The 56,796-nt window shown below is 64.5% G+C and carries 48 protein-coding genes (1 of these 48 only partly in view); 22 read left to right on the top strand and 26 right to left on the bottom strand.

From position 1 onward, the window contains the following. The 3 genes in view from ATB98_RS13690 to lptF are tightly spaced (each overlapping or abutting the next) and all read right to left on the bottom strand, a layout consistent with a single transcriptional unit that may run on beyond the window. Nucleotides 1-1,844, bottom strand: the 5' portion of a protein-coding gene (locus tag ATB98_RS13690; RefSeq protein ID WP_066874502.1) for an LPS-assembly protein LptD. Its footprint begins 502 nt before the window's first position; 1,844 of the gene's 2,346 nt are visible here — the first part of the coding sequence; the start codon lies at nucleotides 1,842-1,844; its stop codon lies off the left edge, out of view. Next, a complete protein-coding gene (lptG, locus tag ATB98_RS13685) occupies nucleotides 1,844-2,926 on the bottom strand; it encodes an LPS export ABC transporter permease LptG (RefSeq protein WP_066874500.1) in 1,083 nt (360 codons plus the stop codon). The genes ATB98_RS13690 and lptG overlap by 1 nt, the downstream gene beginning before the upstream one ends. Then, nucleotides 2,923-4,095, bottom strand: a complete 1,173-nt coding sequence (lptF, locus tag ATB98_RS13680) for an LPS export ABC transporter permease LptF (protein ID WP_066874498.1) — start codon at nucleotides 4,093-4,095, stop codon at nucleotides 2,923-2,925. The genes lptG and lptF overlap by 4 nt, the downstream gene beginning before the upstream one ends. Nucleotides 4,096-4,443: 348 nt before the next feature. Between lptF and ATB98_RS13675 the strand changes: the two genes are divergently transcribed. Together ATB98_RS13675 and ATB98_RS13670 are read left to right on the top strand one after the other, a co-directional pair. Beyond that, nucleotides 4,444-5,937, top strand: a complete 1,494-nt coding sequence (locus ATB98_RS13675) for a leucyl aminopeptidase (protein ID WP_066874496.1) — start codon at nucleotides 4,444-4,446, stop codon at nucleotides 5,935-5,937. Nucleotides 5,938-5,965: 28 nt separating this feature from the next. Next, nucleotides 5,966-6,415: a DNA polymerase III subunit chi gene (locus ATB98_RS13670; protein WP_066874494.1), complete on the top strand. Its 450-nt coding sequence runs from the start codon at nucleotides 5,966-5,968 to the stop codon at nucleotides 6,413-6,415. 195 nt (nucleotides 6,416-6,610) lie between these two features. Here ATB98_RS13670 and ATB98_RS13665 read toward each other — a convergent pair whose 3' ends face one another. Then, complete coding sequence (locus ATB98_RS13665) at nucleotides 6,611-7,537, bottom strand: Gfo/Idh/MocA family protein (protein ID WP_066874491.1); 927 nt, start codon at nucleotides 7,535-7,537, stop codon at nucleotides 6,611-6,613. Between the two features lie 197 nt (nucleotides 7,538-7,734). On the opposite strand from ATB98_RS13665, the gene ATB98_RS13660 reads away from it, so the two are divergent. Further along, nucleotides 7,735-8,574, top strand: a complete 840-nt coding sequence (locus ATB98_RS13660; protein WP_066874489.1) for a GNAT family N-acetyltransferase — start codon at nucleotides 7,735-7,737, stop codon at nucleotides 8,572-8,574. 73 nt (nucleotides 8,575-8,647) lie between these two features. Here ATB98_RS13660 and ATB98_RS13655 read toward each other — a convergent pair whose 3' ends face one another. Further along, nucleotides 8,648-10,537, bottom strand: a complete 1,890-nt coding sequence (locus tag ATB98_RS13655; protein WP_066874487.1) for an ABC-F family ATP-binding cassette domain-containing protein — start codon at nucleotides 10,535-10,537, stop codon at nucleotides 8,648-8,650. 79 nt (nucleotides 10,538-10,616) lie between these two features. Between ATB98_RS13655 and ATB98_RS13650 the strand changes: the two genes are divergently transcribed. Both ATB98_RS13650 and ATB98_RS13645 read left to right on the top strand, forming a co-directional pair. Beyond that, entirely contained in the window at nucleotides 10,617-10,835 is a 219-nt protein-coding gene (locus tag ATB98_RS13650) for a hypothetical protein (protein WP_066875554.1), read from the top strand. Between the two features lie 208 nt (nucleotides 10,836-11,043). Next, a complete protein-coding gene (locus ATB98_RS13645) occupies nucleotides 11,044-13,713 on the top strand; it encodes a non-ribosomal peptide synthetase (RefSeq protein WP_066874485.1) in 2,670 nt (889 codons plus the stop codon). Here ATB98_RS13645 and ATB98_RS13640 read toward each other — a convergent pair. Beyond that, complete coding sequence (locus ATB98_RS13640) at nucleotides 13,654-14,166, bottom strand: DinB family protein (RefSeq protein ID WP_066874483.1); 513 nt, start codon at nucleotides 14,164-14,166, stop codon at nucleotides 13,654-13,656. The genes ATB98_RS13645 and ATB98_RS13640 overlap by 60 nt on opposite strands. Nucleotides 14,167-14,305: 139 nt before the next feature. On the opposite strand from ATB98_RS13640, the gene ATB98_RS13635 reads away from it, so the two are divergent. Both ATB98_RS13635 and ndk read left to right on the top strand, forming a co-directional pair. Beyond that, nucleotides 14,306-14,995 carry a glutathione S-transferase family protein gene (locus tag ATB98_RS13635; RefSeq protein ID WP_066874481.1) on the top strand — a complete coding sequence of 230 codons (690 nt, stop codon included), beginning with the start codon at nucleotides 14,306-14,308 and terminating at the stop codon, nucleotides 14,993-14,995. A gap of 103 nt (nucleotides 14,996-15,098) precedes the next feature. Continuing rightward, nucleotides 15,099-15,521 carry a nucleoside-diphosphate kinase gene (ndk, locus tag ATB98_RS13630; RefSeq protein WP_066874479.1) on the top strand — a complete coding sequence of 141 codons (423 nt, stop codon included), beginning with the start codon at nucleotides 15,099-15,101 and terminating at the stop codon, nucleotides 15,519-15,521. A gap of 71 nt (nucleotides 15,522-15,592) precedes the next feature. Here ndk and ATB98_RS13625 read toward each other — a convergent pair whose 3' ends face one another. Both ATB98_RS13625 and ATB98_RS13620 read right to left on the bottom strand, forming a co-directional pair. Further along, nucleotides 15,593-16,096 (bottom strand): hypothetical protein, encoded by a 504-nt coding sequence (locus tag ATB98_RS13625; RefSeq protein WP_066874477.1) that lies wholly within the window; start codon nucleotides 16,094-16,096, stop codon nucleotides 15,593-15,595. After that, complete coding sequence (locus ATB98_RS13620; protein WP_066874475.1) at nucleotides 16,093-16,653, bottom strand: CGNR zinc finger domain-containing protein; 561 nt, start codon at nucleotides 16,651-16,653, stop codon at nucleotides 16,093-16,095. Before ATB98_RS13620 ends, ATB98_RS13625 begins: the two co-directional genes overlap by 4 nt. Nucleotides 16,654-16,720: 67 nt before the next feature. On the opposite strand from ATB98_RS13620, the gene ATB98_RS13615 reads away from it, so the two are divergent. Beyond that, a complete protein-coding gene (locus tag ATB98_RS13615; RefSeq protein ID WP_066874473.1) occupies nucleotides 16,721-17,617 on the top strand; it encodes a branched-chain amino acid ABC transporter permease in 897 nt (298 codons plus the stop codon). A 152-nt stretch (nucleotides 17,618-17,769) separates the two neighbouring features. Next, a complete protein-coding gene (locus ATB98_RS13610; protein ID WP_066874471.1) occupies nucleotides 17,770-19,167 on the top strand; it encodes a vWA domain-containing protein in 1,398 nt (465 codons plus the stop codon). Between the two features lie 42 nt (nucleotides 19,168-19,209). Here the strand turns inward: ATB98_RS13610 and ATB98_RS13605 are convergent, their stop codons facing one another. From ATB98_RS13605 to ATB98_RS13585, 5 genes are all read right to left on the bottom strand, one after another. After that, entirely contained in the window at nucleotides 19,210-19,680 is a 471-nt protein-coding gene (locus ATB98_RS13605) for a molybdenum cofactor biosynthesis protein MoaE (RefSeq protein WP_066874469.1), read from the bottom strand. Nucleotides 19,681-19,685: 5 nt separating this feature from the next. Further along, nucleotides 19,686-19,946: a molybdopterin converting factor subunit 1 gene (gene moaD / locus ATB98_RS13600; protein ID WP_066874467.1), complete on the bottom strand. Its 261-nt coding sequence runs from the start codon at nucleotides 19,944-19,946 to the stop codon at nucleotides 19,686-19,688. Further along, complete coding sequence (gene pgsA / locus ATB98_RS13595; RefSeq protein WP_066874464.1) at nucleotides 19,943-20,530, bottom strand: CDP-diacylglycerol--glycerol-3-phosphate 3-phosphatidyltransferase; 588 nt, start codon at nucleotides 20,528-20,530, stop codon at nucleotides 19,943-19,945. The genes moaD and pgsA overlap by 4 nt, the downstream gene beginning before the upstream one ends. Before the next feature lie 342 nt (nucleotides 20,531-20,872). Next, complete coding sequence (gene uvrC, locus ATB98_RS13590) at nucleotides 20,873-22,897, bottom strand: excinuclease ABC subunit UvrC (protein ID WP_066874459.1); 2,025 nt, start codon at nucleotides 22,895-22,897, stop codon at nucleotides 20,873-20,875. After that, nucleotides 22,894-23,658, bottom strand: coding sequence for an SDR family oxidoreductase (locus tag ATB98_RS13585; protein WP_066874457.1), 765 nt, complete (start codon nucleotides 23,656-23,658; stop codon nucleotides 22,894-22,896). The genes uvrC and ATB98_RS13585 overlap by 4 nt, the downstream gene beginning before the upstream one ends. A 366-nt stretch (nucleotides 23,659-24,024) precedes the next feature. Between ATB98_RS13585 and ATB98_RS13580 the strand changes: the two genes are divergently transcribed. Continuing rightward, nucleotides 24,025-24,663 carry an outer membrane protein gene (locus tag ATB98_RS13580; RefSeq protein ID WP_066874455.1) on the top strand — a complete coding sequence of 213 codons (639 nt, stop codon included), beginning with the start codon at nucleotides 24,025-24,027 and terminating at the stop codon, nucleotides 24,661-24,663. A gap of 61 nt (nucleotides 24,664-24,724) precedes the next feature. Here ATB98_RS13580 and ATB98_RS13575 read toward each other — a convergent pair whose 3' ends face one another. From ATB98_RS13575 to ATB98_RS13560, 4 genes are read right to left on the bottom strand one after another with little or no spacing between them, the layout of a single operon-like run. After that, on the bottom strand, nucleotides 24,725-25,315 hold the full coding sequence (locus tag ATB98_RS13575; protein ID WP_066874453.1) for a glutathione S-transferase: 591 nt from the start codon (nucleotides 25,313-25,315) through the stop codon (nucleotides 24,725-24,727). A 17-nt stretch (nucleotides 25,316-25,332) separates the two neighbouring features. Then, the gene (locus ATB98_RS13570) at nucleotides 25,333-26,043 is read right to left on the bottom strand and encodes a ribonuclease T2 family protein (protein ID WP_066875553.1); all 711 of its coding nucleotides are present in this window, start codon (nucleotides 26,041-26,043) and stop codon (nucleotides 25,333-25,335) included. Next, nucleotides 26,043-26,486, bottom strand: a complete 444-nt coding sequence (locus ATB98_RS13565) for a hypothetical protein (protein ID WP_066874451.1) — start codon at nucleotides 26,484-26,486, stop codon at nucleotides 26,043-26,045. Before ATB98_RS13565 ends, ATB98_RS13570 begins: the two co-directional genes overlap by 1 nt. Nucleotides 26,487-26,546: 60 nt before the next feature. Further along, entirely contained in the window at nucleotides 26,547-27,407 is an 861-nt protein-coding gene (locus ATB98_RS13560) for a 23S rRNA (adenine(2030)-N(6))-methyltransferase RlmJ (protein WP_066874449.1), read from the bottom strand. 68 nt (nucleotides 27,408-27,475) lie between these two features. On the opposite strand from ATB98_RS13560, the gene ATB98_RS13555 reads away from it, so the two are divergent. From ATB98_RS13555 to ATB98_RS13540, 4 genes are all read left to right on the top strand, one after another. Then, nucleotides 27,476-29,608, top strand: a complete 2,133-nt coding sequence (locus ATB98_RS13555; protein WP_066874447.1) for a molybdopterin-containing oxidoreductase family protein — start codon at nucleotides 27,476-27,478, stop codon at nucleotides 29,606-29,608. A 37-nt stretch (nucleotides 29,609-29,645) separates the two neighbouring features. Then, complete coding sequence (locus ATB98_RS13550; protein ID WP_066874445.1) at nucleotides 29,646-30,239, top strand: NUDIX domain-containing protein; 594 nt, start codon at nucleotides 29,646-29,648, stop codon at nucleotides 30,237-30,239. A 94-nt stretch (nucleotides 30,240-30,333) separates the two neighbouring features. After that, nucleotides 30,334-32,943, top strand: coding sequence for a bifunctional lysylphosphatidylglycerol flippase/synthetase MprF (gene mprF / locus ATB98_RS13545; RefSeq protein ID WP_066874442.1), 2,610 nt, complete (start codon nucleotides 30,334-30,336; stop codon nucleotides 32,941-32,943). Further along, nucleotides 32,940-34,313, top strand: coding sequence for a virulence factor family protein (locus ATB98_RS13540; protein ID WP_066874440.1), 1,374 nt, complete (start codon nucleotides 32,940-32,942; stop codon nucleotides 34,311-34,313). Before mprF ends, ATB98_RS13540 begins: the two co-directional genes overlap by 4 nt. Before the next feature lie 18 nt (nucleotides 34,314-34,331). Here ATB98_RS13540 and purN read toward each other — a convergent pair whose 3' ends face one another. Further along, nucleotides 34,332-34,994, bottom strand: a complete 663-nt coding sequence (purN, locus tag ATB98_RS13535; RefSeq protein ID WP_066874438.1) for a phosphoribosylglycinamide formyltransferase — start codon at nucleotides 34,992-34,994, stop codon at nucleotides 34,332-34,334. Then, nucleotides 34,991-36,061, bottom strand: coding sequence for a phosphoribosylformylglycinamidine cyclo-ligase (purM, locus tag ATB98_RS13530; RefSeq protein ID WP_066875552.1), 1,071 nt, complete (start codon nucleotides 36,059-36,061; stop codon nucleotides 34,991-34,993). Before purM ends, purN begins: the two co-directional genes overlap by 4 nt. A gap of 252 nt (nucleotides 36,062-36,313) precedes the next feature. On the opposite strand from purM, the gene ATB98_RS13525 reads away from it, so the two are divergent. From ATB98_RS13525 to ATB98_RS13505, 5 genes are all read left to right on the top strand, one after another. Next, complete coding sequence (locus ATB98_RS13525; protein WP_066874436.1) at nucleotides 36,314-37,444, top strand: AI-2E family transporter; 1,131 nt, start codon at nucleotides 36,314-36,316, stop codon at nucleotides 37,442-37,444. A 119-nt stretch (nucleotides 37,445-37,563) separates the two neighbouring features. Continuing rightward, on the top strand, nucleotides 37,564-38,253 hold the full coding sequence (hdaA, locus tag ATB98_RS13520; protein WP_066874434.1) for a DnaA regulatory inactivator HdaA: 690 nt from the start codon (nucleotides 37,564-37,566) through the stop codon (nucleotides 38,251-38,253). Between the two features lie 64 nt (nucleotides 38,254-38,317). Then, nucleotides 38,318-40,525, top strand: coding sequence for an RNA degradosome polyphosphate kinase (locus ATB98_RS13515; RefSeq protein ID WP_153436029.1), 2,208 nt, complete (start codon nucleotides 38,318-38,320; stop codon nucleotides 40,523-40,525). An 11-nt stretch (nucleotides 40,526-40,536) separates the two neighbouring features. Continuing rightward, complete coding sequence (gene ppx / locus ATB98_RS13510; protein ID WP_066874432.1) at nucleotides 40,537-42,060, top strand: exopolyphosphatase; 1,524 nt, start codon at nucleotides 40,537-40,539, stop codon at nucleotides 42,058-42,060. 111 nt (nucleotides 42,061-42,171) lie between these two features. Next, nucleotides 42,172-42,579: a DUF2000 family protein gene (locus ATB98_RS13505; protein ID WP_066874430.1), complete on the top strand. Its 408-nt coding sequence runs from the start codon at nucleotides 42,172-42,174 to the stop codon at nucleotides 42,577-42,579. Nucleotides 42,580-42,583: 4 nt separating this feature from the next. Here the strand turns inward: ATB98_RS13505 and ATB98_RS13500 are convergent, their stop codons facing one another. The 4 genes from ATB98_RS13500 to ATB98_RS13485 all read right to left on the bottom strand — a co-directional run bounded on the left by ATB98_RS13500 (nucleotide 42,584) and on the right by ATB98_RS13485 (nucleotide 47,941). Then, nucleotides 42,584-43,663 carry an adenylate/guanylate cyclase domain-containing protein gene (locus ATB98_RS13500; protein ID WP_066874428.1) on the bottom strand — a complete coding sequence of 360 codons (1,080 nt, stop codon included), beginning with the start codon at nucleotides 43,661-43,663 and terminating at the stop codon, nucleotides 42,584-42,586. 161 nt (nucleotides 43,664-43,824) lie between these two features. Further along, nucleotides 43,825-44,976, bottom strand: a complete 1,152-nt coding sequence (gene rnd / locus ATB98_RS13495; protein WP_066874427.1) for a ribonuclease D — start codon at nucleotides 44,974-44,976, stop codon at nucleotides 43,825-43,827. Nucleotides 44,977-45,055: 79 nt separating this feature from the next. After that, complete coding sequence (locus ATB98_RS13490; RefSeq protein WP_174551907.1) at nucleotides 45,056-46,456, bottom strand: multicopper oxidase family protein; 1,401 nt, start codon at nucleotides 46,454-46,456, stop codon at nucleotides 45,056-45,058. A 246-nt stretch (nucleotides 46,457-46,702) separates the two neighbouring features. Then, nucleotides 46,703-47,941: an MFS transporter gene (locus tag ATB98_RS13485; RefSeq protein ID WP_066874425.1), complete on the bottom strand. Its 1,239-nt coding sequence runs from the start codon at nucleotides 47,939-47,941 to the stop codon at nucleotides 46,703-46,705. 301 nt (nucleotides 47,942-48,242) lie between these two features. Between ATB98_RS13485 and aspS the strand changes: the two genes are divergently transcribed. Next, the gene (gene aspS / locus ATB98_RS13480; RefSeq protein ID WP_066874423.1) at nucleotides 48,243-50,030 is read left to right on the top strand and encodes an aspartate--tRNA ligase; all 1,788 of its coding nucleotides are present in this window, start codon (nucleotides 48,243-48,245) and stop codon (nucleotides 50,028-50,030) included. A 97-nt stretch (nucleotides 50,031-50,127) separates the two neighbouring features. Here the strand turns inward: aspS and groL are convergent, their stop codons facing one another. The 3 genes from groL to ATB98_RS13465 all read right to left on the bottom strand — a co-directional run bounded on the left by groL (nucleotide 50,128) and on the right by ATB98_RS13465 (nucleotide 53,486). Beyond that, nucleotides 50,128-51,756 (bottom strand): chaperonin GroEL, encoded by a 1,629-nt coding sequence (groL, locus tag ATB98_RS13475; protein ID WP_066874420.1) that lies wholly within the window; start codon nucleotides 51,754-51,756, stop codon nucleotides 50,128-50,130. A 125-nt stretch (nucleotides 51,757-51,881) separates the two neighbouring features. Continuing rightward, the gene (locus ATB98_RS13470; RefSeq protein WP_066874419.1) at nucleotides 51,882-52,100 is read right to left on the bottom strand and encodes a hypothetical protein; all 219 of its coding nucleotides are present in this window, start codon (nucleotides 52,098-52,100) and stop codon (nucleotides 51,882-51,884) included. 192 nt (nucleotides 52,101-52,292) lie between these two features. Continuing rightward, nucleotides 52,293-53,486, bottom strand: a complete 1,194-nt coding sequence (locus tag ATB98_RS13465) for a hypothetical protein (protein ID WP_066874416.1) — start codon at nucleotides 53,484-53,486, stop codon at nucleotides 52,293-52,295. A 391-nt stretch (nucleotides 53,487-53,877) separates the two neighbouring features. Between ATB98_RS13465 and parC the strand changes: the two genes are divergently transcribed. Further along, nucleotides 53,878-56,154, top strand: coding sequence for a DNA topoisomerase IV subunit A (gene parC / locus ATB98_RS13460; RefSeq protein ID WP_066874414.1), 2,277 nt, complete (start codon nucleotides 53,878-53,880; stop codon nucleotides 56,152-56,154). Nucleotides 56,155-56,383: 229 nt separating this feature from the next. Beyond that, on the top strand, nucleotides 56,384-56,722 hold the full coding sequence (locus tag ATB98_RS13455) for an ArsR/SmtB family transcription factor (RefSeq protein ID WP_066874412.1): 339 nt from the start codon (nucleotides 56,384-56,386) through the stop codon (nucleotides 56,720-56,722). Nucleotides 56,723-56,796: the final 74 nt, after the last annotated feature.

Raw genomic sequence — 56,796 nt, 5'->3', positions numbered from 1 at the left:
GCCTTGACGAGGTCGTCGGTCGCGAACGAGTTGAGCCCGCCAAGGTGGAACGACTGGCCGGCAATGGCGCGCAGGCCGTAGCCGCTGTCGAAGCTGCCGGTATAGCGCAAGCCGATATTGGCGCGCGTGCCGCCCTCGATGCGGTCGTAGCCGGAAAACTTGTCACGATCGAAGAGGTTGGTGGCGTCGAAGACGAAGCTCTGCGCGTCTTCGTTCGGAAGCGCACCGGCATATTGTTCGTCGGGCCGAGCGTAGAGCTGCCCGATCGGCTCGAGGACGTGGCTGCTCGTCTCGCCGGCAAAGAGGATCGGATAGCGCGCCTCGAGCCCTGCGGTCAGCATGCGCCGCGTCACCGCGTCGCTGCTGGTGAAGGTCCCGGTGTAGCCGACCGGGTCGTCCATATTGATGCCGATGGCGTCGCCGCGCGCCGCAAGCAGCGGCGTCAGCACCAGCCCTCCGGGCGCAATGAACGTCCGCTTCCATTCGAGTTCGCCGGTCAGCCGGTGCTCGCTGCCCTCGAGCCCGCGGAAGCGATCGACGCCGAATATCGTCGTGTCGCGGTCGAGGCGGTTGCGTTTGACATTGGTCAGGTTGAAGTCGGCGTTGAGTTCGCCGCCCAGGACCGGCACGGGAGCCGTGTAGGAATAGTCGAGGACCTGCGCGATCGGCTGCTGGTTTTCCGCGATGCTGTCGGGATCGGCATCCTGGATATCGAAATAGAAGGCGCGCAGATCGAAATAATTGCGCTTGCCGAGACCGGTCAGGTAGGCCTGGTTGACATAGGTGGTGCCGTCGAATGTCGACAGGTCGTAGGTCTTGGCGAAGTTGTTGTCCGATTGGACGAGAACGTTCCAGCCGAAGGCCCAGCGCGGGTTGATCTCGAACTTGCCGCGCGACGCGATCATGCCGCGGTTCGTTTCCTCGGCATCGACGGTCCCCGGCGTGAACTGGTCCCGGTCCATCTGGCTGATGCCGGCGACGTTGAGCGTATGCAGGCCGTTGTGGAACTGCTGCCGGAACTCGCCTTCGAGCAGGAAGCCCTGGCGCGTCAGCCCGGTGGCCGTGATCGTCGCGTCCATATGGGGCGAGATCGCCCAGTAATAGGGCACGCCGACGCCGGCGCCGAGCTTCTGCGTATAGCGGAACTGCGGGAACAGGAAGCCGCTCTTGCGCTTGACCGTATGGTCGGGGATCTCCATCACCGGGATATAGGCGATGGGTTTTCCGAAAAGCTCGAAATAGGCGTGTTCCAGCCGAATGGTGTGCGTGCGGTCGCTCTGGACGATCCGGCGGGCCTTGATGTGCCACAGCGACCGGTGTTCCGGCTTGGTGGAGCAGGGCGTGCAGGCCGTATAGACCGCCTTGTTGAGGACGAACTCCTCGCCGTTGCGCCGTTCGCCGCTCTCGGCCGCCAGTCGCGTCAGATCGGTCGTCTCGATTCGGAGCGCCTGGACGAAGCCGTTGCCGAAATCGTCGGTGACGTCCATGCGGTCGGCATAGACGATGTTGCCGCCGGGCTCGATCAACTGGATATCGCCGGTCGCGAGAATACGGCCGGTCTTCTGGTTGTACTCGACCTGTCGGGCGACCATCTTGTAGCCGCCATACTCGATCTGGACATTGCCGCGCACGGTGACGATTTCCGCGTCGCGATTGTAGACAAGCTCATTGGCGGTCAGCAGCAGCTTGGCCTCGGGCGCAATATTCGGCTGGAGCTCGTTGATTCGCGCTGCTGCGTCCTGCGCCATGGCCGGCGCATGCATTCCGATGGCAAGGGTATGCAGGGCCACGCCTGCAAGCAGGGCAGCCTTGAGCTTCATGCGTTTGCGGTTGCCTACCGCCACTAGCCATCCTCCTGATGCAGTAGAATCGTCGAGCCCAGCGCCATCGCTACAACAACCGGCAGCCAGGCTGCAACGAACGGAGGCACGATGCCGCTGCTCCCGAATGCTTTGACAAGCACGGTGACGACATAAAGCACGAAGCCCGAAAGGATTCCACCGAGAATCACCGACCGCGATTGGTTGAACCGGCTAAATTTCAGCGACACGCAGGCGGCAATCAGCGTCATGGCGACGAGAAGCAGCGGCAGCGACAGGAGCGAGTGGAATTGCGTTTCCATGCCGTTGGTGGAGAAGCCGAAGGATCGGGCGACCTCGATCTTCTTCCGAAGGTCGAAAAACTGAATGGAATCAGCCTTTGCCAGCCTCTCCTGAACGAAATCCGGCTTCAGATTGGTGGGAAGGCGTGCCGTTTCCATACGACGGGGCAGCCGCCCGCTCTCGTTTTCCACAACCCCGTTAAGAAGCCAGTAACCATCTTCGAGTTTCGCCGACTTCGCATCCTGCCTCAGGGTGATCGTGCCCTGTGGATCGAAGTGGACGACGGTGACGTTGATAAGCTCCGTACCGCCGTTCTGGACGGAGCGTGCGCCGATGATCGTATCGGTGCCGTTATAGATCTGGCGCAGCCACGGAATCGAGTTCGTCGCGGCCGAGCGGGACGAGCCCCATTCGGCCTCCAGCGCTTCGGCCTTCTTCGTTCCCCAGGCGGCAAGCGGGTTGAGCGCGATGACGGCCAGCACGCCGAAAAGGAACGCACCCAGGACGAAGGGGCGGAGGAACTGCCAGACCGAGATGCCGGCCGCCCGTGTGACGACGAGCTCATAGCGCCGGTTGAGCGAGATCAGTGCGGCCATGGCGGCAAAGAGCGCCACGAAGGGAACGGTCTGCTGCAGGATCGTCGGGATGCGGAATGCGGTCATCATCAGCGCGCCGGCGACGGTGTAGTGCGGCAGGTTCGACATGCGGCTCGTAAGCTCGCTGAAGTCGATGATGAAGATCAGCGTGAAGATGCCGACGAGGAACCAGAACGTGGTGACCGCATACCGCTTGAAGAAGTAGCGCCCGAGCGTGTCGAGAATCATTGGAGCTGTTCCCCGTCAGCGCCGGCCGGGCGCACGAGCCGAAGCCGGACCATGAGATCGGAGAGCTTTTCCTGCCATGTCATGGGGATGTCGAGGCGGCGGTTGTTGGCGAGCTGGTGGATCGCGAAGGCACCGGTACCCAGGGGGATGAAATACATGAGCGGCACGAACCAGGCGGAGTCTTCGGCGCTGTTGCCGGCGTAGAACGTCATCCAGCGGATGACCAGTGCCGCCCCGAGCGCGCTGATCATCGGGTGCACGCGGGCCTCGCGGTGCGAGCGGGCGTCGCTGCTGACGACGAGCGCGATGAGGCCGAAGAGCAGCGGAAAGGTCCACTCGGTGAAGCGCCGGTGCAGCTCCGCCGTGAAAGCGAGCGGCGCCCGCTTGTAGGCCGCATCGTTCGGGTCGGGGTTGAGAAGATAGAAGAGGTCGCGGTCCTTGGCGCGGATATTCGCCTCGCCCGCCATCTTGGTCATGTCCGTCAGGTCGAAGGCATAGGAGTCGAACTTGATGACCGAGACGTCGCCGTCCGGAAGCTTGCGATGCACTTCGCCGTCCTTCATCACCAGCGCCGAGCGCTCCTCGTCGACCGCGCCCTCGCGCGCATAATAGACGAGCTCGAAATTCGGGTCGCGCGCGTCGGCGACGAAGATGCCGTGCAGGACGCCGCCGCTGCGCCGGGCGCCCACCTGCACGTATAGCCCGTCGGTCACCTTCCGGAAGGCATTTTCCTGGACGACGGAAGCGAGCAGGTCGGCGTGGGCCGTCGCGATCATCTTGCGCACGGCGACGCGTGAATAGGGCTCGACGAAATTGTCGATCATGAAGGAAAGTGCACTGAGGCCGACGGCGAGATAGACCACCGGCCGGATGATCGACATGCGGGAACTGCCGGCGGCGCTGAGCACGGTGAGTTCCGAATCGGTGTTCATGGCGCTCAGCGTCTGCGTCACGCCGATCACCAGCGCGAAGGGCAGGATGATCGGCACGACCGAAGGCAGGATCAGCGTCGCGAGCTTAAGGAAGGCAAGGATCGACTGGCCGCTGTCGGTGACGAGGTTGACGTTGGCGAGTGCCTGCGTGGTCCACACGATCCCGAGGAGCGGCAGGAGCGTTGCGAGGAACATGGTCGTCGCGCGCCGCAATATATAGCGTTCGATCAGCTTCATGTCCGTATCCGGTCCAAGGTCCTCATCCTGATCATGATGCTCCCGGCTGCGCCGGGCTCATCGTGACCGCTTTTCGTGCCGTTCTCGCGCGCAAGTCGCTCCCGCGATTCGCCAGCCGATCGGTGCCGGTCTTCGTCCCTGCGTCGCAAATCAGAATGTGAGGCAACAGGGAAAATATAAGGCGAAGAACTTCGGTTAACCGCATGTAAACATGTGCAGGCATCTTGCCAAGCGCTTCAAAAGCGAGAAGGGTGCGCGCCACAGCTTTGATCCTGACCGACAATCGAGAATGTCGGCCACTGTAGCCGTCCGGTAACAGACCACATCAGAAGTGCTCGGAGCCCCCGCATGCCGATGAAATTCGAATTCACTTTCAGCAAGTCCCATCGCCCGGCGGGCGGCGTCGCCGTCCTCCTGCAGGCCGCAGGTGCCAAGGAGCCCGCCGGCGCGGCGGTTGCCGATCCGGAAGGCATCCTCGCCAAGGCGGCGAAGGTCGGCAAGTTCAGCGGCAAGGCGCTCTCCACCCTCGACGTCATCGCGCCGCACGGTTCGCCGGCCGACCGGATCGTCCTCCTCGGTCTTGGCGACGCCGCCGCTGTCGGCGATCATGATTGGCTGAAGGCCGGCGGCGCGGCCGCCGCGAAGCTGCGCAGCGCCGAGAAGGCAACGGTCTTTCTCGACGCGCCCGGCGTCGAGGTCTCCGGCAAGGCCGCCGCCGATTTTGCTCTCGGCATGGAGATGAACGCCTATGCATTCGAGAGCTACAAGACCAGGAAATCGGACGACGAGCCGAAGGCGGCGCAGAAAGCGGTCAAGGTCACCATCGTCACCGGCGCGGTGATCGCCGCCAAGAGGGCCTTCGCCACCGCCCAGGCGATCGGCGAAGGCGTGTTTCTGGCGCGCGACCTCGTCAACGAGCCGGCCAATGTGCTCGGTCCGGTCGAGTTCGCCGCCAAGGCGAAGGAACTGGAGAAACTCGGCGTCGATGTCGAGATCCTGACCGACCGGGAGATGAAGAAGCTCGGCATGGGCGCGCTCCTCGGCGTCGCCCAGGGGTCGGTGAGGCCGCCGCGGCTGGTCGTCATGCAATGGAAGGGCGGAAAGGCGAAGGACAAGCCGGTAGCCTTCGTGGGCAAGGGCGTCGTCTTCGATACCGGCGGCATCTCGATCAAGCCCGCCTCCGGCATGGAGGACATGAAGGGCGACATGGGCGGCGCGGCAGCCGTGACCGGTCTCATGCATGTCCTTGCTGCGCGCAAGGCGAGCGTCAACGCCGTCGGCATCATCGGGCTGGTGGAGAACATGCCGGACGGCAGCGCCCAGCGGCCGGGCGACATCGTGACGTCGATGTCGGGGCAGACGATCGAGGTGATCAATACCGACGCCGAGGGCAGGCTCGTCCTCTGTGATGCCCTCTGGTATTGCAGCGATCGCTTCAAGCCGCAGTTCATGATCGACCTCGCGACGCTGACCGGCGCGATCATGGTGGCGCTCAGCAATCATTACGCCGGCCTGTTCTCGAATGACGACCGGCTGGCCGAACAGTTGCTTGCAGCGGGACAGACGACGCAGGAGCGCCTGTGGCGGATGCCGCTCGGCAAGGAATACGACAAGATGATCGACAGCAAGTTCGCCGACATGAAGAACACCGGCGGCCGCCATGGCGGTTCGGTGACGGCGGCACAGTTCCTGAAGCGCTTCGTCAAGGATACGCCCTGGGCGCATCTCGACATCGCCGGCACGGCCATGGGCTCGCCGACCGACGAGATAAACCAGTCCTGGGGCTCGGGCTTCGGCGTGCGGCTGCTCGACGAACTGGTCCGCGCGAACTACGAGTCGTGAGCGGCGTCGGGGCAGGGGATAGGCCGGCATGACCGAGGTCCTTTTCTATCACCTGACCGAATCGAAGCTCGAGGACGCCCTGCCGCCGCTGCTCGACAAGAGCATCGAGCGCGGTTGGCGCGTGGTCGTGCAGACGGTCGACGCCGAAAGGCGCGATGCGCTCGACACGCATCTGTGGGTCTATCGCGACGACAGCTTCCTGCCGCATGGCACGGACGCGGGCGATTTCGCGGCGGAACAACCGATCCTGATCGTCGCCAACGACATGAACCCGAACGCCGCAACTGTCCGCTTTGTCGTCGACGGCGCCGAGCCGCCGCCGGTCTCCGGCTACGAGCGCCTTGTCTTCATGTTCGACGGCTACGACCAGAGCCAACTCGAGGCCGCGCGCAGCCAGTGGAAACGGCTGAAGGCCGAGGGGCACAACCTCACCTACTGGCAGCAGAACCGCGACGGCAGGTGGGAGAAGAAGGCGTGATCGCCGGCCTCCGGGTGGAGCGGAGCTGCCCCTCATCCGGCCTGCCGGCCACCTTCGCCCCGCTGGCGAAGCGAAGGGGACTCGCGGCAACGCCTCGTCCCCTCTTCCCGCGTGCGGCAAGAGGACTAGGTGAGGGGCAATCGCCAACGCAGGCGAGGGGGCGATCGGCGGCCGCCCGCACCCCCTCGCATCAGATCAATCGTGGAACGCTTCCACGAATTTGCGCCGCCCGAGCATGAAGGCGTCGGCGACGTGGCGGAGGGGGGCGAGGTCGACGTCGGACCTGCCGGCCTCGATGATCTCGGCGAAGCGGCGATAGAGCATCGAATATTCCTGCTCGGGCTCCTCATGCGCGATCTTGCCGTTGATCGCGAGCTTGGCGCCGCCCTCGGAAAGGATCATCTCGCCGGCATCGGTCTCCGCGACGATGTCCCAGCTCTGCTTGCCCGTCTGGCGCCAGTCGAACTCGGCGGAAACGCTGAGCTTCTCGGCGTCGCTGAAGGCAATCGTGGCGGCGATCGGCGCGTCGCGGTTGTCGGGGAATTCGAGCGTCGCCGAGGTGATGAATATCGGCCGGGGCAGAATGTGGGTGATGATCGACAGCGCGTTGATCCCCGGATCGAAGACGCCGAGCCCGCCGGCTGCCCAGATCCATTCCTGGTTCGGATGCCAGTGGCGGACATCTTCCTTCCAGATGATCCTGACATTGCGGATCGCGGTCGACGCCAGGAAGGCCCTGGCGGCTTCGACCGCCGGCGCATAGCGCGAATGCCAGCTCGCAAACAGCGACAGGCCCTTTGCGCTCGCCAGCGCCTCGAGATCGGCGACCTCGCTCAAGGTCGCGCCCGGCGGCTTTTCGAGGAAGACGTGCTTGCCGGCCTCGAGCGCCGTGCGGGCAGCTTCGTAACGGAACTGCGGCGGCATGCACAGCGAAACCGCTTCGATCGCCGGTACCGCTTCCAGCATCGCTTCGATCGACTTGAAATTGTCGATGCCGTCGACGGTTCCGTGGCGGCTGGCGGCCGCAACCAGTTGATAGTCCGCGTTTTTCGCAAGCGCCGGCAGATGCTGATCGCGCACGATCTTGCCGACGCCGACGATGGCAATTCGAATGGGGGCCATGGTGCTTCGCTCTGATTAGTATGACTTATTGCTGCCCTTGTAGCAGATTGGGGGCAGCGGGCAAGCCGGCCACCGGTTGCAAATTTAAGCGGCCGGCTCGGGTGGACAAGATGGAGAGCCAATCTATCTTGTCCGTCGCGCACCAAAATTCCTGCCTCTTCGGGCCGTTCCCGGAGGGACGAGGCCGAGGATCTGCCATGCCGAACATCCGCCACGCGACACGCGCCGAGCTCGACATCATCATCGACTGGGCCGCGAGAGAGGGATGGAATCCCGGACTCGAGGACGCCAATGCATTCTGGGCGGCGGATCCGCAAGGCTATTGGGTCGCCACCGAGGACGATGCCCTGGCGGCCGCCATCTCCATCGTGCGCTATGGCGGCCACTATGCCTTTCTCGGCCTCTACATTGCGGAACCCGCCTATCGCGGCCGCGGCATCGGGCTCGCTTTGTGGAAACAGGCGATCGCCAGCGCCGAAGGCCGGACCATCGGCCTCGACGGCGTTGTGGCCCGGCAGGACAACTACCGCAAGTCCGGCTTCGCCTGGTCGCATGCGAACATTCGCTATGGCGGAGCCGTCGATGTCACGGAACCGCCCGGCACGCATCTCATCGACGCGGCGCCGGTTCATGCCGCGGCTCTCATCGACTATGACCGCCGCTTCAATCCGGCACGGCGCGATGCCTTCCTCCACGAATGGACGAAACAATTGCCGAGCCGGCGCAGCGTCGTGCTGCTGCGCGACGGCACGATCGCCGGCTACGGCACGATCCGGGCATGCCGCGACGGCTTCAAGATCGGCCCGCTCTTCGCCGACAACGAGACCGGCGCCGACCTGATCTTCCGCAAGCTTGCCGCCGGCGCCAAGGGGGCTCGGGTCTACCTCGATATTCCCGAGCCGAACGGCTCGGCCCGGGCGCTTTGCGCGCGCTACAACATGAAGCCGGTATTCGAGACGGCGCGGATGTACCGGGGACCGGTGCCGGATCTGCCGCTGGCGCGGATCTACGGCATCACGACCTTCGAGCTCGGGTGAGGGAGCCGCAGTTCAAGGTCGCCTTCTGCCACTGGTTTACGCTCGTGTAGTGCGGCGGCAGTCCCCCGTCGCTCTAACCCGCCATCGCCTCTTCATATTCGGCCGACAGCTCGAGCCATTGCTCTTCCGCCTCGGCCAGTTTCGCCGCGGCGTCGGCGCGTTCCTTCGCGCGCAGCGCCGCCTTTGCCGGCGCCTTTTCGTAAAGGCTCGGGTCGGCCAATTCCGCATCGAGCGCCTGAATCAGTTTCTCGAGTTTCCCCGTCAAGGACTCGATCTCGTTGATCTTTTTCCTGAGGGGGGCGAGCGATGCGCGCTTGTCGGCGTTCGCCCGGCGCTGGTCGGCCTTCGACAGGCCCTCGTCGGAGCCGTTCGCCTTCGGCTTCTCGTCCTTGACCCTGGGGCCGCCGACGATCAGGCTCCGGTAGTCGTCGAGGTCGCCGTCATAAATCGTCACCGTTCCATCGTTGACGAGCCACAGCCGGTCGGCGGTCGCTTCGATGAGGTGGCGGTCGTGCGAGATGAGGATGACGGCGCCGGAATAGTCGTTGAGGGCGGCGATCAGCGCGTTGCGGCTGTCGATGTCGAGGTGGTTGGTCGGCTCGTCGAGGATGAGCAGGTTCGGCGCGTCGAAGGCGGCGAGCCCCATCAGGAGGCGGGCCTTCTCGCCGCCGGAGAGGTCCTTTGCCGCCGTGTCCATCTTTTCCGTGGCAAGACCCATCTGTGCCACGCGCGAGCGCACCTTCGCCTCCGGTGCGTCCAGCATCCGGCGGCGCACGTGCTCGACGGCACTTTGCGTCGGAATGAGGTCGTCGAGCTGGTGCTGGGCGAAGAAGCCGATCTTCAGGCCCGGGGCGATCCGCACCTCCCCCGCTTCGGCCGTAAGCCGGCCCGAGATGAATTTCGCGAAGGTGGATTTGCCGTTGCCGTTGGAGCCGAGCAGCGCGATGCGGTCGTCGGCATCGATGCGCAGATTGAGCCTCTTCAGGATCGGCTTGCCCGGCTCGTATCCGACCGCCCCGCCCTGGATTGCGACGATCGGGGAGGCGACCTGCTTTTCCGGATCGGGAAAGGTGAAGCCCTGGACATGATCCTCGATCACCGCGGCGACGGTGCCCATGCGTTCCAGCGCCTTGATCCGGCTCTGGGCCTGGCGGGCCTTGGAGGCCTTCGCCTTGAAGCGGTCGATGAAGCTCTGCAGGTGCTTGCGCGCCGCCTCGTTCTTGGCGCGCGCCTTCATCTGCAACTCGTCGGCTTCCGCCTTCTGCCGCTCGAACTGATCGTAGGACCCGCGGTAGAAGGTAAGCTTCTTCTGGTCGAGATGGACGATCGCATTCACCGCCGTGTTCAAGAGGTCGCGATCATGGCTGATGATGATCACCGTGTGCGGATAGCGGCGGATATATTCCTCGAGCCAGAGCGTGCCCTCGAGGTCGAGATAGTTCGTCGGCTCGTCGAGCAGAAGCAGGTCGGGCTCGGAAAAGAGCACCGCCGCGAGCGCCACGCGCATCCGCCAGCCGCCGGAAAAGGAGGAGGCGGGGCGCCTCTGCGCCTCATGGTCGAAGCCGAGGCCCGCAAGGATGCTCGCCGCGCGCGCTTCGGCGGAATGGGCGCCGATGTCGGCAAGCCGTGTCTGGATTTCGGCGATACGATGCGGATCGGTCGCCGTCTCCGCTTCAGCGATGAGCGCCGCACGTTCCTTGTCGGCCTTGAGCACGATCTCGATCAGCGGCTCTTCCGTCCCCGGCGCTTCCTGCGCCACCTGGCCGATCCGCGCGTTCCTCGGCAAGAGCACGCTTCCCGTTTCCGCCGCGAGTTCGCCGGTGACGACCCGGAAGAGCGTCGATTTGCCGGCGCCGTTGCGCCCGACGAGCCCAGCCTTCGTGCCCGCCGGAAGCGTCACGGAAGCGTTTTCAATGAGCAGGCGGCCCGCGACGCGGGCGGAGAGGCCGGTGATCTGGATCATGCCGGCCTTTTGCCCGGACTTTCCCGGGAAGGCAAGAGGTCGATCCCGGCAAGGCGACGAGGTTGGCGGGACCGCGCATGTGCAACGAAGGAGGCGAATTGCCGGCGGCAGCTATTATGAGGGCGTCAGCGACAAGCCGCTCTTCCTCGACCGCGCTCCGAAGGCGCGTAATGAGGCCGTCCTTCGCCGCGACAACGGCACGCTCGACCGCACCTCCACCGGTGCCGTCGACTATCGCTCGGAGCCGCGAGTGGTCCGCGGCGGTGAGGGCGAATATTATCAGGGCCTCACCCGCTGAGGTCGGCGAAGCGGGGCGTGCGCCTCCCACGCGCCCCGCTCGAGCCTTGAAATCGAAAGGCCCGGTTCCCTTGTCGGCGCCGGGCCTTTTCTTTCCGGCACGACCGGCTGCTGCCAATTGCCGCATCGCTTGTCCGCCGGAGCCGCCGGCTTACCTTCGCGCTGATACTTGACTGTTGTAGTCAGCAATAATATGCCGCCTCGCTAAAATGGAGGTGGTTTTGGGCGCTGGCGATTTTTTTGTGTCCCCCTTGTGCGTTGCACGTCTGACCGCGTGGGGCGATCGGCCGGCGCTTGTCCTGTCCGACGGGCGGGCAATCAGCTACCGCGAACTCGCCGCACGTGTCGATCGCCTGGCATCGCAATGGCGCGGCAGGCGCGGCCTGGTGATGCTCGAGGCCGATCTGTCGGAACATGCCATCGTCGCCTATCTCGCGGCGTTGGAAGCCGGCCACGCCGTCGCCCTGCAGGGACCGGCCTGCCTGGACAAGGACCTGGAAAATCTCAAGCCGGAATATTGCTACCGCCGCTTCGACGGGCGCTGGCGTACCGAGCGGTTGGAAGGAGACCCGGTCGCGCCGCATCCCGATCTCGCCCTCCTGCTTTCGACCTCCGGCAGCACCGGAGAGGGAAAATGCGTGCGGCTGTCCCGGACGAACATTCAATCCAATGCGCAGTCGATTGCCGAATATCTCGGTCTGACGGCGGCCGATCGAGGCTGTCTCATTCTGCCGCTCCACTATTCCTACGGGCTTTCGGTGCTGAACGCGCACCTCTCGGTCGGCGCAAGCCTCTTCATCCCGGGTGGCTCGATCCTGGACCAGGGCTTCCTCGATCGCCTCGAGGCGAGCGGCAGCACCAATCTTTCGGGCGTGCCCTATTCCTACGACCTTCTGGAAAAGATCGGGTTCCGCGAGCGGGCGTTCCCGGCCTTGCGTTTCATGACGGTCGCCGGCGGGCGGTTGTCGCCCGACACCATACGCCTCTACAACCACCACCTCTCGGACCGCGGCGCCCGTTTATTCGTCATGTACGGCCAGACCGAGGCTGCGGCCCGCATGGCCTATATGCCACCGGAGCGACTGGCCGGCAGGGAAGACCGGATCGGCATCGCGATACCGGGCGGCAGCCTGACGATCGAGGACGAAGAAGGGCGGCTGATCCTGGGCGCGGACCAGCCGGGCGAGCTTGTCTATCGCGGGCCGAACGTGATGATGGGCTATGCCTCGTCGCGCGCCGATCTCGCGCGCGGCGCCGAGCTTTCGGAGCTCAGGACCGGCGACCTGGCGACACGGGACGCGGACGGATTTTTTCGCATCGTCGGACGGAAGAAGCGCATATCGAAGATCGCGGGTCTGCGGATCGGGCACGACAGCCTCGAGGCGGTCCTCGAACGGCAGGGCATTGCCGCCGCCGTCGTCGGCGATGACGCCGCGGTGCACGCCTTCTATGTGGGAGAACGCGCCGCCGAGGACATCCGGCGCATTCTCGTCGCCGCAAGCGGCCTGACCCTGCTGCAGGTCAAGGCCTCGCGCCTCGATGCGCTGCCGCGACTGGCATCGGGCAAGGTCGACTATCAGGCGCTCCGCGACCGGGCGAGCAGAAGCGATGCCGGCGGCCAGGCCGCCGGCGAGAGCGTGCAGGCCCTCTTCAACCAGCTTTTCTATCCGAGGAAGGTCCGCCCGGAGGACAGCTTCCTTTCGCTCGGCGGGGACTCGCTCCGCTTCGTCCAGCTTTCGATCGGTCTTGAAAGAATCATCGGCGAGGCTCCCGAGGCCTGGGAGCGGATGTCCGTCAGGTCATTGGCGGCCATGGACCGCCGCGAGGGGGGCAGCAGGCAGATCGGCACCGATCTCCTGATCCGGGCGCTGGCGATCCTTCTCGTCGTCCTGCATCACGAGACACTTTGGCCCATTCCGGGCGGATCGGCGGCAATGGTCATTCTGGCCGGCTTCGGTCTCGCGCGGTTCCAGAGCCGCGCGCTGCTTTCGGGCGCGGTGCTGCAACTGTTTCGGCCGCTGTCGCAGATTCTCGTACCCTACTATCTGATCGTCGCGGCCTACGCGCTGGCCTGGGGCCACATGCCCTGGGCCTCCGTCTTCCTCGTCGGCAATTTCGGCTTCGCCGATCCGGAGCACCACGGCATGGTGCCCTACCTCTACTGGTTCATCGAGGCCTACTGCCAGATGCTGCTCGTCTTCGCCGCCGTCTTCGGCGTGCCCGCCGTCCGGCGCGCGGCGGCGGCGAGACCGTTTGCTGCCGGCATGGCGCTGTTCGCCGCGGGCCTCGCCGCGCGCCTGGCGTTGCCGCTTCTGGTCGACATCGGCAACCGGCAGATATTCACCTTGCCCTGGATCTTCTACCTGGCGGCGATCGGCTGGTGTGCGGCACTGGCCGGCACTCTTCGCGAGCGCTGCGCCCTGATGCTTGCCGGAACGGCGGTGTTCCTGTTCCTCGGGCTCTACGAGGGGGTCTGGATCGGGACGAAGGTCAAGTATCTCATGCAGATCCCGGTCCTTGCCGCGCTGCTCTTCCTGCCGCGCGTGCCTGTGCCGCGATGGGCGGCACAGCTGGTTTTGCCGCTCTCGGCGGCGGGTTTTCATGTCTATATCCTTCACCGCTTCGTGCCGGAGCTCTTGCTCCTGCCGGTGCAGCAGTCGCTGCCGCCGCTCGCCTTCGCGCTTCTGTCCATCTTCGGCGGCATCGCGCTCGGCATTGCCGCGTGGTGGGCGCAGCGGCAGCTCTTCAAGTGGCTCGCGCAGGCCGAGAGCGGCAGCGTAGGTCTCGACTGGTCGAACCGGCTGAAGCCCTGGCTTCACTCAGGCCGCCCACTTCTCGCCCTCGGTCCGCAGGAAGAAAACCAGGTCCAGCGTCAGTGATGGGCGCCCCAGCGCCGTCAGGATAGTGTGCGCCTGGCCCCGGTGATGGGTCTGGTGGTTGAAGACGTGCGCGAGCGTCGGGCCGATCCGCTGGGTGATTTTGTCCGGCATGGTCAGCGGCGAGTAGGTGAAGTGGGCGCGAAGCCGCGCCTCGTCGAGGCTGCCGACCCAGGCGATGATGCGCTCGTCTTCCGCCGCCCGCGCCGCCGTCAGGCTCGTGAGATCGTCGTGAAGGATGGCGTCGAGCCGCGACGGCGCCTCGCCCTCGCCGGTGAACCGTTTCATCCAGATCCGGTCGGCGGCGAGCAGGTGGTTGAGCGTCCCGTGCAGCGAGCCGAAGAACGCGCCCTTGTTCTCGCGGAACTCGGCATCCGAGAGCTCCGCCGTGGCGGCGTAGAGCCGTCGGTTGGCCCAGCGATTGTAGTCGGCAAACATCCGGTAATGGTCGAGCATCGGCAATCTCCTCGCGCGGTCGGGTCACGCTATCGCGAATTTGCATTCCGGTGGCGAATGCTACTCATGAAATTTAATGATTTGATCTCACAACGTCTCTCCCCTCGAATGGACTACGACCGAATGAGAAGGAGACCGCATGACCCGCAAGCTCTATGCCCTGTCCGGAACCGACAAGACCCGACCGTTTTCACCGCATGTCTGGAAGACGAAGCTTTCGCTCGCGCACAAGGGGCTCCCATTCGACGTCACTCCGGTCGCCTTCACGGAGATTCCGAAGCTGGAAGAGGGCGCGACGAAGATCGTCCCGCTGCTGCGCGACGGCGACAAGCTGGTGAGCGACAGCTTCGACATCGCGCTCTACCTCGAGAAGACCTATCCCGACCGGCCGACCTTGTTTGCCGGCGAGGGCGGCAGGGCCATGGCCCGCTTCGTCGAGGGCTGGTCGCAGATGACCCTTCATCCGGCAATCGGGCGCATTGCCATCATGGATATCCATGACCGCCTCGAACCGGTCGATCAGGCCTATTTCCGGTCGAGCCGCGAGCAACGCTTCGGCAGGCCGCTGGAGGCGGTCGCCGAAAGCGGCCGGGCGGATCTCGAAACTTTTTCGGCAAAGCTCGAGCCGCTGCGCCACATGCTGAAGTTCCAGCCCTTCCTCGGCGGCGACGGGCCGCTCTTCGCCGACTACATCGTCTTCGGCGCGCTGCAATGGGCGCGCATCGTCTCGACGCACCGCCTCCTTGCCGCGGGAGACGTCGTCAGCGACTGGTTCGAGCGCTGCCTCGATCTTCACGGCGGTCTCGGCCGTTCCGTGACAGCGGCGTGAAACTGGCGCAGGCAGCGGCGAATCATCGCCGCGCCCCCTTGTTTTGGGCCGAATTGGCGGCTAATGAACCGCCACTTTTCTCAAGAAACGAGGGATTGAGCCAATGGCGATTGAACGTACCTTTTCGATGATCAAGCCGGATGCGACGAAGCGCAACCTGACCGGCGCCATCACCAAGATGCTCGAGGATGCCGGCCTGCGCGTCGTCGCATCGAAGCGCGTCTGGATGAGCCGCCGTGAAGCCGAAGGCTTCTACGCCGTCCACAAGGAACGCCCGTTCTTCGGCGAACTGGTCGAGTTCATGTCCTCCGGCCCGACCGTTGTCCAGGTCCTCGAAGGTGAGAACGCCATTGCCAAGAACCGCGAAGTGATGGGCGCCACCAACCCGGCCAACGCTGCCGAAGGCACCATTCGGAAGGTTCATGCGCTGTCGATCGGCGAAAACTCGGTACACGGTTCCGACGGTCCGGAAACCGCAGCCGAAGAAATCGCCTACTGGTTCGCCGGCACCGAGATCGTCGGCTGATTCACCTTCTTCGCTTTTGGCTCTAAGGGCCTGAAATGAATCATCAAAGCGGGGCGGCGACGCCCCGTTTTTCATGCCGGGCAGGCGGCCATGTCGAAATGCGTCGGGGCCAGCCCGTTCCGGAAGACTTCCGGGTTCTTGTCGTAGCCGGGCCCTACCACCAGCGGCCTCGCAGGCATGACGCTCTGATCGACGTCCGAAGTCACCGTCGTTTCCAGCCTCTGCAGCATTGCTCCGTCCGGCCCCTTGACCTCGATCGTCACGGCATAGGGCCTTTCCTTCTTGATGCAGGTGATGTCGGGGCTCTCCAGCACGACCTTGTCGAGCCTCGGGAAGAGCTTGCGCGTGAGCGTCAGCGGCTCGCCGCCGGCCGGGTTCTCGAACGTCGCCACGACGACGCTGCCCTCCGGTACCGGCTCTGTCTTGTTGAGCGTGATCGTGTAGGTGGCATAGGCCAGCCGGTAATTGAACACGAACATCTTGCCGGTGAGCTTCAACGGATCCGGCCCCGTCTCGCGCTGGCAACCGGCGAGTACTGCCGCCGCGATCAGGGCGGGCAGGACGATGTACTTCATGGCTGGATTCCTTCCTTGTTGCGGCGGTAGTGGCGTTTCGCCTTCGTGCGGTTGCCGCAGACGGCCATGTCGCACCATGTCCGGCTTCGGTTGCGGCTGCGGTCGAAAAACAGCCATTGGCAATTGGGGCATATCTTCAGGCGTTCGGGTTCGGGGCTGGCGATGAGGCCGAGCGCCGAGTGCGCGGTGGCGGCATCGAGCGGCAGGCCGGTGGCGCTGCGCTCCGACCGGCGCATGACGGCGGCGATCGCCTCGAGGAGATCCGCCAGAAGATCGGGTCGAGCCTCGCTGCGCACGAGCGCCCGGAAATGCCGGTCAGCCGCCTCGCGCAGGCCGATGAAGATTTGCCGGTTCTCGGGACGCATTCTGACGAGCGTGCCGAAGCGCTCCCTTTCGGCGCCGTAGCGATTGGCAGCCTCGGCAAAGGCGTCCATCGCCGCCGCATCGGCAAAGCGATCGATCCGGCGCTCGGGGTCGAAGCGCAGGACGACGGAGTTGGCGACGTCGAGCGCCAAGGCGCCGCCGGAAAAACGATGTGCGGTCCAGATGAAGCCCATGTAAGAATCCTAACTGGCAAAACTCATTTTACCAGTTATAGTACGTCTGTCACTACGTGGATAAGCCATGGCCTATTTTCTCCAGCAGCTCGCCAACGCCGTTCCGGTGGCGGCGCTCTATGCGGCGCTCGCCTTCGGTTATGCAATCGCCTTCGCCGTCACGCGCAGGGCGGACCTCACCTACGGCGCGCTTTTTGCCTTTGCCGGGCAGATGTTCGTGCTTTTCGCGGATTTCGGCTGGACCAGGCTGTGGCTGGTGCTGCCGGCCGCGCTCGGTCTCGGGGCCGCGGCCGCGTTGACATTCGGGGTGGGCGCCGGCCTCGTCGCCGGGCGCTATGTCATGCGGCCGCTTGCCTTCTCCTCGGCGAATGCCGTGATCGTCGCCTCGCTCGGCAGCCTGATGGTGCTGATGGAAACGGCGCGGCTGGCGTCCGAGACGAGAAGCCTTTGGCTGCCGCCCTTCCTGAACGATGTCATCGTGTTCTGGCCGAATCCCGCCTTTCCGGTGGCGCTGACCGTCATCCAGCTTCTTAACACGGCCCTCATGGTGGCGCTCGTCGCCGGCGGCCATTGGCTGCTGACCCACTCCTATGCCGGGCGCTACTGGCGCGCCGTGTCGGAGGATCGCGAGGCGGCCGCACTTTGCGGCGTCGATCCCTCAATGGTCTATATCTTCGCCTATGGCGTCGCGTCGCTGATCGCCGCCTTCTGCGGAATTCTCGCCGCTTCCTATTACGGCAACATGGATTTCGGCACGGGCCTGACCTTCGGCGTCAAGGTGCTCTTCATCGCGGCGATCGGCGGGCAGACGGCGCCGCTGTACGCCGCGCTCGGCGCGGCGGGCGTCGGCCTCATCGAGACGCTCTGGAGCGCCTACGGGCCGATCCTCTGGCGGGACTTCGCGATCTTCGGTTTCCTGGTCATCGTGCTGGTCGTCACACGCCGGGAAAAGATCATTCCCTGAATATCTGCGAGAGCCTGCGCACACCTATCAAATATCGGCAGGCAGTATCCAGTTCGTGCAGGCAAGATTCCGTCGTGCGGTCTTTTAACCTCGCTGTTTCCCGATCGTTAACGAGGGAACCATAGGGGCGCGCTCCAGATAGGAGCAATATCATGACGCGTTCCCTGAAAGCTTTTTCCCGGTTGCTGGACGAGCGCGACGGTGCCGTCGCCGTCATCGTCGCAATTGTCGCCCTGCCGATGTTGCTGGCCGTTGGGGCCGCGATCGATTTCGCAAGAGCTTACAATGTGCGGACGAACCTGCAGTCGGCGGCGGACTCAGCGGTGCTCGCCGCGGCGTCGAAATACGAAAAGAACATGCCGAAATCGAAGATCGCCAGAACGATCGCGTCCTATCTGTCGGCGAACGTGGAAAGCAAGGGCGCCGTCGCGGGGGAGCCGGAGGTCTCCGACGATCGAACGGAACTGTGCATCGACGTCGCGAATTCGGTTCCGACCACCTTCATGCAACTCGCCCGCATCGAAACGGTTCCGGTCAGCGTCCGATCCTGCGCGCTGCTTCCGGGCATACGCCAGGTGGAGATCGCGCTCGTCGTCGACGTGTCGAGCTCGATGATCGAGGAGGATCGTTTCGAGCCGATGCTGAACGCCGTCAGCGCATTCATTGACGCCTTTTCTTCGGACGAGGCCATGAAGGGGAAGACAAAGATTTCGCTGGTGCCGTTTTCCAGCCGCGTGAGCATCGGCATGGACAATACCGACTGGTTGAAGGCGTATAACGGAACGCCGGCGGTTCCTGAGCGTTGGACGAACCCGAAAGCCTACTACGAAAACGGCAAGCTTGCTCGCTGGGTCGACGGCAGCACGCCGGTCGTCGATACATCAAAGAACTATTATTGGATGGGCTGCATTGAGCCCCGAGCCGATGTTGAGGTCAAAGAGAAAGGATCAGTCGGCAGTTTGGGGGCAAGCGACGTTTCTCCGAAGACTTCGGCCTTCGTGCCGCAGGACGCCAATTCACAATCAGGAAAGAGCTACTGTCCTCCTCCGATCACGTCGCTTACGGACGACTTCACTTATCTTCAGAAAGCAGTCAGCAACCTGACGTCGCAGGGCTCGACGCGCCTCGATGCCGGCGTGGTGGCGGGGTGGTATACGCTGTCGCCCAGGTGGAAGGGAGTGTGGGAAGACGAAAGCACTCCGGTGGATTACGACGACTCGGTGCAAAAGGTCATGGTCTCCATGACCGACGGGCAAATGAACGCCAAGAAGACCACGGATAAATTCGATTGGCTTTGCCTTCATACTTCAAGCGAGGCAGCTTGCAACGACCGGGCGCTTGATGTGATGCAGGACAGCTGCTCGGCGATGAAAAAGAACGGCATCGAAATCTTCACGCTGTCCTACAGCAACGAGGCCGACGTAAAGAACATCCGCAAATGCGCCACCAGCACCAACCACTTCTACACGGCCTCGCCTTCGACGATCGAGGCAGTCTACCAGACGATCGCCTCGGTGATCGGCGCTGATGCGGTGCGGCTCACGCAGTAGCAGACGTGGTTGAGCGGGAGGCGCGCTCCCCGTTCGGAGCGGTCAGGTCTCGCGCTTCCACCGCTCGCGCGCGGCGTCGTCCGCATCCTTGGCGCTGACCCAATCACCCGTGCGGCCGTCGGCGCGATGTTCCTTCTTCCAGAAGGGCGCAGACGTCTTCAGGAAATCCATGATGAAATTCGCGCCGTCGAATGCCGCCTGCCGGTGGGACGAGGCGGCGATCACCAGCACTATGTTTTCGCCCGGCGTGATCTTGCCGAAGCGGTGGATCGCGGTTGCGGCCTGCAGGCCGAAGCGTTTGACCGCCTCGTGGCAGATGCGTTCGATCTCCCCCTCGGCCATGCCTGGATAATGCTCGAGTTCGAGCGCGACGAGCGATCCGGCCTCGTCGCGGCAAAGCCCGGAAAACGTGACAACGGCGCCGATGTCGGTCCGGTCGCGGCAAAGCGCCGAGACCTCGGCGGCCATGTCGAAGTCCTCGCGCTGAACGCGCACGGTCACGGGGGCGGTCATTGGCCTCAGCCGCCCGTCATCGGCGGGAAAAGGGCGATCTCGCGGGCGTTACCGATCGGTTCGCCGTGATCGACATGCTCCTGGTTGATCGCCGCGCGGATGACGTTCTCGTGCGCGAAGGCCGCTTCGTATTCCTCGCCCCGCGTCTTCAGATGCGCGATGAGATCGGCGACGGTGAGGACATCCGCGGGCAGCTCCAGCGTTTCCTCACCCTTGCCGATGCGTTCGCGCACCCAGGAGAAATAGACGAGATTGACGGTGCTCATTCGTTGACCACATGCTTCAGCCCGGCGCGGAAATAATCATAGCCGGTATAGAGCGTGATCGCCGCAGCGATCCACAGGAGCAGGATACCCGCTTCCGTGACGTAGGGCACGATCTTGTCGCCCGCGGGACCGGCGAGCAGGAAGGCGATCGCCACCATCTGGATCGTCGTCTTCCACTTGGCGATCCGCGTGACCGGCACGCTGACCTTGAGCGCCGCCAGATATTCGCGCAGGCCCGAGACCAGGATCTCGCGGCAGAGAATGATGATCGCGGCCCAGATCGACCAGCCGGCGATCGTCCCGTCGGCGGCGACGAGCAGCAGGATCGACGCGACCAGGAGCTTGTCGGCGATCGGGTCGAGCATGCGGCCGATGTTCGAAGTCTGCTTCCAGATGCGCGCGAGATAGCCGTCGAAGAAATCTGTGATCGAGGCGGTGACGAACAGGACGAGCGCGGTCCAGCGCGCGAAGTCTGAGCTGTGCAGCCGGCCCTCGATGAAGAAGCAGAAGACGATCAGCGGCACGATGAGGATACGGAAATAGGTCAGCAGATTCGGGACGCTGTAGGCAATGGGCGTTGGCATGGACTCGGTTTCTCTGGACACGACAAATCCCTCACTTCCAGCGATCTACAGCGCCGTGCGCCTCGCCGGACGCGCAATGGTCGCTGTAGCAGCCCTTCGAATTGCTGCATTTTTCCTTAAGTCGGCTCCCGTTCAAGGAAACATGCAGCAGGGCCATCGCGCATTGTTCTCGTTCGGTTGGAGCGGGAAAGGCTCGTCTCGTCTATCCCATGCCACCGGGTTCAGGTGTACAGAATGACTTTGCGACCGCAAGGTCAACAGCCATTGTGCAACGACTGTCATATTTGCAGGATTTCGTCTGAACGCAGTCTGAATTGCGTCACCGGTTGGTAACCCGCCGGGTCATCTGGCGGCGTCCTCGTGGAAATGTTCATAAACGAGGCGAGCCACCGTTTCCGAGATGCCGTTGACCGCCATCAGGTCGTTGATGCCGGCGCGGGAGACCGCCTTGGCGGTCCCGAAATGGCTGAGCAGCGCGCGCTTGCGCGTCGGGCCGATCCCGGCAATCTCGTCGAGCGGGTTCTTGACCATTTCCTTCTTCCGCCGCGCCCGATGCGAGCCGATCGCGAAGCGGTGCGCCTCGTCCCTGAGCCGCTGGATGAAATAGAGGACGGGGTCGCGCGGCGGCAGCGTAAAGCTTTCCCGGCCTTCGACGAAGAAGCGTTCGCGGCCGGCGTCACGGTCGACGCCCTTGGCGACGCCGATCGCCGTCACGCAGTCCTCGACGTCAAGCTCCTTGAGGATGGTGCGCACGGCCGTCATCTGGCCTTGGCCGCCGTCGATCAGGATGACGTCCGGCCAGGAGGGGAATCCCGCGTCCTCGGTCGGCTCGACCGTGCGGTTCGGCTTTCCTTCCTCCTTCAGCAGGCGCGAGAAGCGCCGCGTCATGACCTCGCGCATCATGCCGAAATCGTCGCCGGGGGTGATGTCCGTCGATTTGATGTTGAACTTGCGATACTGGCCTTTGACGAAGCCCTCCGGGCCGGCCACCACCATGCCGCCGACGGCATTGGTGCCCATGATGTGCGAGTTGTCGTAGATCTCGATGCGGCGCGGCACGTAGGCGAGCCCGAAGGTCCCGGCGAGGCCTTCGAGGAGGCGCGACTGCGAGGCCGTCTCCGCGAGCTTGCGACCGTGCGCCTCGCGGGCGTTGGCGACCGCGTGTTCGACCAGATCCTTCTTCTCCCCGCGCTGCGGCACGAGGATCGAGACCTTGTATCCGGATTTCTCGCTCAGCGCCTGGCCGAGCAGTTCCTGTTCCGCGACCGACTCGCAGAGCAGGATCTGCCGCGGGCAGGGCTTGTCGTCGTAGAACTGGGCGAGGAAGGCGCTGAGCACCTCGGCCGCGGGCAGCGAAGGGTCGGCCTTGGGGAAATAGGCGCGGTTGCCCCAGTTCTGGCCGGTGCGGAAGAAGAACACCTGGATGCAGGAGACGCCGCCCTCGTGGTGGATGGCGAAGACATCCGCTTCCTCGACGCCGGCCGGGTTGATGCCCTGGTGGCTCTGCACGTGGCTCAGCGCCGCCAGCCGGTCGCGGTAGAGCGCCGCGCGCTCGAAATCGAGGTTTTCCGCGGCCTCGTGCATCGCCGCGGCAATCGTCTCCTTCACCGCCTGGCTCTTGCCCGAGAGAAAGTCCTTGGCTTCGCGGGCGAGCTCCGCATAGTCGGCATCGCTGATCTCGCCGGTGCAGGGGGCCGAACAGCGCTTGATCTGATAGAGCAGGCAAGGCCGCGTGCGCGTCTCGAAGACGCTGTCCGTGCAGGTTCTCAACAGGAAGGCCCGCTGCAGCGAGTTGATGGTGCGCCCGACCGCTCCGGCCGACGCGAAGGGGCCGAAATAGTCGCCCTTGCGGCTGCGCGCGCCGCGATGCTTGTAGAGCGCGGGCGCCCGCGTGTCGCCGGTGACGACGATATAGGGGAAGGACTTGTCGTCGCGCAGAAGCACGTTGAAGCGCGGACGCAGGCGCTTGATCAGGTTCGCTTCCAAGAGCAGCGCCTCGATCTCCGTCCGCGTCGTCACGAATTCCATGTTCGCGGTCTCGCGAATCATGCGCGCGATGCGGTTCGAGTGGCCGCGCCCCTGCGCATAATTGCTGACCCGCTTCTTGAGGCTGCGGGCCTTGCCGACATAGAGCACGTCGCCGGCATCGTTGAACATCCGGTAGACGCCGGGGCCGTTCGGCAGGAGCTTGACGAAGGCCTGGATCAGTTCGGCACCCTTGAGGCCTTCCGTGTCCGGCTGGCTTTCCGCCCATTCGATCGCCGGCGCCGGCCGCTCGCCCTCGCTCACCTCGAGGAGATCGTCGTCCTCGTCGGTCTCGCTGCCGTCATAAAGGATGCCGCCATCCGTGGGCGTCCGCCCGTTCATTCCACTATCTCCCGAATATCCGGCGTCTCCCAGGCCAGGTGCTGGCCGCCGTCGAGCGCGATCATCTGTCCGGTAACCGACGGCGTGTCGAAAAGGAAGCGGATCGCGCGTCCGAACTCGTCGAGCGCCGGGCCGCGCTTGAGGATCAGCGCCTCAACCTGCGCCTCGAAATCGCGCGGGTCCTGTCGCTCGTTCGGCAGCGTCGGCCCGGGTCCGATGCCGTTGACGCGGATGTCGGGGGCGAGCGCCTGCGCCATCGTCCGGGTTGCCGTCCAAAGCGCCGACTTCGATAGCATATAGGAATAAAAGCGCGGATTTGGAGACCAGACCCGCTGATCGATCACGTTGACGATAAGAGCGCAAACGCCGTCCGGTCGCTGCCGCGCGAAATCGCGGGCGAGCAGGGAAGGGGCTTTGACATGCAGGGCGAAATGCCGCTCCCAGACGGCATCGTCGAACTCGTTCAGGCTGTCCTTGTTGAACACTGAGGCGTTGTTGACCAGAAGATCGAGGGGGCCGAGGCGGGCGTTCGCCTGCGCAATCAGTCCCGACGCCGCGTTTGGATCGGTAAGGTCCGCCTTGAGCGCGACGGCCCTGGCGCCGGCCGCGCCGAGGCGGGCCGCCAAGGCCTCGGCCTCGGCGAACGAGCCGTTCGCGTGAATGGCGACCGCAAAGCCGTGCGCCGCCAGATCCTCAACTATCGCCCTGCCTATGCGGCGGGCGCCGCCTGTAACCAGCGCCGCCTTCAGTGTCCTCTTCAATTCTTTCTTCCGCTCTTCGAATCCTGTTCCGACCAGACAATGATATAGGCCGGAAAGGCCGGGCTGAAAAACTCCCCGAAGGATTCGTTTCGGAAAAATTAACGCGCCTGGCGTTTGAATTATTTTTTTATGTTAAAGTATATCTTTCGTTAATCTTGGAATATGGTTAATAAATTCTCTGTGTCGCCAAGGCAACATCAAATTTTGGACGCGCCAGCGCCACTAAAATTTCACATTTTAGCTCTTGTGAATCCGCATTTGCTGTCCAATTTTCGGTCAACCGGGCGGGTCAATTACAGATGCCCGGTGTTCCGCCAAGGCACATCAGCAAGATGCTCAGGAATGCCGGTTCGAAAGGAGAATAGTATGCGTACGCTCACCACCACCCTCATGGCTTCGGCCATGGCCCTCGTTGCGTTCCAGGCCGCCCATGCGGCGGACGTCGTCGACGAAGTTCCGGCGGCTCCGGCTGCCGAGTATACGGAACCGGCTGCCAAGAACTGGTCGGGCGCCTATGTCGGCGGCACCGTCGACTGGCATCATGGCCAGGCCGACGCCACCGGCAACAATACTTCCGCCGGCTTCGGCGGCGGCCTCTACGGCGGCTACAACGTGCAGGACGGCCAGATGGTCTATGGCGGCGAAGCCGACATCAACTATGCCGGCAATGACTCGCATTCGAGCGGCCGCCGCGTCCAGCAGGGCGTCAACGGCTCGGTCCGCGGCCGCGTCGGTGTCGACCTGAACCCGGTCCTGGTTTACGGCACGGCCGGTGTCGCCCTCGGCAATGCCGAGCTCAAGACGCCCGCCGGTTCCGACGACAAGACCCTGGTCGGCTGGACGGCCGGTGTCGGTGCCGAAACCTTCGTGACCGACAACATCACGGCGCGCGCCGAATACCGCTACACGGACTACGCCTCCAAGGACTTCCGCACCGGCGGCACCACGGTCTCGTCCGGCTACGACGAGCACAGCGTCCGCCTCGGTATGGGCGTCAAGTTCTGATCCGAACCGCAGCGATCAAAAAAGGCCGGGGCGACCCGGCCTTTTTTCATGCGGGTGAATTTCAGGCCTTGAACTGCGAGTAGTCGGGGAAGTGCTTCTCGAACCTGGCCGGCCACTTCTCGAGCTTCGGCCGTCCCTTCTGCCATTCGCCGGCAAAGCGCAGCTCGATATAGCGCAGCAAGGCCGCCAGCGCGAAATGTCCGGCGTTGAGCTTGTCGTTCGTCTTGGGCAGGTTTGCATCCAGGTAGTCGAGCCCCCGCTCGACCTTTTCCCATTGCCGGTCGATCCAGGGCTGATGCACCTTCTCCGGCGGGTGGAACCGCTTCTCGTAGACGATCGCCAGCAGGCTGTCGCAGATGCCGTCGCAGAGCGCCTCGATGATCTCGACCTCCGTGCGCCTGGCGGGCTTCTTCGGGTACAGCCTGCCCTTGGTTTCCCGGTCGAGGAAATGCATGATCGCCCGGCTGTCGTAGATCGCCTGGCCGTCCGCCGTGATCAGGGTCGGGATCTTGCCGAGCGGGTTGTTCTCGATAAGCTCCGGCGGATTGGCGTTGGTGTCCGTCAGAACGCTCTCTGCGGCGATCCCGAGATGATGGGCCGCCATGCGGACCTTGTTCGAGTAGGGGGAGGCGGGCGAATAGAAAATCTTCATCCGATGTCTTTCCGTTATCATGGTACGGGGGGAAGCGAGATCGTGCCCCGTCTGCAGGCCCGGCGGTCCACTTCGGGACAGGCCCTGAAATTCAGTTCCTTGTCGAAGCAGATCCTGATTTCTTCAAGCAAGCTGCCTTCGCAGGCGACAGCGACCATCTCCTTCGTCATGCCGGGATTCGTCGCCGTGAACGCCGTTTCGATCGCCGAGACCGGCAGGTTGCGCGATTCGCCCGCGGACGCAAGCTCGGGCGGGATGACGAGCCGGTTGCGGGCTGCCCGCGCCACCGCGAGGTAGTCGCCCTGGCTGAGGCCGGTGCAGGTGCCGTGCTTGCGCCACTGATGGCCGATCAGCCCCATCGACGGAATGAGGTCGAGATAGCGCCGGCCGAGCGATTCGGGCACGCGGTCCGATTGGCGCGTCCGGCAATATTCCGGATAGCCGCCGTCGTCATTCTGCGGCCAGAGCCCGTGCACGATCAGGCCATGTCCGCTGCCGGTCTCGCACTGATCGGATTTGCCTTTCGGGTCGTTGACGGCGCACCAGCTCGGGGACCAGGAGAGGGAAAGGACGTAGAAATCGAAGCCTTTGCCGATGGGCACGATCGCCGTCGCGGCGCTTGCCGCAGCGGCGGTGGAACCCGGCACGGTCGTCGTGCCGCCTTCATCGCTGCAGCCGGCAACCGTGAGAAGCGCAACGATCGCCGGCAACAGTTGTCGTGCAGCCATCAGCGAAGCGAAGCGCAATTGGCGCCGTAGACATACCACGGGTCAAGGCCGCCGATGCAGAACTCGATGCTCCTGCCGACGCCGGCGAAGCCCCAGGGCCGCTCGATCAGATACCAGAGCGGGCGCCGGACGCCGTCCGTCATCACGGCGGTGGCGTAGCAATATTCACGCTCGACCAGATGGGTGTAGTCGCGCGGCTCGAAACGGTTTTGCGCCATCTCGCGAATCTCGGCGATGGAGAGATCGGCGTGGAGGTAGTTCGCAGCCTTGTATTCGAAACGCCGGGTAATAAAGCCGAGCACGGAAGGTTCGCCGCAAACGCCGATATCGTAGGTGTGCCTCGCGATGGGCACTTCCGCAAAGTCCGCAGTGGCGGCGCTGCCGGCGGCGCCGGCTGCGAGGGAAAGCGAGGTGAGAAGCATTGCGGCAAGCTTGCAAGTCATGGCTACCTCCCTGAATCGTCTCAAGAGATTGAAGCCACGGGGCCTTTGCCGTCAAGGCCTTCAGTTGAGCGGAGTCTCGCCGCGCAGCCAGAAGCAGCGTGCCGATGCGAAACGGTCCTGGGCGAGCCGCGCCTTCAGGAAGGGCAGGAGCACGTCGAGTTCGCCCTTCAGCGTATAAGGCGGGTTAACGATGATCAGGCCCGATCCGGCAAGTCCGGTGACGTCGCGATCGCTGCGAACAGAAAGCTCCGCGCAGAGCATCTTCGGGATCTCCAAAGCCTTCAGCGCCGCATGGAAATCCTTGACCGGTGCGCCCTTCTTCAGCGGATACCAGAGGCAGAAGATGCCGCCGGCAAAGCGGCGATGCGCCTTGGCAAGCCCTTCGACCAGCCGCTCGTATTCGCCTTCGACCTCGAAGGGCGGATCGACGAGAACGAGGCCGCGCTTTTCCTTGGGCGGCAGGTGGGCGCCGAGCGCCAGCCAGCCGTCGAGCCGGGTGATCCGGCTCTGGAAATCGCCCTCGAACAGGGCGTGCAGCGTCTCGTAGTCTTCCGGATGCAGTTCCATCGCCGACAGCCGGTCCTGCGGCCGAAACAACAGGCGCGCAAGCTTCGGGGAGCCCGGATAATGCGTGAGGCCGCCTTCGGGATTGAGGTCGCGGACGGCGGAAAGGTAAGGGCCGAGGATGTCAGCGACGGGGGCGGGAAGCTCGGCTTCGGTCAGGCGTCCGATCCCTTCGCGCCACTCGCCGGTCTTCTGCGCTTCCTCGCCCGAAAGATCGTAGAGCCCGATGCCGGCATGAGTGTCGAGCACGCGGAAGGCCTTGTCCTTCTGCTTGAGATAGGTGACGAGCCGCGCCAGCACCGCGTGCTTCAGGACATCGGCGAAATTGCCGGCGTGATAGATATGCCGATAGTTCATAAGCGTTGCCGATGGCCGCGATCAATTGTTTCGATGGATGGCGAATGGGGCTTTGAGCCCTTTCACGCATGCCATATAGAAAAGTCATGAACGTTGCGACACCCATCAGACGAGAAAAATCCATCGGCCATTCGGTCTGTCCGCATGACTGTCCGTCGGCCTGCGCGCTGGAAGTCGATCTGACGGACGAGGGCAAGATCGGCCGCGTGCGCGGTGCCGCCGAAAACAGCTACACGGCCGGCGTCATCTGCGCCAAGGTGGCGCGCTATGCCGAGCGCATCTATCACCCCGGAAGGCTGACGGTGCCGCAGCGTCGTGTCGGCGCCAAGGGCGAGGGGCGCTGGCAGGAGATTTCCTGGGAAGCGGCGCTCGACGAGATCGCCGACGAGTTCGTCAGGGCCGAGCAGAGGCACGGCTCGGAGGCCGTCTGGCCCTATTTCTATGCCGGTACGATGGGGCAGGTGCAGCGCGATTCCATCGAGCGGCTACGGCACGCCAAGCGCTATTCCGGCTTCTTCGGTTCGATCTGCACGAACATGGCCTGGACCGGCATGACCATGGCGACCGGGGCCCTGCGCGGTCCCGATCCGCGCGAGATGGCGAAGGCCGACTGCGTGGTGATCTGGGGCACCAATGCCGTGGCGACCCAGGTCAACGTCATGACCCATGCGGTCAAGGCGCGCAAGGAGCGCGGCGCCAGGATCGTCGTCATCGACGTCTACGACAACCCGACGATCAAGCAGGCCGATATGGGGCTGGTCCTGAAGCCCGGAACCGACGCGGCGCTCGCCTGCGCCGTCATGCACGTCGCCTTCCGCGACGGCTACGCTGACCGCGCCTATATGGCGGAATTCGCCGACGATCCGGCGGGCCTCGAGGCGCATCTGAAGACACGCGGGCCGGAATGGGCTTCCGCCATCACCGGGCTTCCGGTCGCGGAGATCGAAGCTTTCGCAAGGCTCGTCGGCACGACGCCGAGAACCTATTTCCGCCTCGGCTACGGCTTCACCCGCCAGCGCAACGGCGCCGTCGCGATCCATGCGGCCGCCTCGGTCGCGACGGTGCTCGGCTCCTGGAAGCACGAGGGCGGCGGCGCCTTCCACTCCAACAACGACATTTTCCGGCTGGACAAGCGCGAACTGGTCGGTGCCGCGCTGCACGACGCGGATGTGCGGATGCTCGACCAGTCGCAGATCGGCCGTGTGCTGACCGGCAATCCGGATGCGCTCCGCCATCGCGGACCCGTGGCGGCGATGCTCATCCAGAACACCAATCCGGCGAATGTCGCGCCGGAGCAGCGCCTCGTGAAGCGGGGTTTCCTGCGCGACGATCTCTTCGTCGCCGTGCACGAACAGTTCATGACCGACACCGCACGGCTTGCGGATATCGTCCTGCCGGCCACCATGTTCCTGGAGCATGACGACCTTTATCGCGGCGGCGGGCACCAGCACATCCTGATCGGCCCGAAGCTCGTCGAGCCGCCGCCGACGGTGCGCACCAACCTCTTCGTCATAGAGCAACTGGCGAAGCGGCTCGGCGTTGCCGACCGCCCCGGCTTCGGCCTGACCGAGCGCCAGCACATAGACCGGCTGCTCGCCAATTACGGCATCGGCTATGAGGAGATGAAGGAGCGGAAGTGGCTCGATTGCCAGCCGGCCTTCGAGGAAGCGCATTTTCTCAACGGCTTCGGGCACCCGGACCGCAAGTTCCGCTTCAAGGCCGACTGGACCGGCACGCCGGCGCCCAACCGGCCGCCGAAGTCGATGGGCCCGCAGGGGCCGCATGGCCGGCTTCCGCAGTTTCCCGACCATGTCGAACTGATCGAAGTCGCCGACGAGCGCCATCCCTTCCGCCTGGCGACGTCGCCGGCGCGCTCCTTCCTGAATTCCACCTTCTCCGAGACGCCGTCCTCGATCGAGAAGGAGGGTCGGCCGGAGGTGATGATCCATGCGGAGGATGCGGCCGCACTCGGCATCGACGACGGCGACATCGTCAGGCTCGGCAATGAACGCGGCGAAATCCGGCTGCATGCGAGGATCGGCGGCGGCGCGCGTCGGGGCGTCGTGATCGCCGAGGGGCTTTGGCCGAACGGCGCCCATCTCGACGGCGAGGGCATCAATGTCCTGACCGGCGCGGACGCGGTCGCACCCTATGGCGGCGCGGCCTTCCACGACAACCGGGTCTGGCTCAGCCGCGCCTGAGCATGACGGCGGAAGGCATTTCAAACGGGAGCCGCCCATGACGAAGCATGCAGAACGCGTCCGGATCATCGACCGCCAGAACCTCTGGAACGGCTTCATCAGCCTGGAGCGGATCACGCTCGAGCAGCAGATGTCCGACGGCAGCACCGCAAGGCTCGTCCGTGAAGTGCACGATCACGGGCGCGCCGCGACGATCCTGCTCTTCGATCCGGAGCGGCAGGTGGTGGTGCTCGTCCGCCAGATTCGCATTCCGGTTTTTCTGCAAGGCGAGCCGGGATATCTGATCGAGACGCCGGCGGGCCTCCTCGACGGCGAGGCGCCGGAAGTGGCGATCTGCCGCGAGGCGATGGAGGAGACCGGCTATGAGATCGAGAGCGCCGTGCATCTCTTCGATGCCTATATGAGCCCGGGCTCGGTGACCGAGCGGACCAGTTTCTTCCTCGGCCGCATCGACACCTCCAGGAAGACGGCCGCCGGCGGCGGCCTGATGCATGAGGGCGAGGACATCGAGGTGCTGGAGATCCCCTTCGAAGAGGCCTGCGCGATGGTCGGCACCGGCGAGATCTGCGACGCCAAGACGATCATGCTCCTGCAATGGGCCATGCTCAACCGCGCGTCTCTGCCGGCCTAACCGGCTGATTTTTCTCACATTACCGATAATTCACTTTTTCCGAGCGGGACCCTGCGTTAAGCCTTGTTGTCTTCTTCAACGACAAGGGCGAACCATGGCGTCCTCCTCTTCCCACGAGAAGAAAGCGCAAGACGATGAGGCCACCGGTGGATGGCGGCCGTTCCTGAGGCGCAACCAGCGCCACCTTGCAGCCATCGCTACGCTCGTCATGATCGCGCTCTTCGGCGCCGCGATCTTCCAACTGACGGCGGAAGTCCAATATGACGACGTGGTATCGGCACTGGCCGCGACGAGCTGGCGCTCGGTGGCGGCCGCCGTCCTGTTCACGGGCGTGAGTTTTCTTGCGCTGACCTTCTATGACGTCGGTGCGCTCGATTACGTCAAGCGCAAGCTCCCCTATGCCGATGTCGCGCTCACCGCCGCCTGCGCCTATGCCGTCGGCAACACCGCGGGCTTCGGCCCGTTAAGCGGCGGCGCGATCAGGTACCGCTCCTATTCCAGGCTCGGGCTCGAGCCGGAGGAAATCGCCCGCGTCATCGCCTTCGTCACGCTCGCCTTCGGGCTGGGGCTCGCCGCCGTCGCCTGCCTCAGCCTGCTTGCCGTCGGCGAATACGTTGCGCCGCTCACCGGTATCGGCGCGTTCTGGCTGCGGACGATCGCCCTCGTCGTCCTTGCCGGCCTGCTGGTAACCCTCGTTGCCGCCCGCAGCGGTCACGAGGTCAGCATAGGTCGCCTCACCCTGCGGCTGCCCGATTCCGCGACGTCGTCGCGCCAGTTCCTGATAACCGCGGTCGACCTCGCGGCCTCTGCGACGGTTCTCTATGTCCTGCTGCCCGCCGGCACGATCGGCTGGCCGGCTTTCCTGGCGATCTATTGCGTGGCGGTTGGCCTCGGCGTGCTCAGCCACGTGCCCGCCGGCCTCGGCGTCTTCGAAACCGTGATCGTCGCGACGCTCGGGCATGCGGCCGATGTCGACGCGGTCCTCGGCGCACTCGTCCTCTACCGTGTGATCTATCACGTGCTGCCGCTGTTGATCGCCATCGTCGTCATCGTCGGCATGGAAGTCCGCCAGCTCGCCGGTCACCCGGTGGCCTCGAGCCTGCGCCGCGCCGGCGGCCGCATGGCGCCGCTCCTGTTCGCGACGCTGGCGCTGGTGCTCGCCCTCATGCTGGTGCTGTCGAGCGTCACGCCGACGCCGGACGAGAACCTGGCCTTCCTGGCAAACTATGTGCCGCTGCCGATCGTCGAAGGAGCGCACTTCCTCGCGAGCCTTCTGGGGCTCGTCCTCGTCATCGTCGCGCGGGGGCTGGCGCTGCGTCTCGATGGCGCCTGGTGGGGCTCGGTCGTGATTGCGGCTGCCGCGCTCCTGCTGTCGCTCGTGAAGGCGGTGGCGCTCGGGGAGGCGGGCATGCTCGCCTTCTTCCTCGTCGCATTGCTCGCCAGCCGCCGCCTGTTTATCCGCCCGGCCTCGCTCTTCGGTCAGGCGCTGACGCCGCCGTGGCTCACGGCCCTCGGCGTCCTCTGTTTCGGGGCTTTCGTCGTCCTTCTCTTCGTCTATCGCGATGTCGAGTACAGCCACGAGCTCTGGTGGCAGTTCGAATTTTCGGCAGAGGCGCCGCGCGGGCTCCGGGCCCTGCTGGGGGTCACGATCGGCGCCAGCGCCGTCGCGATCTGGAGCCTGATGCGCCCGGCGACCAGCGCGATTGCGCCGGCATCCGATGAGGACATGGAGCGTGCGATCGCCATTGTCGAAGCCCAGGACATGTCCGATGCCAATCTCGTGAGGATGGGCGACAAGAGCATCATGTTCTCCGCCGACGGCCGCGCCTTTATCATGTATGGGCGCTGGGCACGCTCCTGGATCGCGCTTTTCGACCCCGTCGGCCCGCTCGACGCCTGGCCGGACCTCGTCTGGCAGTTCATCGAGACGGCGCGCGCCAATGGCTGCCGCCCCGTCTTCTACCAGGTCTCGCCGCGAGGGCTTGCCCATTACGCCGATGCGGGCTTGCGGGCCTTCCGCCTCGGCGAACTGGCGGAGGTCGATCTCACCCGCTTCGACATGAAGGGCGGCAAATGGGCGACCCTGCGCCACCAGGTGAGCCGCGGCCAGCGCGACGGTCTGGAGTTTATCGTGGTGGAGCCGGCGGACGTGAGCGCGATCCTGCCGGAACTCGCCGCCGTTTCCGACGCCTGGCTCGATCATCACAGCGCCCGCGAAAAGAGCTTCTCGCTCGGCGCCTTCGATCCGGAATATCTCGTCACGCAGCCGGTCGCGATCCTGAAGCATGAGGGGCGCATCGTCGCCTTCGCCAACGTCCTCGTCACCGCCGCCAGGGAAGAGGGCTCCGTCGACCTCATGCGGTTCTCGCCCGACGCGCCGAGGGGAGCAATGGACTTCCTCTTCGCGCGACTGATGGAGCACCTGAAGGCGCAAGGTTACCGGCGCTTCAATCTCGGCATGGCGCCGCTTTCCGGCATGTCCTCGCGCAGGACGGCGCCGGTCTGGGACCGGGCCGGCCGGACCTTCTACGAACACGGCGAGCGTTTCTACAACTTCAAGGGCCTGCGCGCCTTCAAGTCGAAATTCCACCCGCACTGGCAGCCGCGCTACCTCGTCGCGAGCGGCGGTCTCAATCCCATCCTCGCGCTGATGGATGCGACGTTCCTGATCGGCGGCGGTCTCAAGGGAGTGATCAAGAAATGACGTGGAAGATCTGGACAAGCGCGGCCTTGGCGGCGCTGCTCGTCGCAGCGGCAGGCCTGCCGTCCTCGGCCGGGGAGGCGCAGAAATTCGACACTGGCATGATCCCGTCGCCTCATATTCTCCTTCCGAGGGAGGAGCCGTCGGGCCTCGTGGTGCTCATCTCGGACGCAAGCGGATGGAGCGAGAAGGAGGAGGCAGTCGCCCGCACGCTCTCCGGCGACAAGGCGATCGTCATAGGCATCGACCTCAAGGCCTATCTGGCGTCGCTTGCGAAGGATGACGGCGATTGCGTCTACACGGTTTCGGACATCGAGTCGTTGAGCCAGCAGGTGCAGCGCACCGTCGGCAGCAGCGCCTATCGGCCGCCGATCGTCGCCGGCGTCGGCGCCGGTGGCGCGATGGCGCTCGCGATCGCCGCGCAAAGCCCGGCCGCAACCATCGGCAAGACCTTGGCAGTCGATCCCGAGGAGGGGATAGCCTTGGCCAAGCAGCTCTGCACTCCGGCCGAGAAGACGCGCAAGGGCGACCATGTCGTCTACCGTCTGACCGATGGGCCATTGCCGGCTCCGGTGGCCGTCACCTTTTCCCCGGCAGCGTCGGCGGAAGGGCGCGAGCATGTCGCCGCGCTGGTCGAGAAGCATCCGGACATCGAGACGGACGACTCGGACGACGATGCCTATGCCGCCCTTTCCGACGCGCTCTCCGGATATCTGGAGGAGAGTGACGAGGCCGACAACCCGTTCGGCCTGCCCCTCACGGTTCTCGATGCGAAGCCGACCCGCGACACGATGGCCGTGATCTATTCGGGGGACGGAGGCTGGCGCGATATCGACAAGGAAGTCGGCAATGTCCTGCAGCAGCAAGGGGTGCCGGTCGTGGGGGTGGATTCGCTGCGCTACTTCTGGACGGAACGCCAGCCGCAGGAGACCGCCGACGACCTTGCGCGGATCATCGGCTACTACGGCAAACGCTGGAATGTCCGCAATGTGCTCTTGATCGGCTATTCCTTCGGCGCCGATGTCCTGCCGCGCACCTACAACCTGCTGCCCGCGGCGAGCCGCGCGCGCGTGCGCCAGGTGACGCTCATGGCACTGTCGCATCAGTCCGATTTCAGGATTTCCGTCCTCGGCTGGCTCGGCGCCGAGGGCGAGGGGAGTGCGGGCGACCCGGTTGACGATGTGAAGGCGATCGACCCGTCGCTCGTGCAGTGCATCTACGGCACGGAGGAGGAGGACGACGCCTGCCCGGGGCTGAAATCTTCCGGCGTCGATGTAGTCGCCATCGAAGGCGGCCACCATTTCGACGGGGATTACCCGGCCTTGACCCGCCGGGTGCTCGACGCGCTCGACCGGCGACTGGCGGCGAAGTGAAGCCTGCGCAAATTGCGATCAAATCGCCGGCGAAATCAGCGTGCCCGATGCCTCGCCTGTAACGTCACCGACCGCGCGGCCCGCCTCCATGCGCACCTTGCCTTCGGCGACGAGCCGGAGCGCCATCGGGTAGGTCCTGTGTTCAACCGTCAGCACGCGCGCGGCAAGCGTCTCCGCGGTGTCGCCGGGAACGATCGGGACGGCGGCCTGCGCGATGATCGGGCCGTCGTCCATGCCCTCGGTCACGAAATGGACGGTGCAGCCGGCAATCCTCATGCCCGCGTCGATCGAGCGCTGGTGCGTGTGGAGGCCGGGAAAGAGCGGCAGGAGCGACGGGTGGATATTGAGGATGCGGCCTTCGTAGCGCTGGATGAAGGCCGCGGACAGCAGGCGCATATAACCGGCGAGGCAGATTATGTCCGGCTGGAGACGGTCGAGTTCGGCGGTGATCGCCGCCTCGTGCGCCTCCTTGCTGGCGAAATCCTTGCGGACGAAGGAGAAGGCCGCGATGCCGAGCGCCCGCGCCTTGTCGAGCCCGCCCGCATTCGCCTTGTCGGAGATGACGGCGATGATCTCGGCCGGGAAATCGGGCGCGGCGGCAGCCTTCGCGAGCGCGACCATGTTGGATCCGCCGCCGGAGATGAAGACGACGACTTTCTTCCTGCCTGCCGTCATGCTCATAGGGCGAGGCTGCCCTTGTAGATCGTGCCGGCCGCGCCCTCGGCGCGCGCCACCATGCGACCGAGCGAGAAGACCGTCTCGCCTTCGCCGGTGAGCACGGCCGCGACCTTGTCCGCTTCCGCCGCCGGAACGACGACGATCATCCCGACGCCGCAATTGAAGGTGCGCAGCATCTCGTTGGCGGCAACGCCGCCGGTCTTCGCGAGCCATGAGAAGACCGCCGGCGGCCTGATGGCGCCAAGGTCGATCTCGGCAGCAAGATGCTTGGGCAGCACGCGCGGGATATTCTCCGGAAAACCGCCGCCGGTAATGTGCGCCAGCGCCTTGATCGCACCCGTCTCGCGGATCGCCTTCAGGAGCGGCTTCACATAGATGCGCGTCGGCGTCATCAGGAGGTCGGCGAGCGTGCCCTCGCCGAAGGGCGCCGGCGCATCCCAGCCGAGGCCCGAGAGCGAGACGATCTTGCGCACCAGCGAATAGCCGTTCGAATGCACGCCGGAGGAGGCGAGGCCGAGAATGACGTCGCCTTCGGCGATGTCGCCGGCCGGCAGGAGCTGTCCGCGTTCGGCCGCACCGACGGCAAAGCCGGCGAGGTCGTAGTCGCCGCCCGAATACATGCCCGGCATTTCCGCCGTTTCGCCGCCGATCAGCGCACAGCCGGCCTCACGGCAGCCGGCGGCGATGCCGGCGACAATCGTCGCACCCTGGTCGGGATCGAGCTTGCCGGTCGCGAAATAGTCGAGGAAGAACAAGGGTTCGGCGCCCTGAACGACGAGGTCGTTGACGCACATGGCGACGAGGTCGATGCCGACCGTGTCGTGCTTGTTGGCATCGATGGCGATCTTGAGCTTGGTGCCGACGCCGTCATTAGCGGCAACCAGCACCGGATCGCTGAAGCCCGCCGCCTTGAGATCGAAGAGGCCGCCGAAGCCGCCGATCTCGCCGTCGGCGCCGGGGCGCCGCGTCGAGCGCACATGCGGCTTGATCTTCTCGACCATCAGGTTGCCGGCATCGATATCCACACCTGCATCGCTATAGGTGAGGCCGTTCTTTCCCGACTGGCTCATGCTCGTACTCCAAGGGCTCGTCGCATATTGCGGATGCGATTGGCACGGCAAGGCGAGGAGTGCAAGCGGCAGGGCTCGCGCATGCCGGCTTTTTTCACGTTTTTGCCGGCGTGCGGCCGCGTTTGCCTGCCGAAGGCGGTTGCCGGCCTGGTTTCGGAACGTGCCGGGCTTGACCTGGGCGCGCACGGCACCCTATCTCGTCGGACAAAAAGCGGGCGGTGTGGTGCGCCGTATCGCGCAACGGGGAGTGTCATGGGCAATCGGGTCAGCGGGCTGGGGCTTCAACGCCAGATCTTTTTCTGGCTGCTGGTGCTTGCCGCCTTCATCGCATTCCTGATGGTCTTCAGCTCGATCCTTCTGCCGTTTCTTGCCGGCATGGCGCTCGCCTATTTTCTCGATCCCGTCGCCGATCGCCTGCAGCGGCTGGGCCTCAATCGCCTGATGGCGACGATCGTCATTCTGGCCTCCTTCGTCGTTCTTTTCGCGCTGTCGCTGATGATCATCATCCCGCTGGTCTTCACGCAGGCGGCCGATTTCATCCAGAAGATGCCGGACTACGTCTCCAGGCTGCAGGCCTTCATCACCGACACGACCCAGTCGACCATCGTTCCCGACTGGCTCGAGGGCCAGATGGCGACGATCAAGGAGAACTCGGCCAAGCTCCTGCAGCAGGGCGCGCTGTTCCTCGGCACCCTGTTCCAGCAACTCTGGAACTCCGGCATGGCGCTGCTCGACATCCTGTCGCTGTTCATCATCACGCCGGTCGTGGCATTCTATCTTTTGCTCGACTGGGACCGCATGGTCGACAAGCTGGACAGCTGGATACCGCGCGACCATGTCGACGTCGTCCGCCAGATCGCCCGGGACATGAACACGACGATCGCCGGCTTCGTCCGCGGCCAGGGATCGCTGTGCATCATCCTCGGCCTCTACTACGCGATCGGCCTTTCCCTGGTCGGTCTCAATTTCGGCCTGTTGATCGGCCTCTTCGCCGGCATGATCAGCTTCATCCCCTATGTGGGATCATTGGTCGGGCTGGTGCTCGCCGTCGGCGTCGCCCTCGTCCAGTTCTGGCCGGACTATGGCTGGATCCTGCTCGTCCTCGCCGTCTTCTTCAGCGGCCAGTTCCTCGAAGGCAACATTCTCCAGCCGAAGCTGGTCGGCAAGAGTGTCGGCCTCCACCCCGTCTGGCTGATGTTCGCGCTGCTCGCCTTCGGTGCGCTCTTCGGCTTCGTCGGCCTTTTGGTCGCCGTGCCGGCAGCCGCCGCGATCGGCGTCCTTGTCCGCTTCGGTATACAGCGATACCTTGATAGCGATCTCTATCACGGGCATAGAGCGGCTGCGAGCAAGCAGACGGAAGGCGAGGAGCCTCCGCTGACTTAGAGCATTTTGCAGCCAGGTGGAATCACCTGGCGCCGCACGAATGCGGCAAAACAAATGGATAGAGCGGCGGCGCGAACGCATGTGCGCGCATTCCGCTCTTGAGCTGTTTCGAGTACTGCATGTCAAAGCGTCCCTTCGAACAATTGCCCCTGGTTTTCGGCCATGACGCGGCAACCGGTCGTGACGATCTGCTCGTTTCCGACCGGCTGAGCGCGGCCATCGCCATCGTCGACCACTGGCCGGACTGGCCGTCCCCCGTCGTCATCATCGCCGGCCCGGTCGGCTCCGGCAAATCGCATCTCGCCAGCATCTGGCGGGACAAGGCGGCCGCCGAGCCGATCCATCCGGTCGCCGGCTCGAACGCCGCCGATATCGCCGCAACAAGGCCGGTTCTCTTCGAGGATGCCGACCGGCAGGGCTTCGACGACACCGCGCTCTTCCACGTGATCAACAGCGTACGCCAGAACGGCACGGCATTGCTGATGACGTCGCGGCTGTGGCCGATGTCCTGGCCGGTCGTGCTCCCGGACCTGCGCTCGCGCCTGAAGGCGGCCACGGTCGTCGAGATCGGCGAGCCGGACGACGAACTCCTGACCCAGGTGCTCATCAAGCTCTTCGCCGACCGCCAGCTTCTCGTCGACGAGCGGCTGGTCGGCTATATCGTCGCGCGGATGGAGCGTTCGCTCGAGGCGGCCCAGACGATCGTCGAGAGGCTCGATCATCTCGCCCTTGCCCGGGGAACGCGGCTGACGCGCGCGCTTGCCGCGGAAGTCCTGGAAGAACTTGCGAATAATCGTCCGGCCGATTGACTGTCACAGTTCCGTCGTCAAACTGGGATAGCTCGTCTGTTCGGAGCAATGGGGCTTAATGAGCATGGACACCGCGACATCAGCAATCAGCGAACACGAGGCGCCTCGTGAGCGAAAGCGCGAGGCTGCCGAGCAGCCCGACCTCCTCACCAGCCCCGAACGCTTTGTCAATCGCGAGTTCTCCTGGCTCCAGTTCAACCGACGGGTGCTCGAGGAGACGCTGAACACGGCCCATCCTCTCCTGGAGCGCGTCCGTTTCCTGTCGATCTCTGCGGCCAACCTCGACGAATTCTTCATGGTGCGCGTTGCCGGCCTCGAAGGCCAGGTGCGTTCGGGCCTGTCGCTGCGCAGCCCGGACGGCAAGACGCCCGCCGAAACGCTGGACGAGATCCTGAAGGAGGTCGACAATCTCCAGATGGAGCAGCAGGCCTCGCTCGCCGTCTTGCAGCAGTATCTCGCCAAGGAAGATATCCTCATCGTCCGCCCGGCGTCGCTGTCGGCACAGGACCGCAGCTGGCTCGCCAATGAATTCGACCAGTCGATCTTCCCGGTCTTGACACCGCTGTCGATCGATCCGGCGCACCCGTTCCCGTTCATCCCGAACCTCGGCTTCTCGATCGGCCTGCAGCTCGTCAGCAAGACCGGCCGCGCACCGATGACGGCGCTCCTGCGCCTGCCGGTGGCGCTCGATCGCTTCATCCGCCTGCCGGACGTCAAGAACGTCATCCGCTACATCACGCTCGAAGACGTCGTCAGCCAGTTCATCGACCGGCTTTACCCGGGCTACGAGGTGCAGGGCTCGGGCACGTTCCGCATCATTCGCGACAGCGATATCGAAGTCGAGGAAGAAGCCGAAGACCTCGTCCGGCTGTTCGAGACGGCGCTCAAGCGCCGCCGCCGCGGGTCGGTGATCCGCATCGAGACCGACTCCGAAATGCCGGCGTCGCTCCGCCAGTTCGTGGTGCACGAGCTCGGCGTTCCGGACAACCGCGTCGCGGTGCTGCCGGGGCTGCTCGCGCTCAACATGCTGTCCGAGATCACCAAGGCGCCACGCGACGATCTGCGTTTCGAGGCTTACAACCCGCGCTTCCCGGAACGGGTGCGCGAGCATGCCGGCGACTGCCTCGCGGCCATCCGCGAGAAGGACATGGTGGTCCACCACCCCTACGAGTCCTTCGACGTCGTGGTGCAGTTCCTGCTGCAGGCGGCACGCGATCCCGACGTGCTGGCGATCAAGCAGACCCTCTACCGCACCTCGAACGACAGCCCGATCGTCCGCGCCCTGATCGATGCCGCCGAGGCCGGCAAGTCGGTCACGGCGCTCGTCGAGCTCAAGGCCCGTTTCGACGAGGAGGCGAACATCCGCTGGGCGCGCGACCTCGAGCGCGCCGGCGTCCAGGTCGTCTTCGGCTTCATCGAGCTCAAGACCCACGCAAAAATGTCGATGGTGGTGCGCCGAGAGGAGGGCAAGCTCACGACCTATTGCCACATCGGCACCGGCAACTACCATCCGGTGACGGCGAAGATCTACACCGACCTGTCCTTCTTCACCTGCAATGCGGTGATCGCCCACGACATGGCGAACATCTTCAACTTCATCACCGGCTATGGCGAACCGGAGGCGGGCATGAAGCTGGCGGTCTCGCCGCATACGCTGCGTCCGCGCATCCTGAAGCATATCGACGAGGAGATCGGCCATGCCGAGGCCGGGCGGCCGGCCGCAATCTGGATGAAGATGAACTCGCTCGTCGATCCGGAAATCATCGACGCGCTCTACAAGGCGAGCCGCGCCGGCGTCGAGATCGACCTCGTCGTGCGCGGCATCTGCTGCCTGCGCCCGCAGGTGCCCGGTCTTTCCGAGAATATCCGCGTCAAATCCATCGTCGGTCGCTTCCTTGAGCATTCGCGCATATTCTGCTTCGGCAACGGCCACGGCCTGCCGTCGGAAAATGCCCTTGTCTATATCGGCTCGGCGGATATGATGCCGCGCAATCTGGACCGGCGGGTCGAGACGCTCGTGCCTCTCATCAACCGGACTGTGCACGAACAGGTTCTTTCGCAGATCATGCTGGGCAATCTCATCGACAACCAGCAGAGCTACGAGATTCTTCCGGACGGCACCTCGCGCCGCATGGAAGTCGGCAAGGACGCCGAGCCGTTCAACGCGCAGCACTATTTCATGACCAACCCGAGCCTTTCGGGTCGGGGTGAGGCGCTGAAGTCCAGTGCACCGAAGCTGATTGCCGGCTGGAAAAGCGGCTGGCGTAAGTAAACTGGAACTGCATGGTCGAATCTGAAGCGCAGGGGCGTCTGCCCGGCATCCGCCCGGTCTCCGTTGTGGATATCGGCTCGAACTCCATTCGTCTTGTCGTCTATGAGGGGCTCAGCCGCTCGCCGGCGATGCTTTTCAACGAAAAGGTGATGTGCGGCCTCGGCAAGGGCCTCGATGCGACCGGCCGCATGGCGGAGGAGAGCGTCGAGCGGGCGCTGAAGGCGCTGCGCCGTTTCCGTGCGCTCTCCGACCAGGCGCGCTCGTCCAGCCTGTATGTGCTGGCGACGGCGGCTGCGCGCGAGGCGACGAACGGCGCGGCCTTCATCGAAAAGGCGCAGGCGATCCTCGGCCAGAAGGTGCGCATCCTGAGCGGCGAGGAGGAGGCCTACTACTCCGCAATGGGCGTCGTCAGCGGCTACCATGATCCGGACGGCATCGTCGGTGACCTCGGCGGCGGCTCGCTCGAACTCGTCGATGTAGAAGGCCGGCGCATCGGCCAGGGCATAACGCTGCCGCTCGGCGGCATCCGCCTCTTCGAGCACAGCAACGGTTCGCTCAGCAAGGCGCGGGCCTGGGTCCGCAAGTTCATGAAGAATGCCGACGTGCTCGGGAAGGGGACGGGGCGCACCTTCTACGCCGTCGGCGGCACCTGGCGTGCGATCGCCAAGCTTCACATGGAAATGCGGGACTATCCGCTGCACATGATGCAGGGTTACGAGATTTCCTACGAAGAAACGATGGCGATCCTGTCCGAGGTCATCGAGCCGAATAAGATCGAGCCGTCCGCCTACGCGTCGATCTCCAAGAGCCGCCGAAGCCTGCTGCCCTTCGGCGCCGTGACCATGCAGGAGGCGATCGCGACCATGAAGCCGGCACGCGTCTCGTTCTCGGCATACGGCGTTCGCGAAGGCTATCTTTTCTCCCTGCTTTCCGACGAGGAGCGCCTGCAGGACCCATTGCTGACCGCCGCCAACGAGATCGCGATATTGCGGGCGCGTTCGCCCGAACATGCGCGCGAGCTTGCCGAATGGACCGGCCGCATGGTGCCCTTCTTCGGCATCGAGGAAACCGAGGAGGAAAGCCGCTATCGTCAGGCCGCCTGCCTGCTGGCGGACATCAGCTGGCGCGCGCATCCGGACTATCGCGGCCTGCAGGCACTGAACATCATCGCCCATTCGGCCTTTACCGGCATCACCCATGCCGGGCGGGCTTATATAGCGCTAGCCAACTATTATCGCCTTGAGGGGCTCAACGACGACGGCGCCACCAGCCCGCTCGCCGGCATCACGACGCCGCGCCTGCTGGAGATGGCGAAGCTCCTGGGGGGGCTGCTCCGCATCGCCTATCTCTTCTCGGCCTCCATGCCGGGCGTGGTTCGCCACCTGACCCTCAGGCGGTCGTCTCGATCGGATGTGGACCTCGAATTCGTTGCGCCGTCGACTTATGCCGACTTCGCCGGCGAGCGCCTGGAGGGGCGCCTCCAGCAGCTCGGTAAATTGACTCGCATGAGGCTCGCCTTCCGCTTCGAGGACTGACCGCACTTGAGCGGCGGCGAGGGCGGCGCTCGTCCTGCACGAATGTTCAAGATCATTGCCGGCGACAGCGGCTAAGTTGGCCTCGAAACGTCCAGCTCGGGTTGCCGCCTCATGTTCGAAACGAAATTCGCAATCGTCCTGCGCGACGATCTTGCCGTCTGGCAGAAACTGAATGTCACCGCCTTCCTGGCGACCGGCATTGCCGGGCAGAAGCCGGAGATCCTCGGCGAGCCCTACCGCGACGCGGCGGGCAACATCTACAACGCGCTCAGCATTCAGCCGATCATCGTGCTTTCGGCCGATGGCGCGACGCTCGGAAACATCCGGCGGCGCGCTCTCGAAAGAAATATCCGCACGTCCCTTTATGTGGACGACATGTTCCTGACCGGCCACGACAGTGCCAATCGCGCGGTCTTTTCACAGTCCGGGCCACAGGATGCCGTGGTCGCCGGCATCGCGATCCATGCGGAAAGAAGGATCGTCGACAAGATCACCAAGGGAGCGAAGCTGCACGGCTGATGCGCTACAGCGATCTTTGCGCGCTTGACAGGACGCGCGGCGCTGCGGACGGTTGGCGGACCTGCCCGGAGAGACTCGTGCGAAGCGACAGCACCCCGAGCCTCTGGCCGCGCCCCTTCACCTCGTGTTCCCCGAGGTCGTCGCCCTCCACGAAGCCGGGCAGGTGCATGCGCCTGAGCAGGTCGGCGGAAATCAGCACCTGCCGATCGAGCGTCCGGCAGAGGCCTTCGAGGCGCGCCGTCGTGTTCACCGTGTCCCCGAAATAGGTGATCTTGTGCCGGTCGAGGCCAATCTCGGCGGCGACGATCGTGCCGCCGTGGAGCGCGGCGCGAAGGCGAGGCACCTCGCCGTAGTCCTTTCGCCAGCGGCCGGCTTCCGCTTCGATCTGGTCGAGAATGTCGAAGACACATCGTATGCAGGCGGCATCCGCGACCGCACGCTCGAAAGGCCAGCTGATGATCACGGAGTCGCCGACATAGTCGACGATGGAGCCCCGATGGCGCAGCACCGGGTCGGCCATGGTGGCAAAGAGTTTCCCGAGATATTCCTGGGTCGTGAGATCGCCGAACCGCTCGGCAAAGGAGGTCGAGCCGACGAGGTCGATGAAAAGGAAGACCCGTTCCTCCTGAACGGGCTTGCGGTAGCGGCCGGTCAGCAGGCTCAGGAAAACGTCGCGGCCGAGCAGTTCGCGCACCCTCAGAACGAAGATGATCGGGCCGGAGACGGCAAGTGCATAGAGGAGTGCGTCGAAGGACGGCATCATCGCTTCGCTCCAGCTCTCACGCAGCACGCCCGTCAGCTTCAAGAGCAGCCCCGCCGCGGCAAAGCCGATGTTCTCGATGACGAGGTAGACGGCGACGGACGAGAGCAGAAAACCGGGCGTCGGAAGACTGTGGATCTTCCGATGGAGGCGCCGGAAAATGACGCGCCGCTCGAAGGCGAGGACCGGCATGCAGGCGGATACCGCGAAGGTCGCCCCGATCAGGGCGCCGTCGCCATAGACGACCCAGGCATAGGCCACGCCGCTCGCCGCGACGACGAGCAGCGACAGGACGAACTCGAGCGTGGAAAATCTCCAGCGCATGCGGAAGCCTCGGGACAGGAAAGCACGAGAGGATGGCCGCGAGGCGGGACGGGCTCGCGGCATCTGACAATCTGGTTCCGAAGATCCTGCCGGAATCAGGCTATCGATTGGTGTTGGCTACAGCCGGATTCGGGCGAAAAGTTGTTTGGGGACCGCAGTCCTCAACCGGGGATTTCCACCGCTTCGATCTTCTTGTCGACGAAACGCAGCGCTACTTCGCCGTTGATGAGCTTCAGCGCCATGTCGCCGAAAAGCTCCCGGCGCCAGCCGTGGAGGGCGGCGACATCGGCCTTCTCGCCTTCGGCGGCGATACGGTCGAGGTCATCGCTGTTGGCGATGATCTTGGCCGCGACGCCCTGCTTCTCGGCGATGAGCTTCAGCAGCACCTTGAGCAATTCCCCCGCCGCCGCCGCCCCTTCCGGCGTGTGGTTCTGGCGCGGCAGGCGCGGCAGTTCGGCCTTGGGGATCGCAAGCGCCTCGCCCACGGCCTCGACGAGCGCCGTCCCGGCGCTGGAGCGCTCCCAGCCCTTGGGAATGGTCCTGAGGCGGCCCAGCGCCTCGGCATCCTTCGGCTGCTGCTGGGCGATCTCGTAGATCGCATCGTCCTTGAGGATGCGGCCGCGCGGCACGTTGCGCGCGCGTGCCTCGCGTTCGCGCCAGGCGGCCACTTTCTGCAGGACCGCAAGCTCGATCGGCTTCTTCACCCGCATCTTCAGCCGCTGCCAGGCGTTGTCCGGATGCAGGTCGTAGGTCTCCCGGCTTTCGAGAATCGCCATTTCCTCGGCGAGCCACGAGGAGCGCCCCTCGCGCTCGAGTTCCTCCTTGAGATACTGGTAGATGTCCCTCAGGTGGGTCACGTCGGCGAGCGCGTATTCGAGCTGCTTGTCGGTGAGCGGCCTGCGGCTCCAGTCGGTGAAGCGCGACGACTTGTCGATCTGCTCGTTCTTGATGCGGTTGACGAGCTGGTCATAGGAGACGCTGTCGCCGAAACCGCACACCATCGCCGCCACCTGCGTGTCGAACAGCGGATGCGGGATAAGATTGCCGAGATGGTGGATGATCTCGATGTCCTGCCGGGCAGCGTGGAACACCTTGACGACGTTCGTATCGGCCATCAGCGCGAAGAACGGTGCGAGGTCGATTCCGGGCGCCATGGGATCCACGATGATGGCCATGTCGGGGCTTGCCATCTGGATGAGGCAGAGCTCCGGCCAGAACGTCGTTTCACGCAGGAATTCCGTGTCGATCGTAATATAACTTGAGCGGGCCAGCTCTTTGCAGGCGGCCTCCAGATCTGCTGTCGTTTGAATCATCTGCGTTAAATCACTGTGGCAAAAATGCGGCTTGATGCCCCCGTGTAACGGTTCGCGGCAGACGTCACAATCGAAAATGTCAGGCGACTCTCAAATAAGCGGTCATCCCGGTCTTTTGATGTTCGATGATATGGCAGTGGATCACCCAGTCGCCGGGATTGTCGGCCACCAGCGCCAGTTGCGCCTGCTCGTCCGGCAAGAGCAGGATCGTGTCCGTCGGCGGCGGCAGAAAGCTTCGCTTGTTCGAGGCAATGATGCGGAAGCTCAGACCGTGCAGGTGGATCGGATGGGCGTGCGGCGTTCGGTTGGCGACATCGAGCACGTAGCTTCGCCCGAGCTTCAGCTCTTCGAGCGGCGCCACCGGATCGGCTGTGTCGCCCGGCCACGGAACCTTGTTGATCGCCCAGAAGGTATAGCCGAGCGAACCGCAGATCGAAGGCGTCGCCCTGTGCTCGGCGGTTGCCGTCAGATCGATCGCAATGCGGGTCGCGGTCGAGAGGTCGGCCTCGGCGACGGGGTTGGCGGCAAGGGGCGCGACATCCCGGAGGTCGCGCTTCAACGAGGCGCCGACTGCTCGAAAGCGCGCGATGGTCCAGGGCGCCGAGCCGCGGAAATTGCCGAGCGTCGCGCAGGCCCCTTCGCTCTCCGGCATCCGGAGGGCGAGATCGACACGCTGCCCGGGACCGACGTCCAGCCGGTCGAGCGGGAAGGGGGCTTCAACCGGGTTGCCGTCGAGCGCGATCACCGCCGCGGCCGCTCCTTCAAGGCCGAGCGTATAGATGCGCGTGACGTCGGTGGCGGCGATCCTGACCCGGACGATCCCCCCTGCCGGGACGTCGTAGGCCGGCTCGCGCTGCCAGTTCGCCGTCCTGACCGTGCCGTAGGTGCCGCCGCGCGCCGCGTCGCGCGGCTTGAACGGATCGATGAAGCCGCCGCCGGCGCCGAGCCGCCAATCGCGGAGATTGAGCACCACCTCCGCATTGAAGGCCGGGTCGTCCGGGTTCTCGACGACGATCACGCCGGTCAGGCCGCGTCCCATCTGCGTCAGCGTGTTGCAATGCGGGTGGTACCAGAAAGTGCCGGCATCCGGCGGCGTGAAGGTGTAGTCGAAGCGATCGCCGGGATAGACGTAGGGCTGCGTCATTTCCGGCACGCCGTCCATCGCGTTGTCGATCCTCAATCCGTGCCAATGGACGGTCGTCGGCTCGTCGAGCCGGTTGACCAGCCTCGCCCGATAGCGTTCGCCCTTGCGCATTCTCAGGACCGGCGGCATGCCGGCATGGGCGGCTTCGCCAAGGCCGTAGGTCATGACCCTCTGCGTGACCCCATCGGCCGCTATCCGCGCTTCGGCGAACTGCGCCGCCAGGATCTGCGGGTCAGGCGCCGCACCGGCGCGTGCCGCCACGCCGGCACCGAGCGCAAAGGCCCCGCCAAGCGCGGCCGAGCTCGTGAGAAACCTGCGGCGGCTGAACATCGGCATCATGTTTTCGAATCCAGAATGTGACGCGGAATGGGCGGCGTGCCGCCCGTCGACCCGCTCTCGATGCGGACGCTTTCTAAACCTGATTTCGATGATCAGCAATTTGCCGCCGCCCGCGCATCTTGCCGCAGCCCGCTCTCGAGCATTTTGCAGTCAGGTGGAATCACCTGACGTCGCGCAAATGCGGCAAAAACAAACAGGGAGAGCGGTGGCGCGAACGCATGTGAGCGCAGCCTGCTCCTCGTATCAGGGCTCCCTGGGTGCCTGGTCGCCGCCGGCAAGCTTGTTGAAGAAGGAGGAGGTGCGCAGGAGGTTGCGGAACGGCATGGAACGTTCCTCCGCCGGCACCGGCGCGCGGGCCGTCATGCGCCGGAGCGTATAGAGCATGAAGATCGCCAGGACGACGGCCATGTAGCTGAACAGCGCCTGCGGCCCGAAGATGTCGAGCAGGAAGGAGGCGAAGAGCGGCCCGATGATGGCGCCGAGCGACCAGAAGAAGAGCATGCCGGCGGACACCAGCGCGTGCTGGCCGTCGGCCGCGTGGTCGTTGGCATGCGCCGAACAGAGGGAGTAGAGCGGCATGGCAAAGGCGCCGAAGGCGAAGATGCCGGCGAAGTTCAGCCATTCGTCGCTGCCGGCGCCGAAGGCGAGGAAGAGACCGGAAAGCAGCGAGCCGAAGGTGGCGATCAGGATGATCAGCCTGCGGTCGATCTGGTCCGAATAGTGGCCGAGCGGATATTGCAGCACGACGCCACCGATGATGCCGGCGCTCATGAAGGTGGCGATCGCCGTGACGGAAAGGCCGATCCCCTGCGCATAGATCGGGCCGAGCGAGCGGAAGGCGGCGTTGGTGAGGCCCACGACGATGCAGCCGATCGTGGCGAGCGGCGAGATGTTCCAGAGCGCCTTGACGTCGAAGCGGATCGCTTCCGGCGCGACCGGGCTCGAGCGGTCGGCAAAGGAGATCGGCACGAGCGACAGCGTCAGCGCCATCGAGATGATGGCGAAGAGTTCGAAGCCGCCGATGCCGATCCCGGGGATCACATATTGCGCGGCGGTCACCGAGCCGAGATCGACGAGGCGGTAGATCGACAGCGTTCGGGCGCGATTGGCATTGGTTACGCTGGCGTTCAGCCAGCTCTCGACGGTCGCGAACAGGCTCGCGAAACAGATGCCGGCGACGAGCCGCATCAGGAACCAGAACCACGGATCGATGATGAGAACCATCGCGATCGCCGCGGCCGATGCGATGGCCGCCATCGCCGAGAAGGTGCGGATGTGTCCGATCGCCCGCAGGATGCGCGTGACATAGACGCAGCCGATCGCGAAGCCGACATTGTAGCCGGCGCCGACGAGGCCGATCAGCGAGGTCGAGAAGCCCTCTTCGAGGCCCCGGAGAGAGATGAAGGTGCCCTGCAGGCCGTTGCCGCCGATGAGAATGCCTGCGGTGACGAGAAGCGGAATGAGCGGGCGAATCTGGGACATGGGGCAGCAGGCATCCGATTGCGGCCGCGACTCGTCAGGTGCACGCGGCTGATGTCTGTTTAGCCGTGGTAGACGGCCGGCGACAGTAGCGATTTGTGGCCTTTTGCCGCCTTTTTGTGCAATACCGGTGGCGATGGCGGCGAAGGCGGGTGATTGCGCCCGGATCGGCTCCTTGACCGGCGAGCCGCGCCGCGGCCTTGACAAAACCGACGCATCATGCGCTTTTCCGCCCGACTTTGACCATGCCGCCGTGCGCCCTCGAGCGCGCCAGCGCGGCCTTCTGCAGTTCCAGGAATAGACGATGCATCGTTACCGCAGCCACACCTGTGCCGCCCTCCGCAAGTCGGATGTCGGCTCCACCGTTCGCCTTTCCGGCTGGGTTCACCGCGTCCGCGATCATGGCGGCGTGCTGTTCATCGACCTGCGCGACCACTACGGCATGACCCAGGTCGTCGCCGATCCGGATTCGCCGGCCTTCAAGATGGCCGAGACCGTGCGCGGCGAATGGGTCATCCGTGTCGATGGCACCGTCAAGGCTCGCACGGACGAGACCGTCAACAAGAACATGCCGACCGGCGAGATCGAGCTCTATGCCCACGAGATCGAAGTGCTTTCGGCCGCCAAGGAACTGCCGCTGCCGGTCTTCGGCGAGCCGGACTATCCGGAAGACGTGCGCCTGAAATACCGTTTCCTCGATCTCCGCCGCGAGACGCTGCACAGGAACATCGTCAAGCGCACCGAGATCATCGCCGCCATGCGCCGGCGGATGACCGAGATCGGCTTCACCGAATATACGACGCCGATCCTCACCGCTTCGTCGCCGGAAGGCGCGCGCGACTTCCTGGTGCCGAGCCGCATTCACCCCGGCAATTTTTATGCGCTGCCGCAGGCGCCGCAGCAATATAAACAGCTTCTGATGGTCGCCGGCTTCGACCGCTATTTCCAGATCGCGCCCTGCTTCCGCGACGAGGATCCGCGCGCCGACCGCCTGCCGGGCGAGTTCTACCAGCTCGACCTCGAGATGAGCTTCGTCGAGCAGGAAGACGTCTGGGATGCCATGGAGCCGATGATCCGCTCGATCTATGCGGACTTCGCCGACGGCAAGCCGGTGACGGAAAAATTCCCGCGCATTCCCTATGACACGGCGATCCGCAAATATGGCTCCGACAAGCCGGACCTGCGCAACCCGATCGAGATGCAGGACGTCACCCGGCATTTTGCCGGCTCCGGCTTCAAGGTCTTCGCCAACATGATCGCCTCCAATCCGAAGGTCGAGGTCTGGGCGATCCCCGCCAGGACCGGCGGCTCCCGCGCCTTCTGCGACCGCATGAACGCCTGGGCGCAGAGCCAGGGCCAGCCGGGCCTCGGCTACATCTTCTGGCGCAAGGAGGGCGAGAAGCTCGAGGGCGCAGGTCCGCTTGCCAAGAACATCGGCGAGGAGCGCACCGACGCGATCCGCACGCAGCTCGGCCTCGAGGACGGCGACGCCTGCTTCTTCGTCGCCGGCGAGCCGGCCAAGTTCTACAAGTTCGCCGGCGAGGCACGCACCAAGGCCGGCGAGGAACTGAACCTCGTCGACCGCGACCGCTTCGAGTTCTGCTGGATCGTCGACTTCCCGTTCTATGAGTGGAACGAGGAGGAGAAGCGCGTCGACTTCGCCCACAATCCCTTCTCGATGCCGCAGGGCGGCCTCGAGGCGCTGCAAAGCGACGACCTGCTCGGGATCAAGGCCTTCCAGTACGACATGGTCTGCAACGGCTTCGAGATCGCCTCGGGCTCGATCCGTAACCAGTCGCCGGAACTTATGGTCAAGGCCTTCGAGAATGTCGGCCTCAGCCAGGCGGACGTCGAAGAGCAGTTCGGCGGTCTCTACCGCGCGTTCCAGTACGGCGCCCCGCCGCATGGCGGCATGGCCTTCGGCATCGACCGCATCGTCATGCTCCTGGTCGGCGCCAAGAATCTGCGCGAGATCTCGCTGTTCCCGATGAACCAGCAGGCCCAGGACCTCCTGATGGGCGCACCGTCGCCGGCAACGCCGGCGCAGCTCAGGGAGCTGGCGATCCGCCCGATCCCGCAGAAAAAGGACTGACCCTTTCGCAGGCTCTAAGAAAACCCGGCGATGACCTCGCCGGGTTTTCTTTAGGAGGGCCGGGGCGCGCGAAGACCGCGTCCCTGGTCTAAAATCCTCAGAAATCCATGCCGGGCGGCGGAGGCATGTGCGGCTGTGCGTCCTTCTTCGGCTTCTCGGCGATCATCGCCTCCGTCGTCACCAGAAGGCCGGCCACCGAGGCGGCATCCTGCAGCGCGGTGCGCACGACCTTGGCCGGGTCGATGACGCCCATTGCGAAGAGGTCCCCGAATTCGCCGGTCTGGGCGTTCCAGCCATAGGCGAATTCCGGCTTCTCCCGGAGCTTCCCGACGATGATTGATCCTTCCGAGCCCGAGTTCTCGGCGATCTGGCGCACCGGCGCCTCGATCGCCCGGCGGACGATCTCGATGCCGACGCGCTGGTCGTCATTGGCCGTCGGGAGGTTGTCGAGAGCCTTGACGACGCGCAGGAGAGCGACGCCGCCGCCCGGCAGGATGCCTTCCTCGACCGCGGCGCGCGTCGCATGCAGGGCGTCGTCGACGCGGTCCTTCTTCTCCTTGACCTCGATCTCGGTCGAGCCGCCGACGCGGATGACGGCGACGCCGCCGGCGAGCTTGGCGAGCCGCTCCTGCAGCTTTTCCCTGTCGTAGTCGGAGGTCGTCTCCTCGATCTGCGCCTTGATCTGGGCGACCCGGCCGCTGATGTCCTCCTTCGACCCGGCGCCGTCGACGAGCGTCGTCGTCTCCTTCTCCACCATGACCCGCTTGGCGCGCCCGAGCGTCTCCATCGTCACGTTCTCGAGCTTGATGCCGAGATCCTCGGAAACGACGGTGCCGCCGGTCAGGATGGCGATGTCTTCGAGCATCGCCTTGCGGCGGTCGCCGAAGCCCGGGGCCTTGACGGCGGCGATCTTCAGGCCGCCGCGCAGCTTGTTGACGACCAGCGTCGCCAGCGCCTCGCCCTCGACGTCTTCCGCGATGATGAGCAGCGGCTTTCCGGACTGGATGACCGATTCTAGGATCGGGATCATCGCCTGCAGGTTGGAGAGCTTCTTCTCATGGATGAGGATGTAGCAATCTTCGAGTTCGACCCGCATCTTGTCCTGGTTGGTGATGAAGTAGGGCGACAGGTAGCCCCGGTCGAACTGCATGCCCTCGACCACCTCGAGTTCGATCTCGGCGGTCTTGGCCTCCTCGACCGTGATCACGCCCTCATTGCCGACCTTTTCCATCGCTTCCGCGAGGTAGCGGCCGATCTCGGCGTCGCCATTGGCCGAGATCGTCGCGACCTGCGCGATCTCGCTATTCTGGGAGACCTTGCGGGCGTGGGTCTTGAGTTCCTTGACGATGGCGTCGACGGCAAGATCGATGCCGCGTTTGAGGTCCATCGGATTCATCCCCGAGGCAACGGCCTTGGCGCCTTCCCGTACGATCGCCTGGGCAAGCACGGTCGCCGTGGTCGTGCCGTCGCCGGCGACGTCGCTGGTGCGCGATGCCACTTCGCGCAGCATCTGCGCGCCCATGTTCTCGAACTTGTCCTCGAGTTCGATTTCCTTGGCGACGGAGACGCCGTCCTTGGTGATACGAGGCGCGCCGAAGGAGCGGTCGATGACGACGTTTCGACCCTTGGGGCCCAGGGTGACCCGCACGGCGTTGGCCATGATGTCCACTCCGCGCAGCATTCGATCGCGGGCTTCGTTGGTGAACTTGACTTCCTTGGCAGCCATATATGCCTCCCTCAACACGGATATTTGCCATGTCTACCGTGCCCGCTCCGGAGACGGACACCGTTCCCTATCGGTCTGCCGCCGACCGCGCAGAGCAAAGGCTGTGCGATCGTTGTTACTATCTGTCACTCCTCGTCATCGGCGGGTGTCAGAATGTCGATCAGGGCCGCGACGCGGCCGGCCGGAAGATGGCGGCCCTCGCCGATCAAGGCTTCGTCGTTGTTGACCCAGGCGATGGCTTCGGCAAGTTCACTCGCCGTCGCGCCCGTCGCAAGAAGTTCGGCCATCAGCGTTTCGTCGACAGGGCCGAGGATGGCGGTGATATCCGACTGCTTCAGTCCCATGGGCGTCCTCCTTCCGCTTGGTCGGTCGGGAATGCGCAAAATTGGCAACCGCGTGCCAAGATAGATAGGCAGTCGTCCTCGAGCATCAAGCCGCGCATGATACCACCGATCGCGGCGATGAAAAAAAGCCCGGCGCCGACAGGCGCCGAGCTCGACGAGATTTCCTAAGGACGCCGCTGAACGCGCGGAGCGTCAGTCGTTGGCCGTCACCTTGACGCCGAGGACCGAGGGGATCGTCTTCGGCGCCCCCATGGCGGCACCCATGATCATCGGGAACGGCACCGGCTTTTCGGGCGCCGCGCTGATCGTCAGGCTCTTCGGCGAGTCGAGATAGGCGCTGACGGCAGCGGATACCTCGTTCTGCAGTTCCGGCAGGTTCCACTCAGCCATCATGATCGGGATCAGACCTTTGAGCGACTCCGCCATCTGTTCGCCGGTCACGCCCTGCTGGCTGCCGGCATAGTCGAGCGCCTTCTTGGTGATGGAGGCATCGTCGAAACGGATCGAGGCGCTGTTGAAGGTCAGTTGCTGCATGAGGCCGAGCATCGCGAGACCCATCGCCTGGTTGGCCGCTTCCTTGTTCGGATTGGCCTGTGCCGCCTTGTTCGCCTCCTGCAGCGCCTTCAGGAACTCAAGCGTATATCCCGAGAAGTCGATGGCGATGTTCAGGCGGCCGATATTCTTGAAATCGAGGGCATACTCCTCCAGCGCGAGCTTGCCGCTCGCCAGCTCCCAGCTGCCCTTCATCGTGACCTCGCCGTCGAGCTGCTGCAGTCCGAGCTTCTCGACCGCTTCCTTCGCCTTGGCATCCTCGATCTTCGAGAGGTCCGCGTTCAGGCCGGCCATGGTTCCGTCGAAGTCGAACCCGGCGTCGTTTTCCTGCCGCGTCAGGTTGGCCTCGATGCTCGCGATCCTGAAGACGTCCTTGCCTTCGGACTTGACCTCCAGGGGCCCGGTTTCGAAGGATTCGTAAAGCAGCATGTCGTCGATCGTGCCGCCTGCGGGGTTGCCGGGAACCGACACTCCGCCAATCCGGGGGGCCTTCAGCGTAAAGCTGTTCTCCTTCTCGGCCACATTGACGTCCGCGAAGGAGAGGGTTTCAGCGTAATAGCCGCCGCCTTCCGTCTCCTCGACGCCCTCGAACGTCAAGTCGCCAATGTTGACCGATTCGTCCGGTGCCGTTGCCACTTTCAGTTTTACGCCGGTTACCGTCACCACGTCCCCGTCCGTCTCCGCCTTGTCGAAGGCAAGGGAGGTGCCGTTGACTTCGAGTGCGGCGCTGAGCTTCTTCATCATGTCCGCGCCATCGAGCGCGAAGGCCGGACCGGTGAATGTGAGGAGGGCAGCGCCGGCCAGCATCAGGCGGACTTTGCGCGTATGCATCATTGCGGAGTTCCTTGTGAAAGACGTCTGGTTGTGAAGCTGCTTCTGGGACCGTTATCGCAATCTGAGTGATCTTGGCGGGATGCGTCAACCGTATGGCGGCCACGCGAGAGCGTTCCGCCGCGCGGGCGCAAGGCAGCACCGCATGAAGCGGCCCTGGAACGCAACCCCCTTCACTCGAAATCCTCAATTTCAAATCAGCCAAATCAGCAGGTCTCGAAACTAATACGAAACCGGGCAAAATGATATTCGCCTCCCACGACGGCGTGTGTTCCCGGCGGATCATGCTTTCCGGAAGATTACCGCCGCTCCCGGCGGTGCGATAGGTACGTTCTCCACAAGCCGGTCCCGCGGGATTCTTGCCGTCGCGGGCCGCTTGCGGTAGCAAGGAGGCATGGGACAAAGCCTTTTGCCGCCTGATGGCGGGGATGACAACATTCAGCCGGTCGACCTCAAGGCGGCGCTGGAAGAGCGCTATCTTGCCTACGCATTGTCGACCATCATGCACCGCGCGCTGCCGGACGTCCGCGACGGCCTGAAGCCGGTGCACCGCCGCATCATCCATGCGATGAGCGAGATGGGCTTGAGGCCCAATTCCTCGTTCAAGAAATGCGCCCGCATCGTCGGCGACGTCATCGGTAAGTTCCACCCGCATGGCGACCAGTCGGTCTATGACGCGCTGGTGCGCCTCGCTCAGGATTTCTCGCAGCGCTACCCCGTCGTCGACGGTCAGGGCAACTTCGGCAATATCGACGGCGACAATGCCGCCGCCTACCGCTACACCGAAGCCAAGATGACCGAGGTCGCGGCCCTCCTTCTCGAGGGCATCGACCAGGACGCCGTCGATTTCCGCCCGACCTATAACGAGGAGGACCAGGAGCCGACGGTGCTTCCGGGCGCCTTCCCGAACCTTCTTGCCAACGGTGCGTCGGGCATCGCCGTCGGCATGGCGACGTCGATACCGCCGCACAATGCGCATGAGCTCTGCGATGCGGCGCTCCATCTGATCCGCCATCCGAAGGCGACGGTGGAGGAGCTGCTGTTCGATCCGGCCAACCCCGAGCGTGGCGGCATCGAGGGACCGGACTTCCCGACCGGCGGCGTCATCGTCGAGAGCCGCGCCAGCATGATCGAATCCTACCGGACCGGTCGCGGCGGCTTCCGTGTCCGCGCCCGCTGGACCCAGGAGGACCTGGGGCGCGGCGGCTATCAGATCGTCGTCACGGAGATCCCCTACCAGGTCCAGAAATCGCGCCTGATTGAGAAGATCGCCGAACTCCTCATCGCGCGCAAACTGCCGCTGCTCGAGGATATCCGCGACGAGTCGGCCGAGGACGTCCGCATCGTGCTCGTGCCGAAAAGCCGCTCGGTCGACGCCAATATCCTGATGGAATCGCTGTTCAAGCTGACGGAGCTCGAAAGCCGCATTCCGCTCAACATGAACGTGCTGTCGATGGGCCGCGTGCCGCGGGTCATGGCGCTCAACGAAGTGCTGAGCGAATGGCTGGCCCACCGCCGCGAGGTCCTGCAGCGCCGCTCGCGCCACAGGCTGGCCGCAATCGACCGGAGGCTGGAGATCCTCGGCGGCTACCTCATCGCCTATCTCAACATCGACGAGGTCATCCGCATCATCCGCGAGGAGGACGAGCCGAAGGCGGTGATGATCGAGCGCTTCGCTCTCACCGACGTCCAGGCCGAGGCGATCCTCAACATGCGCCTGCGTTCGCTGCGCAAGCTCGAGGAATTCGAGATCCGCACCGAGTTCGATGCGCTCTCGAAGGAGAAGGCGGAGATCGAGGCGCTGCTCGCCTCCGACGACAAGCAGTGGCAGGCGGTCGCCTGGGAAATGCGCGAGGTCAAGAAGAAGTTCGCCAAGGCGACCGAACTCGGCAAGCGCCGCAGCACCTTCGCCGATGCGCCCGAGGCGGACGTCGAGGCCATCCAGCAGGCGATGATCGAGAAGGAGCCGATCACCGTCGTCATCTCGGAGAAGGGCTGGATCCGCGCGCTGAAGGGCCACATCTCCGACACGTCGTCGCTGCAGTTCAAGGAAGGGGACGCGCTGAAGGTGGCGTTTCCGGCGCAGACGACGGACAAGGTCCTCGTCTTCACGACCGGCGGCAAGGTCTATACGCTCGGCGGCGACAAGCTGCCGGGCGGGCGCGGCCACGGAGAGCCGCTGCGCATCATGGTCGACATGGAAAACGACCAGGACGTGCTGACGGCCCTCGTCCACGATCCGGCGCGCAAGCTCATCGTCTCGTCGGCAGGCGGTAACGGCTTCGTCGTCACCGAAATCGATATCGTCGCCAACACCCGAAAGGGCAAGCAGGTGATGAATGTCGTGATGCCGGACGAAGCCAAGCTCGTCGTGCCCGTCAGGGGCGACCACGTCGCGGTCGTCGGCGAGAACCGCAAGATGCTGGTGTTCCCGCTGGTGCAGATACCGGAAATGGCGCGCGGCAAGGGCGTCCGCCTGCAGCGCTACAAGGATGGCGGCATTTCCGATATTCGTTGCTTCGCCATTGCGGAGGGTCTCACCTGGGAAGACAGCGCCGGCCGCATCTTCACGAAGACGAAGGACGAACTGATCGAGTGGCTCGGCGACCGCGCCGGCGCCGGTCGGGTCGTTCCGAAGGGCTTCCCGCGAAGCGGCAAGTTCAGCGGCTGACGCCGGACGACCGGATGATCCGCGACGTCGGAAATAAGCGACAGAACGAATCGCATGCGACCTTCGTGCCTCCGATTGGAGGCGCGGCGCCGCCGGTGCGTGCAGGCGCCATTCATCGACCGATCTGCAGCACACTCGATCCGTTAACGCACTGAGGTTCGCCGTAATTCCTTGATCTCCTGCATATTCCTTAAATCGGCCTCGATTTGAGAAATCATGCGGCGGGGAGATGAACGCTATGACCTCGGCCCTTGACGATACGTTGTTGGCGCTCGCGGATCCCACGCGGCGCCGCATATTCGAAGTCCTGTTTGCCGGTGAGACGCCGACGGCGGATATCGCGGCAACCCTCGGCGTGGAGCACGGCGTCCTTGAAAGGCACATGGCCGTCCTCGAGGCGGCGGAGTTGATCGCCCGGCGTCGGGAGGGCGGAAGGGAACTCGTCGCCGCCGACCCGGCGCCGCTGGAGATCGCAGCCGAGTGGATCAACACCAATCGCGAACTCTGGATGATGCGATCGCAGATGCAGGAATTTTCGCCGGATGATGAATCGCCCGGCCGGCATTAGCAGGCTGCTGAAAAAGCCCTCTGGCTTTTGGGTTTTTGCCGTGATTCCCTACGGCTGCAACAGAGGGACTGATT

The sequence above is a fragment of the Sinorhizobium saheli genome (assembly GCF_001651875.1).
GTDB lineage: Bacteria > Pseudomonadota > Alphaproteobacteria > Rhizobiales > Rhizobiaceae > Sinorhizobium > Sinorhizobium saheli.
Note: the sequence above shows the minus strand (reverse complement) of the source record. Positions and strands in the feature narration are given on the sequence as shown.

Bases quoted from the DNA above. Each gene is read 5' to 3' on its own strand.
- ATB98_RS13610 (WP_066874471.1), top strand. From the start codon at position 17,770: ATGACGCGTTCCCTGAAAGCTTTTTCCCGGTTGCTGGACGAGCGCGAC.
- ATB98_RS13490 (WP_174551907.1), bottom strand. From the start codon at position 46,456: ATGCCGATGTTCAGCCGCCGCAGGTTTCTCACGAGCTCGGCCGCGCTT.
- hdaA (WP_066874434.1), top strand. From the start codon at position 37,564: ATGTCAAAGCGTCCCTTCGAACAATTGCCCCTGGTTTTCGGCCATGAC.
- ATB98_RS13565 (WP_066874451.1), bottom strand. From the start codon at position 26,486: ATGACTTGCAAGCTTGCCGCAATGCTTCTCACCTCGCTTTCCCTCGCA.
- ATB98_RS13580 (WP_066874455.1), top strand. From the start codon at position 24,025: ATGCGTACGCTCACCACCACCCTCATGGCTTCGGCCATGGCCCTCGTT.
- ndk (WP_066874479.1), top strand. From the start codon at position 15,099: ATGGCGATTGAACGTACCTTTTCGATGATCAAGCCGGATGCGACGAAG.
- ATB98_RS13655 (WP_066874487.1), bottom strand. From the start codon at position 10,537: ATGATCCAGATCACCGGCCTCTCCGCCCGCGTCGCGGGCCGCCTGCTC.
- ATB98_RS13560 (WP_066874449.1), bottom strand. From the start codon at position 27,407: ATGAACTATCGGCATATCTATCACGCCGGCAATTTCGCCGATGTCCTG.
- aspS (WP_066874423.1), top strand. From the start codon at position 48,243: ATGCATCGTTACCGCAGCCACACCTGTGCCGCCCTCCGCAAGTCGGAT.
- ATB98_RS13570 (WP_066875553.1), bottom strand. From the start codon at position 26,043: ATGGCTGCACGACAACTGTTGCCGGCGATCGTTGCGCTTCTCACGGTT.
- ATB98_RS13660 (WP_066874489.1), top strand. From the start codon at position 7,735: ATGCCGAACATCCGCCACGCGACACGCGCCGAGCTCGACATCATCATC.
- ATB98_RS13525 (WP_066874436.1), top strand. From the start codon at position 36,314: ATGGGCAATCGGGTCAGCGGGCTGGGGCTTCAACGCCAGATCTTTTTC.
- ATB98_RS13675 (WP_066874496.1), top strand. From the start codon at position 4,444: ATGCCGATGAAATTCGAATTCACTTTCAGCAAGTCCCATCGCCCGGCG.
- ATB98_RS13540 (WP_066874440.1), top strand. From the start codon at position 32,940: ATGACGTGGAAGATCTGGACAAGCGCGGCCTTGGCGGCGCTGCTCGTC.
- uvrC (WP_066874459.1), bottom strand. From the start codon at position 22,897: ATGAACGGGCGGACGCCCACGGATGGCGGCATCCTTTATGACGGCAGC.
- ATB98_RS13625 (WP_066874477.1), bottom strand. From the start codon at position 16,096: ATGAAGTACATCGTCCTGCCCGCCCTGATCGCGGCGGCAGTACTCGCC.
- ATB98_RS13665 (WP_066874491.1), bottom strand. From the start codon at position 7,537: ATGGCCCCCATTCGAATTGCCATCGTCGGCGTCGGCAAGATCGTGCGC.
- rnd (WP_066874427.1), bottom strand. From the start codon at position 44,976: ATGATTCAAACGACAGCAGATCTGGAGGCCGCCTGCAAAGAGCTGGCC.
- ATB98_RS13575 (WP_066874453.1), bottom strand. From the start codon at position 25,315: ATGAAGATTTTCTATTCGCCCGCCTCCCCCTACTCGAACAAGGTCCGC.
- ATB98_RS13465 (WP_066874416.1), bottom strand. From the start codon at position 53,486: ATGATGCATACGCGCAAAGTCCGCCTGATGCTGGCCGGCGCTGCCCTC.
- ATB98_RS13615 (WP_066874473.1), top strand. From the start codon at position 16,721: ATGGCCTATTTTCTCCAGCAGCTCGCCAACGCCGTTCCGGTGGCGGCG.
- moaD (WP_066874467.1), bottom strand. From the start codon at position 19,946: ATGAGCACCGTCAATCTCGTCTATTTCTCCTGGGTGCGCGAACGCATC.
- purM (WP_066875552.1), bottom strand. From the start codon at position 36,061: ATGAGCCAGTCGGGAAAGAACGGCCTCACCTATAGCGATGCAGGTGTG.
- ATB98_RS13485 (WP_066874425.1), bottom strand. From the start codon at position 47,941: ATGTCCCAGATTCGCCCGCTCATTCCGCTTCTCGTCACCGCAGGCATT.
- ATB98_RS13550 (WP_066874445.1), top strand. From the start codon at position 29,646: ATGACGAAGCATGCAGAACGCGTCCGGATCATCGACCGCCAGAACCTC.
- ATB98_RS13505 (WP_066874430.1), top strand. From the start codon at position 42,172: ATGTTCGAAACGAAATTCGCAATCGTCCTGCGCGACGATCTTGCCGTC.
- lptG (WP_066874500.1), bottom strand. From the start codon at position 2,926: ATGATTCTCGACACGCTCGGGCGCTACTTCTTCAAGCGGTATGCGGTC.
- ATB98_RS13635 (WP_066874481.1), top strand. From the start codon at position 14,306: ATGACCCGCAAGCTCTATGCCCTGTCCGGAACCGACAAGACCCGACCG.
- ATB98_RS13515 (WP_153436029.1), top strand. From the start codon at position 38,318: ATGGACACCGCGACATCAGCAATCAGCGAACACGAGGCGCCTCGTGAG.
- ATB98_RS13620 (WP_066874475.1), bottom strand. From the start codon at position 16,653: ATGGGCTTCATCTGGACCGCACATCGTTTTTCCGGCGGCGCCTTGGCG.
- mprF (WP_066874442.1), top strand. From the start codon at position 30,334: ATGGCGTCCTCCTCTTCCCACGAGAAGAAAGCGCAAGACGATGAGGCC.
- parC (WP_066874414.1), top strand. From the start codon at position 53,878: ATGGGACAAAGCCTTTTGCCGCCTGATGGCGGGGATGACAACATTCAG.
- ATB98_RS13555 (WP_066874447.1), top strand. From the start codon at position 27,476: ATGCCATATAGAAAAGTCATGAACGTTGCGACACCCATCAGACGAGAA.
- purN (WP_066874438.1), bottom strand. From the start codon at position 34,994: ATGAGCATGACGGCAGGCAGGAAGAAAGTCGTCGTCTTCATCTCCGGC.
- ATB98_RS13605 (WP_066874469.1), bottom strand. From the start codon at position 19,680: ATGACCGCCCCCGTGACCGTGCGCGTTCAGCGCGAGGACTTCGACATG.
- groL (WP_066874420.1), bottom strand. From the start codon at position 51,756: ATGGCTGCCAAGGAAGTCAAGTTCACCAACGAAGCCCGCGATCGAATG.
- ATB98_RS13470 (WP_066874419.1), bottom strand. From the start codon at position 52,100: ATGGGACTGAAGCAGTCGGATATCACCGCCATCCTCGGCCCTGTCGAC.
- ATB98_RS13455 (WP_066874412.1), top strand. From the start codon at position 56,384: ATGAACGCTATGACCTCGGCCCTTGACGATACGTTGTTGGCGCTCGCG.
- ppx (WP_066874432.1), top strand. From the start codon at position 40,537: ATGGTCGAATCTGAAGCGCAGGGGCGTCTGCCCGGCATCCGCCCGGTC.
- pgsA (WP_066874464.1), bottom strand. From the start codon at position 20,530: ATGCCAACGCCCATTGCCTACAGCGTCCCGAATCTGCTGACCTATTTC.
- ATB98_RS13500 (WP_066874428.1), bottom strand. From the start codon at position 43,663: ATGCGCTGGAGATTTTCCACGCTCGAGTTCGTCCTGTCGCTGCTCGTC.
- lptF (WP_066874498.1), bottom strand. From the start codon at position 4,095: ATGAAGCTGATCGAACGCTATATATTGCGGCGCGCGACGACCATGTTC.
- ATB98_RS13640 (WP_066874483.1), bottom strand. From the start codon at position 14,166: ATGCTCGACCATTACCGGATGTTTGCCGACTACAATCGCTGGGCCAAC.
- ATB98_RS13670 (WP_066874494.1), top strand. From the start codon at position 5,966: ATGACCGAGGTCCTTTTCTATCACCTGACCGAATCGAAGCTCGAGGAC.
- ATB98_RS13645 (WP_066874485.1), top strand. From the start codon at position 11,044: ATGGAGGTGGTTTTGGGCGCTGGCGATTTTTTTGTGTCCCCCTTGTGC.